The sequence below is a fragment of the Streptomyces sp. NPDC049597 genome, assembly GCF_040675505.1.
In the GTDB taxonomy this organism is placed as follows: Bacteria; Actinomycetota; Actinomycetes; order Streptomycetales; family Streptomycetaceae; genus Streptomyces.
Genome location: NZ_JBFAOY010000010.1, coordinates 154,900 through 212,570 on the forward strand (window position 1 = coordinate 154,900; position 57,671 = coordinate 212,570).

The following is a 57,671-nucleotide window of genomic DNA, read 5'->3' on the forward strand; positions in this document are numbered from 1 at the left end:
GTCGAGCTCCTCAAGTCGTCGTGGACGCTGGCACATGGACCCGTCCGGGCCGGTGTCCTGGGCCGTCGGCCGCCCCGCGCGAGCCGTCGGCCGCCGACCGGACAGGCCAAGGCGTGCCACCGTTCGGGTAGCGAAAGCCGGCCAGGCGGCGGTGGCGGCGGCGGGCCATCCAGCCGCCGCACGTCATCGGCGACGGCGGCGTGCTGATCCGCCAGGGTCGGCGTCCCACACCGGTCGGACATCCCGCGCCCCGCCACCGAAACACAGCCACCCGAGGGCTCCAACGACCCGACACACCGAGGCGCAGCCCCCGTTCGGACACGACGAACACCGGCCAGGCGGCCGCGCCGTGGCCTCGCGTACCGGCCGAAGGCGGTCCGGTTGATGGGGGGGGTGGCCCCGCGCAGGCAGGGGCGCCTCCACCGCACCCGCGGCGCGAGCTCGCGGGACCTGCCACCCGGCGGCCGATGCGCCGCTCCCCGGCCCGGGCACGAGATCGCCGGACCGGCCGCAGGCGACCCGCGTGTCCGCGCGCACGCCACCAGTCGCACCGACAACACTGTCGACGATGCGCGCCAGCACGCCGAGGGCACGGTGACCGCGCAGGTCACGCCCCCGCACACTTGTGCATTTCTGTTTGCAACTCGGTTCTTGCGAGCATCTATTGACATGCCCGTGGCGGTCCCGTCAGAGTCGTCCCGCCAGTGATGCCGACCTCATGTCTGGAGTTCGTCATGCCTGAAGTCCCCGAAGTCTCACGGCGTTCGGTGCTCGGAGGCGCCGCCGCCGGTGCGCTCGCCGTCGGTCTGGGGGCCGGCGCCGCCTCCCCGGCGTCCGCTGCGCCGGGCGCCGACGCCGACGTCACGGCCACAGCCGCCGCGCCGAGTCGCCAGGCCGGCCAGAAGTCCATGATCAACGTGCCGTACGAGGCGCACCGGACGGTCCGCGTCGCCACCATCGGCCTCGGCAACCGCGGCAACGGGATGACCAAGGGCTGGTCCGTCGTTCCCGGCTGTCAGGTGACCGCCGTCTGCGACATCCGCACCGACCGCGCGAAGCGCGTCGCGGACGACCTGGTCAAGGCGGGCAAGCCGCGCCCCGCCGAGTACGGCGGCTCCGCCGAGTCGTACGCCGCGATGCTGGGTCGCGACGACATCGACCTCGTGTACATCGCGACACCGTGGGAGTTCCACTACGAGCAGGGCAGGGCCGCCCTGCTGGCCGGCAAGCACGTCATCGTCGAACTCCCCATCGCCACCGGGCTCGACGAGCTGTGGGACCTGGTCGACACCTCCGAGCGGACCCGCCGCCACCTGATGCTCGCGGAGAACTGCTCGTACGGGCGCAACGAGCTGGCGATGCTCAAGATGGCGCACGAGGGCGTGTTCGGTGACGTCACCAACGGGCACGGCGGCTACCTGCACGACCTGCGCGCGCTGCTGTTCTCGAACACATACTACACGGACTCCTGGCGCCGTCTGTGGCACACCCGCAGCACGGCCTCCTTCTACGCGATGCACGGGCTCGCCCCGGTCGCCGCGGCCATGGACATCAACCGCGGCGACCGCATGACGACCCTGCGCACCACCGCCACCGCCCCCAGGGGACTGGCCGACTACCGCGAGCGCTTCGTTCCCAAGGGGCACCCCTCCTGGAACGAGACGTACATCAACGGCGACCTGGTCACCTGCCTGATCGAGACGGCGAACGGCCGCGTCATCCGGGCCGAGCACGACGTCAGCTCGCCGCGTCCGTACAGCCGCATCAACTCCCTCGCCGGCAGCCGGGGCATCTTCGAGGACTACGCGGGAACGTCGCGTACCGGCGGGCGCGTCTACTTCGAGCCGGATCACGGCGGCCACGCGTGGCGGGACTTCGAGCCGTACCGCAAGGAGTTCGACCACTGGCTCTGGAAGAAGATCGGGGACGACGCGGCGAACAACGGCGGCCACGGCGGCATGGACTACGTCCTCCAGTGGCGCACGGTGCAGCAGATGCGGGCAGGTCTGGTGCCGGACATCGACGTGTACGACTCGGCCGCCTGGTGCTCCCCGGTTCCGCTGAGCGTCATGTCCCTCGACCGCAAGGGCAAGCCCGTGGCGGTGCCCGACTTCACGCGAGGCGCATGGGTGAACCTGCGCGGTGGGCTCGACTCCCGTATGACCGAGATGCCACCGGTGTGACGCCGGGCCCCGCCCTCCCCCCGCCCCCCCCGAGACAAGGAGCGAGCAGCGATGTCCGTCCTTCTGACCGCGCCACGAAGAGCCGTGGCGGCCCTGTCGGTGGCGGCCCTGGCGTTCACCGGCGCCCCCGCGGCCGCCGCACAGGCCGCAGAGGAGCCCGCGCCCGCGGCACGCACCGAGGTGGCGATCTCCCCCGTCGATCTGGACGGCCCCGCCGTCTCGGCGGTCAAGGTCACCGTCACCAACGCGGGGCCGGAGCGCATGCGCCGCCTCGAGGTCGCCTTCGCGGGCCCTGCGGGGTGGGCGGTGCAGCCCGCCGTGCGCCGCCTCGACGGCTCGTACGCGCCGGGCACCACCGCCACGGCGGAGTTCAGGATCCAGGTGCCGGAGCCTCGCCCCGGGTTCACGATGCGCACGTTCACGGCCACCGCCACCTATGAGGGCGGCGACGGCCGGGGCACCGCCACCGGTACTCGTGTGCAGCGCTCGGGTCCGGTCCTGGCCCGCCTCTCGGACGCGTACAACAACGTCGGCATCACCGACGAGAGCAACACCGCGCCCGGTGACTACGACGGCGAGGGCAACAGCTTCTCCGCGCAGAAGCTGGCGGCCGTCGGGCTCACGCCGGGAGCGCCGGTGACCGCCCTGGGGGCCCGGCTCACCTGGCCGACCGCCGCGCCCGGCACGAAGAACAACGTGGCGAGCACGGGGCAGGCCGTGCGGATCGACGCCAGGGGAAGCCGCCTGGTCCTCCTCGGCTCGGGCGTCACCACCGGGGCCACCGGCACGGCGACGGTGATCTACACCGACGGAACCAGCACCAGGGGCGCGGTGGGCTTCCCCAACTGGTCCTTCCAGGACGCCACCGCGCACGGCGCGACGCTGGTCAAGTCGTCCGACGGCCGCAACCGGCCCGACGGGTACGGCAACGCGGGCATCGCCTACCGGGTGTTCGCCCACTCGGTCCCGCTCGATCCGGCGAAGACCGTCGAGGTGGTCGTCCTCCCGGCGAACGCCAACGTCCACCTGTTCGACATGGCGGTCGCCCCGTAGCGGGCGGGGCGCTGCACGGCCGGCCGGCGGAGTGAGGCGCCCTCCGCCGGCCGGCGTTCGTCCGGCCGGTGCCGGCGTCCCGGGCCGCAGCGGGTTCCTCGGGCACAGGATGTCGCCTGCCTCCTCCTCGGCGAGCAGTCCCCGGTCCACCACGAGCGAGCGGACCCCGGCGCCAGTGGCCAGACGACGAAGTGCTCGTGGAGGCGGCCGGTGCGCATCTCCTCGCGGGCCACGGCGATGGCGTCCGCCTCGGCCACGCCGAGCAGCCCCGTGTCCGCGGCGGGACTGCACGCGACGTTGTCCTCCCCGACCGCGGGAGCGGCGCGGTGCCGACGACCGGTCACCGAATCGTTGGACGACCCATCCTGGTGACGCAGCGTCAGCCGGTGACGCCCTCGTACTCCGCGAGGGCCTCACGCATCGCACGGCGGGCCACGGTGGCGAGCACCGGGTTCCTGACGCGGTAGTAGTGCTCGGTCGTCAGACCCCAGGCCAGCGCCCACCCCCGGCCGCGTGCCCACGTGGCGTCGTCCACCTCGGCCGCCTCGCGGAACAGGTCCCGGGTCCCGGCCGTCAGCAGCGTCCAGGCCGCCATCATGTCGCAGGCGGGGTCCCCGACGCCCACGCAGCCGAAGTCGATGACGGCGCTGAGCCTGCCGTCCCTGACGAGCAGGTTGCCCGGCAGGAGATCGCTGTGGACCCACACCGGGTCGCCCTGCCACTGGGGCAGCCGCAGGACCTCCTCCCACGCCGCCGTCGCCGCGTCCGCGTCCACGGTGCCGTCCGCGCCCAGGTCCCGGATCGCCGCCCGGACGTCGTCCTCGCGCGAACGGACGGGGCCGCCGCGGAAGGACGGCGGCCCGCCGTCGGCGCCGACCGTGCGCAGGGCAGCGCCGAACCGGCCCAACTCCACGGCGGCGTGCGCGGAATCGGCGACGGGCTCGTCGAACGCGTTCGCGCCGTCGAGCCAGCCGTACACCGACCAGGGCAGCTCGTACCCCTCACCGGGCACGCCCCGGCCGACGGGCACGGGCACCGGCAGCGGAAGGCGCGGGGCGAGCAGCGGCAGCCAGCGCTGCTCCTTGTCGACCTGGAGCGCCGCCCCGGGGACGCGCGGCAGACGGACCACCAGGTCGTCCCCCAGCCGGTACATGGCGTTGTCGGTGCCCGCGGAGGGGACCTTCCGTACGGGCAGATGCGCCCAGTGCGGGAACTGCGCCCTGACCAGGCGGGCGACGAGCGACACGTCGATGTCGACCTCGTCGGCATGCATCTTCACGCCGGACATGGACCTCCTCGGCCGGGAACGGGTGCGTGACGTCGTACGTGTCCGCGTCACGGCGCCGGGAGTCTAGCCAGCGGCTCCGCCTCAGGACGACGGGTTTTCCGCACGCCGGACGATCATCTGGGCCCGCTCCGTCGCCGCATCCGGCCGGATTACCCTCTTTACAGAACAGCACACAGCCTCTACTGAGGGAGGCGGACATGCACACGTCGAAACGACGGTCCGCGATCTTCCTGGGCGCGGCCGTACTCCTGGCGACCGCCTTCGGCTCGAGCGGCGGTGGGGGCGCTTCGGCAGCGGTGGCCCGCGACGAGGACGGCGAACTGAAACTCGGCTACGTCCTGCCGGAGACCGGTCAGCTGGCCTTCCTCGGGCCCCCGATGATCGAGTCGACGAAATTCGCGATCAAGGCGATCAACGACGCAGGGGGTGTCCTCGGCAAGCCGGTACCGGCCGTGGTCTCGGGTGACGAGGCGAATCAGGAGGCCGTCGCGGCACAGTCGGCGGACCGCGTACTGGCCTCCGGGGTGGACGCCATCATCGGGGCGGCGGCATCCGGGATGTCGCTGGCGATCATCGACCGCGTCACCGGTGAGGGTGTCGTCCAGTGCTCGGGGTCGAACACGGCAGCCACCTTCACCGACTACGACGACGGCGGGTTCTACTTCCGTACCGCCCCGAGCGACGACCTGCAGGCGCCGATCCTCGCGAAGACCGTCCTGGACGACGGCCATGACCGGGTGGCCCTGGTCGCACGCGCCGACGACTACGGGCGCGGCCTGCTGGACTCCACGAAGAAGGCACTGGAGGACGGCGGTGCGACCGTGACGGTCGCCGAGACCTACGACCCGAAGGCCACCAACTACGACCAGCTCGTGCAGCAGGTCAGGAACGCGAATCCGGATGCCGCCGTGGTGATCGCCTTCGAGGAGGGCACCCAGATTCTTCAGGGCCTGATCGAGGCGGGACTGGGCCCCGGGCAGATCGGTGTCTACGGGACCGACGGGCTGCGCAGTGAGGAACTGCCCGGCCTCGTCGCCCCCGGCAAGCCCGCCACGCTCGCCGGAATGAAGGGGACGGCTCCGTCGTCGGAGTCCAACCCGGAGTATGTGAAGGCCCTGAAGGCGTTCGCACCCGGCCTGAAGGAGCTGCAGTTCGCGCCGCAGACGTTCGACTGCGTGACGACCATCGCGCTCGCCGCGGAGGCGGCCGGATCGGACGACCCGGGCAGGTTCGTCGAGGAGATGACCGCGGTCACCAAGGACGGCGACAAGTGCACGTCGTTCGCCGCCTGCAAGGAGCTGCTGGCGGACGGCAGGAACATCGACTACGACGGCGTCAGCGGTCCGCTCGACTTCACCGAGGCGGGTGAACCCGGCGAGGCGACGATCGAGGTGTACGCGTACGACGACAAGGGGCAGCTGCACACCGTGCGCACCGAGCTGAGCAGGGGCCAGCGGTGAGGCGCACAGGAGAGGTTCAGCGGACGCGGGCGAGCGTGCCGAGGTAGAGCTCGATCACCTTCTCGTCCTGCAGCAGATCCGTGCCCGCGCCGGTGTGGGCGTTGCGGCCCTGGTCGAGCACGTACCCGCGGGCGCAGATCTGCAGGCACCTGCGGGCGTTCTGCTCGACCATGAGCACGGCGACGCCCGCGCCGTTGATCTCCTTCACCCGGTCGAACACCTGGTCCTGGAATACCGGGGACAGTCCCGCCGACGGCTCGTCGAGCAGCAGCACCCGCGGTTCGGTCATCAGCGCGCGGGCCATCGCGAGCATCTGCCGTTCGCCGCCGGACATCGAACCCGCCTTCTGCTTCCGGCGGACGGCCAGGACGGGGAAGATCTCCTCGACCGCGGCGGCCCGCTCGTCGTAGGACTTCGGCCGCAGATAGGTGCCCATCCGCAGGTTCTCCTCGACGGTGAGCGCGGGGAAGACGTTCTGCAGCTGCGGCACGTATCCGACGCCGCGGCGGACCAGCTCGTGCGCCGGCCGGTTGGTGACGTCCTCGCCGCGCAGCCGTACCGTCCCCTTACGGACGCGCAGCAGGCCGAAGACCGCTTTGGCCAGGGTGGACTTGCCGGCTCCGTTGGGACCGATCACGCCGACCAACTCGCCCGGGCGGACCTCGACGCTGCAGCCGCGCAGGACATCGACGCCCGGCAGGTATCCGGCGACGATCGCCTCGGCCACCAGCACAGGCGCTTCCGGGCGCCCCTTTCCGTTCTCGGCCGCCTCTGTCATGACGGCTGCGCCTCCTCGCCGGTCGCTTCGGGTTCGTCGTGCCGTTTGCCGAGGTAGGCGTCCACGACGGCGCGGTTGCGGCCGATAGTGGACGGCGGGCCCTCGGCCACCAGGCGGCCGCCGGCCATGACGGCCACCCAGTCGCTGATGCCCATCACCACGTCCATGTCGTGCTCGACGAAGCACACCGTCAGCCCCTCGTCGCGCAGGGCGGTTATGTGCCCGAGCAGCGACTGGGTCAGTGCGGGGTTCACCCCGGCCATCGGCTCGTCGAGCAGGAGCATGACCGGGCGGACCATCAGCGCGCGGGCCAGTTCGAGCAGCTTGCGCTGGCCGCCGGAGAGGGTGCCCGCGTAGTCGTCGCGCAGCCCGGTGAGGCGGAAGCGGTCCAGCAGTTCGTCGGCCCTGGCCACGATCTCCCGCTCCTGTCCGCGCCACAGCGGCCGCAGCAGCGCGGGCAGCAGCCGCTCGCCGCGCTGTGCGGTCGCCGCGAGGAGCATGTTCTCCAGCACGGTGAGCCGGGCGGGTGTCCGGGTGAGCTGGAACGTACGGACAAGGCCGCGCCGGGCGATCCGGTGCGGCGGCTGCCCGGTGAGGGGCTGTCCGTCGAACGACCACTCGCCGTCGTCGGCCCGGTCGAACCCGCTCACGACGTTGAACAGTGTGGTCTTGCCCGCTCCGTTGGGTCCGATCAGGGCCGTGATGGTGCCGCGCTGCACCTCCAGGTGATCGACCTGTACGGCGACGAGGCCGCCGAAGCGGCGGGTCACCTCGTCGAGGACGAGCAGCGGGTCGGGCTTGGCCACGCCGGGCACGGCCTCGGGCACGGGCGCAGGCCGGGGCGCGGACGCGGGAGGGGGCGCGTCGCCAGGCGGGGGCGCGTCGCCGGGCAGAGGCGCGTCGCCGGGCGGGGGCTGCGTGTCAGCGGCCACTGAGCAACATCTCCTTCCGGCTGCCGAGGATTCCCTGCGGTCTGAACGCCACGAGCAGGATCAGCGCCAGCCCGACCAGGGCGAAGCGCACGGCGCCGGTCTCCGACGTACTGATCACGTCGGACGGGACGACGCCCGTGTCGATGGCCTGCCGCAGTGCGCTGTCGAGGAAGGTCAGCACGAACCAGAACAGGACCGAGCCCACGACCGGGCCGAGGATCCTCCCGGCACCGCCCAGCACGAGCAGGGTGTAGAGGAAGAAGGTGACGGCCGGATCGAAGCTGTCCGCGCTCACCGACTGCACCTGGACGGCCTGCAGCATGCCGGCCACGGCACCGAGCACGCCGCCGAGGACGAGGCTCGTCATCTTGTACGCGTACACGTTCTTCCCGAGGCTGCGCACGGCGGTCTCGTCGTCACGGACGGACCGGATGACGCGCCCCCACGGGCTGTGCACCAGCAGGGCGAGCAGCACCGCGACGATCACCACGAGCGCCCAGGCGACGATCAGCACGAACAGGTCCCGGGAGCTGAACTCGACCAGCCACACGCCGTACGAGCCCCGGGGAATGAGGTTCAGGTCGTAGAAGTCGCCCGCGAACCGCTGGAGTCCGAAGACTCCGCCGGTGGTCGGCTCGGCCCAGCTGGACCGGTAGAACAGCCGTAGCGTCTCCCCGGCCGCGATGGTGGTGATCGCGAGATAGTCGGCGCGCAGCCGCAGGGTGGGCAGGCCGAGCAGCAGCGCGAGCACGACCGCGGAGGCCAGCCCGACGAGGACGCCGAGCCACAGGGAACCGCCCCAGGTGGCCACGGTGATCGCGAGCCCGTACCCGCCGACGAGCATGAAGCCGACCTGGCCGAAGTTGAGCAGTCCCGTGTAGCCGAAGTGCAGGTTGAGGCCCAGGGCGGCGATCGCGTAGACGGCGGCGATGGGACCGATGCCCGAGCGGATGGCGTCGGAGAGGATGACCGACCAGTCCATGGCACACCCCTCATCCGACGCGCTCGCGCCGGCCGAGGATGCCCTGCGGACGCACGAGCAGGACGACGATCAGGGCGAGCAGCGCCCAGGCGTACTGCAGGTCGACCGGGAACCACAGGGTGGACATCTGGGCGACGACGCCGATGACGAGGCTGCCGGCCATCGCGCCGTACGCGGAGCCGAGACCTCCGAGGATCACCCCGGCGAACATGAGCAGCAGCAGCTTGAACCCCATGTCCCAGGTGACCACCTCGACCAGTCCGAGGAAGACCCCGCCCAGGGCGGCGAGCGCGCCGCCGAGCATCCAGACGACGAGCACCACGCGCTGCACGTCGATGCCCGACGCCTCAGCGAGGTCGCGGTTGCCGGAGACCGCCCGGATCGCGGTGCCGGTCCTGGTCCGTTGCAGAAGTGCGGCGACACCGAGCAGCGTCAGCACCGACAGGAGGGTGACGGTGAGGTCGCGCGGGGTGATGCCGGCCGGGCCGAGTTCGACGGCGCTCTGGATGTCGTACTGGGCGTAGGAGGCGGGGCGGGTTCCGTAGAGCACGAGCACGAGGTGCCGCAGCAGCAGGGACAGGCCGATCGTGACGATGAACATGTTGATGAGCCCGGTGCCGCGGGCCCGCAGCGGTCGCCACACGCCGCGGTCGATCGCCGCGCCCAGCAGGGCGCCGAACGCCACGGCTGCGAGGGCGGCGGGGATCAGATGCCAGCCGGGGCCCGACGGGGAGGCGTTCAGGAAGAAGGCGGACACGGCGCCGATGGTGACGAGCTCGCCGTGCGCGAAGTTGATCAGGTGGATGGTCCCGAAGATCAGGGAGAGACCGACGGCGGTGATCGCGATGATGACACCGAACTGGATGCCGTCGATCAGTGCCTGCAGGGCCCGTGCCCCGAAACCGGGGCCGTGCGGGACCTCCTCGCCCTGTGCGCCGCCGGCGGCCGCTGCGCCGGCCGTCGGCAGGGCCGTGAGGAACAGGACGAGTACCGCTGTGAACAACCGCTGATGGCACACGGTCGGGTCCGGTCTGTCGCGAGCACCCCGATGCGCTCAGTGTAGGCACGTATCGGGGCGCCGGCGCGGACGTGGCCGGGCGGCGGAGGGCGGCTCGCGCGGCCGGCCCCCTCCGCCCCCCTCAGGCCGGTCTCACCGGGTGTCCTCCGCCTGCCGCGGTGGGCGCAGCAGCTCCGCGACCGGGCTCGACGGCTCCGCCGTGACCTTGGCGAGCAGTGCGGTGAAGTCCTCGCCCCAGGCCCGGACCGTCGCCGCGTCGAAGAGGTCGGTGGCGTACTCGAAGGTGACGTCGATGGTGTCGCCCCGGGGGACGAACACCGCGTAGAGCTCGTTGCGGGCCACCCCTCGGGTGGGCAGGCCGCGGACCGAGGTGGACACCGCTCGCAGGTCCAGCACCGGCGGCGGCGTCGTGACCACCGTGAACAGCACGGTGGGGAACAGCCCGTCGGCCGTCTCGGGCGAGACGAGCCGTACGACCTCGGTCAGCGGCAGGTCCTGGTGGTCGATGGCGGTGAACAGCGTCGAGCCGAGCCGCGTCACCAGGTCGGCGAACGCCGGAGCCTCGGACAGACGGGCGCGCAGCAGCACGGCGTCGCCCAGCAGCCCGACCACGCCCTCCCGCTCCGGCCGGGCGCGGTTGGCGCTGGAGGCCGCGAGGACGACGTCGTCGGTGCGCCCGCACAGCCGGGCCGTCCAGGTGGCGAAGGCCGCGGCGAGGACCGCGTAGGGAGTGGCTCCGAGACGCTCGGCGGTCTCGGCCGCGCGGGCCGGCACGGCGCCGCCGATGGCCCATGTGTGCAGGGCGCCCCGGCCGGACGGCACGTCAGGACGCGGGCGGTCGCAGGGCAGGGCGGGTCGCAGTCGCACGCCGGCGAGCTCGGTGCGCCAGAAGCGTTCAAGCTCCTCCCGGCGGCTGTCGGTGAGCCGGTGTTCCGCCCGGGCGACATCCGTGAACTGTGCCGTCGGCGGTGCGAGGTCCGGGGTGGAGCCCGCGCTGCGGGCGTTGTAGAGCTCTTGCAGGTCGTGCCAGACGATGCCCATCGACCAGCCGTCGCAGACGGCGTGGTGCAGGACGGCCACCAGCACCCAGCGGTCCGCGCCGAGCCGGCCGAGCCGGAAACGGAACAGCGGTGCGGTATCCAGCGCGAACGGTTCGCACGCGTGGTCCTGGCACCAGCGCTCGACGCGGGCCTCGTCGTCGGCGTACGCCGTCAGGTGGCTGATCCCCACCTCCACGGGCACCTCGGCGAGCACCTCGACGAGATGCTCGCCGTCGCGGTGCACGGCCCTGCTGCGCAGCGCCTCGTGCCGTGCCACCAGGTCCCCGAGCGCGCGCCTCAGTGCGTCCGGGTCGAGGGCGCCGTGCAGGTCGATGCGGTGGGCGACGTTGTAGACGCTGGGATCGGTGCGTTCGTGGTGACGCCGCCACAGCCGGCGCAGGGTGGAGGTCATGGGCACGCTGGCGGCAACTCCGGCAGCGGGTACGGGATCTTCCGTTTCGGCGCCGGGCATCATCGGGCGGCGTTCCTCGCACCGGGCCGCGACCGCCCGGATGGTGGGGGCGCGGAAGAACTCCGCCATGCCGAGCTCGGCGCCGAGCAGCGCCGACATCCGGTTCAGCAGCCGGATCGCGCTGAGGGAGTGTCCGCCCAGTTCGAAGAAGGAACGCGTCACGGACGCGTGCGGCAGCCCCAGTTCGGCGCACCACAGCTCGTGCAGCTCCTTCTCCAGCGGGGTGACGGGTTCGGCCCCCTGCTGCGGCACTCCGGCGTCCGGTGCGGGCAGCCGGTCCCGGTCCAGCTTGCCTGACGCGTTGACGGGCAGCCGGTCCACGCGGACCCAGTGGCGCGGCACCAGGTGATCGGGGAGTTCCGCGGCGAGGGCGCCGCGCAGGTCGTCGAGGTCGGTGTCCGGTTCCACGGGGACCGCATAGGCGACGAGTTCGGCCTCACCGGCCCGGTCGCGCCGGGCGACGACGGCGGCCTCGGCGACCTCCGGCCGGTCGTTCAGCACGACCTGGATCTCGCCCGGCTCGATGCGGTGGCCCCGGATCTTGACCTGGTCGTCGGCGCGGCCGAGGTAGGCGAGGGTGCCGTCGGAGCGCCAGCGCGCGAGATCACCGGTCCGGTACCGGGGAGCGCCGGTGTCATCCGTGCCGAACGAGGCGGCGGTCTCCTCGGGACGTGCGTGGTATCCGTACGCGACCGGCGTCCCGCACACGTGGATCTCGCCGACCGCGCCCAGCGGGACCGGGCGGCCCTGGGCGTCCAGGAGGCGGATGCCCGCTCCGGGGACCGGGGTGCCGATGGGCGGCCGGTCCTCCGCGGCGTCGACCCGGTGCGAGGTGACGACGACCGAGGTCTCGGTGGGCCCGTACTGGTTGTACAGCGTGCAGCGGGGATGCGCGGTGAGGAACCGGCGGAATCCCGCCGTGAGCTCCAGTGCCTCACCGGCCGAGAACAGCTCGCGCAGCGAGGGGAGTTCCGGGCCGGTCTCCATCAGGTACCGGAGCGGGGTGCAGGGCATGAAGACCCGCTCGACCGCGTGGCGGCGCACGGCCTCGGCGACGGCGGCCGGGTCGAGCCGCACGTCGTCGTCGACGAGGACGAGTTCCGCCCCGGCCCCCAGGGTGGTGAAGATCTCCTGCACGCTGACATCGAAGGCGGGCGAGGTCCACTGCAGGGTGCGCAGCGCGGGGTGCCGTTCCAGGTGGCCGCGCACGAGGCCCGCCGGGCCGCGGTGCGGCACGACGACGCCCTTCGGGCGGCCGGTGGAGCCGGAGGTGTAGATGCAGTACGCGGGGTCCTGCGGCCGCGGCCCGTCGAGCGGGCCGGAGGCATCCACCCCGCTCGCGACGCCGTCCCCGGCGGCCGTCTGCGGTCCGCCCACCAGGTGCACGGGCCGGGCCGCCAGGGACGGGTTGCGGTCGAGCAGGGCGGGCGTGGTGAGCAGCAGAGCCGGAGTGCCGTCGTCGAGGAGCATGTCGAGCCGGGCCGTGGGCAGGGAGACGTCGAGCGGCAGGTACGCGGCGCCGCTCTTGAGCACACCGAGCAGCGCCGTGATCAGCTCGGGCCCGCGCGGCAGCAGCACCGCGACCCGCTCGCCGCGTCCCGCTCCCCGGGCCCGCAGCTCCCGGGCCAGCCGGTCGGCCCGCCGGTCGAGCTCCGCGTAGCCGACCCGTTCGTCGCCGTGGACGAGCGCGGTCGCGTCCGGAGTCCGCCGCGCCTGCGCCTCGAACAGCCCGTGCAGCGTGTCGTCGTGCGCCGGCGGGTGCTCGTCCAGGCGGCCGAGGCGGGACAGGGCGGCGCGGTCCGCGTCGGTGAGCGCCGTCAGCTCGGACAGGGTGGCGGTCGCCGTCTCGTGCGCCCGGCGCAGCACGCTCTCCACATAGGCGAGGAGTCGTCTCACCGTGGACGCGTCGAAGAGGGCGGTGTCGTACTCGACCGCGCACCGCACCCCCTCACGGTGGTGCGTCAGGTACAGGGTGAGGTCGAACGGCGCTCGCTCACTGGGCATGTCGAGCAGGGTGGCGGTCAGCCGAGGAGGGTCGAACTCCGCCTGACCCTCGTTCTCGTACTCCACCAGCACCTGGAAGAGCGGATTGCGGGCGGCGTCGCGATGGGGGTTGAGCGCGCCGACGAGCTCGTCGAAGGGCACGTCGCGGTACTCGAACGCCGCGGTGCTGCTCTCCCGCACCCGGCGCAGCAACTCGCAGAAGTCCGGGTCGCCGGACAGGTCCAGGCGCAGCGGCACGGTGTCGAGGAAGAGGCCGACGTGGTCTTCGGCACCCGCTGGCCTGGCGGCGACGGCGGTGCCGATCACGACGTCCCGCTGTCCGCTGAACCGGCCGAGCACGGCGGCGATGGCGCTCGTCAGCACCATGAACAGGGTGGCACGGTGCGCGGCCGCCAACTGGCGCAGGCCCTCGGTGAGTTCTGCGTCGAATCCGTATGTGAGGCTGGCGCCCTCACCCGACCTGGCCGGGGGCCGGGGACGGTCGGTGGGCAGGGCCAGTTCGGGGGCGTCGCCCAGCTCGCGCCGCCAGTGGGCGAGGGCCTTGGCCGTCCGGGCGGGGTCCGGCGCGGCGGCGGGCAGGGCGGGCAGGGGCGGCAGTGCAGGCAGGGAGGCGGTGTCGTCGCGATGCGGCCAGGCCCGGTAGAAGGCGCCGAGATCGCGGGTGAGCACGGTGGTGGAGGACGAGTCGAAGACGATGTGGTGGGCGAGCAGGAACAGCAGGTGCCGGTCGTGCGCCAGTCGCAGCAGCCGGGCCGAGATCAGGGGCCCCTCGCTCAGGTCGAAGATCCGCCGGCCCTCGCTTGCCATGGCGGCCCGCAGCGCGGCCTCCTCGGTGTCCCCGGTGTGGTCGGCCACCGGGCAGTCGAGCCGGACGTCCGAAAGCACCTCCTGGTACGGGACGCCGTCGGCCTCCCGGAAGACGGTGCGCAGCGCGGGGTGGCGGTCGCAGACCTTCTGGAGCGCCCACCGCAGCGCCTCGGCGTTCAGCGGTCCCTCCAGCCGTACGGCCTTCGGCTCGTGGTACATGCTGGTGCCCGGGTGCAGCTGTTCGAGGAACCAGATGCGTCGCTGTGCCGGTGACAGCGGTGTCCGCCGCCCCCCGTGCCCCGTGCTCTCTCCTGCCGGTACCGTCTCGGTGCCGACGGGGCTGAGCTGCCGCTGCCGGAGCCGGTCGAGCAACGGCAGCGCGGCCAGAACCCGCTCGGCGGGGACGCCGAAGTCGACGAAGCAGGCGATCTCGTCGGCACCCGCGTCCACGAGGCGGCGAACCGTCGCGGCCGCCGTCTCCTCGTCGCCGATCAGGGCCCGGGAGTCGCAGTACCGCTCGTAGGCGCAGCCGAGCAGGAACTCCACGTCGTCCTCGGGCGTGTTCTCCAGGTCCACCTCGAACCCGAGGCTGTTGGTGACCTGGTCGAAGAGGGACAGCGAGGACCGCAGGTACGACACGAACGGCCCGTAGGCCTCTGCGCGAGCCCGTTCCGCGTCTGTGCCGAGGTAGGTGTGCACGAGCACGACCACACGGCCGGCTTGCGGATCGAGACCGTGCTCGGCACGGGTACGGCGGTACAGGGCGATGTTCTCGGCGAGCTGCTCGACCGTCTGGGCCATCAGGTTGGTGACCACACCGAGGTCGCGCGCGGCGGCCTGCCGGTAGCTGTCGGGGTTGCCGACGACGGCGACGTACAGGGGCGGTTCGGCCTGGACGGGACGCGGGTGCAGGCGGACCTCGGTCCGTGTGCCGTCCCCGGCGGTCACCGGCAGGGGCTGCCCCGACCACAGTCGCCGGACATCCTCCAGGCGCTCGTACATCACGTCGCGGTGCCGGCCGAAGTTCTCCGGAGCCAGGGCGAAGTCCGTGGCGTGCCAGCCGCTCGCGAAGCACAGACCCGCCCGGCCGCCCGAGAGGTTGTCGACGACCGACCACTCCTCGGCGACCCGGACCGGGTGGTGCAGCGGAAGGACCACCGAGCCGGCGTGCAGCCGGATGCGGTCGGTGCGGGCGGCCAGGGCGGCGGCGAGCACGGAGGGGTTGGGGAACAGCGCGCCGAAGGAGTTGAAGTGCCGTTCGGGGAACCACAGGGCGTGGAAGCCGTGCCGGTCGGCGAATTCGGCGGCTTCCATGATCAGCGCGTACTTGTCCCCGTCGGCCTCCTGCGGGTAGTCGCCGAAGAAGTACAGGCTGACGTCGCAGCGCGCGGCGTGGGGAAGCGTGCCGGACGCCGCCGGTGACGGCTCCGGACGCGGCGGTTCCGGACTCGGTGACGCCTCCAGGCGCATGGGCTCGGGTCCGGCGGCGGGCGGCGCGAGTCGAGCCGGGCGGGTGGGCGCGACCGGCTGGGCCTGTGGGGCCGATGGGATTGGTCGGGCCGGTGGGGTCAGAGGGGTCGGCCGGGCGCCGGGGAGGGCGTCCAGTTGGCGGGTGAGCAGACCGGTCACCTGCTCCACGAGGTTCTCGGCGAGCCGTATCTGCTGGGTGAACAGCTGGTGCAGGCTCTCGTCGGCGGCCGGGTGCGGCGCGGGGGCCCGCTCGTCGGGCCCGGCCACAGGCGGCGCGGCGACTTCGGACGCGGGCTGCGCGGCCCCGGGCGACGCGGCGACTTCGGGCACGGGCTGCGCGGCCCCGGGCGACGCGGCGACTTCGGGCACGGGCTGCGCGGCCGACGACGCGACGGGCTCCGCCGGGGACGCGGCAGCAGGCCGAACGGACGGCTCGGCGGCCCCGTCACCCCGCAGGTCCGCCACATGAGCCGCCAGCTTGCGCGGGGTGTCCGCGTCCGAGAACAGGTCGCGGACCCGGACGCGCACCCCGTGGCGGCTCTCCAGTTCGGCCACCATGCCCATCAGGGCGAGCGAGTCGGCGCCCAGGGCGAAGAACGAGGCGTCGGGTGAGGTGTCGGCGATGTCGGTGCCGAGCCTCTGCGCGGTCAAGCGCCTGATGTCGTCGAGCAGTTCGCCGGACGCAGCGGCCTCGCGGCCCGTCCGCGCGGGTACGGCCACGGGTACGGGCGCCGGTTCGGGCCCGGCGGCCGGCCCTGCTCCCGCGGCAGGAGCGGCCGCCGCCCGCGCGGGCACGGGGGAGGTGACGCTGCGACGCCGCAGCGGATGCCCGGGCAGCGGGACCCTGCCCCCGCCCCTGATGACGGCCCGCCAGTCGAGTGCGGCCCCCGCGCGGTACAGCTCACCGAGCGTCCGCGTGATCCCGGCCGACTGCTCGGCCCCCTCTCCCTGGCCGCTGTACCAGCGGCTCTCCGGCGCGCAGTGCCTGCCCGGGCCCGCGAGCGTGCCGCCCGCCCCGATCTCCAGAAAGTCCGCGCACCCCTGCCCGGACGCGGCCGCCACCGCCCGGTCGAACCGGACCGGTTGCCTCGCCTGGCGGCAGAGGTACTCGGCGTCGACGGTCCATCCCGCGGGGCGCAGCGCACCGTCGAGTCCCGAGGCGAGCGGGGTGTGCAGCGGCGCGTACGCCGTCTTCTCGGCGTACCCGCGGAATGCGCGGAGCGCCTCGTCCAGCGCGGCCGAGTGGAACGCCCGGTCGACCGGCAGCGCACGCCACGGTATGCCCTCGTCCGCGAGCAGGCGTGCCGCCTCCTCCAGGGCCCGCTCCGGCCCGGACATCACCTGGGACCGCGGCCCGTTGAAGGCCGCCGGCTCGGCGCCCGCCGCGTACGCGATCCGTTCGGCGGTCTCGGCGTCGGTGCGCACCGCGAGCATCCCGCCCGGAGCGGCGGCCTCCCGCATCAGCGCGCCGCGCCGTGCGGTGAGCCGCAGGCCGTCCTCCAGACAGAGGGCGCCGCCCGCGCACAGGGCCGCGTACTCGCCGAGGCTGTGCCCGAGCAGCAGGGCGGGGCGCACGCCGAAGGCGCGCCAGACCTCGATGAGCGCCATGTGGTGGGCGAAGAGGGCCGGTTGGGCGGTGTCGGTGGGCCAGACCCCGTCGTCGTCCGCGTCGCCGTCGAGGAGCAGGGGCAGCAGGGAGCCGCCGAACTCGTCGGCGTGGACGCGCTCACAGCGTTCGAGGACCCGCCGGGCCTCGGGGTACGCGTCCCAGATGCCGCGCGCCATCCCGCGCCGGGCGCTGCCCTGCCCGCTGCAGGCGAAGGCGAGAGGGCCGATGGGTGTCAGCGGGCCGGGCGGGCTCTCCAGCGCGCGCGCCAGCTCGTGGGCCGTCCTGCCGACGACAGCCGTCCGTGCCGGGCGGTGCAGCCGGCCGAGCGCGAGCGTCGCGGCCACGTCGGCGGCCGCGAGGCCGGGGTGTGCAAGCAGGTGCTCGCGCAGCCGGGTGGCGTACTCGTCCAGTGCCTGCGGGTCGCGCGCGGACAGCGGTACGAGGACGGGCTCGTCCGAGGGACCGGGGCCCGCGGGCTCCGGGCGCTCGGGGGCCTCCTGCAGGATCACATGGGCGTTGGTGCCGCCGACTCCGAGGGCGCTGACGCCCGCCCTGCGCGGCACGCCGTCCCGCGTACGCCAGGGGCCGGTCCGTGTGCCGAGAACCAGGGGGCCGCCGGACAGGCGGAGCTCGGGGTTGGGCCGGTCGAGGTTGAGCGTCGGCACCAGGGTGCGGTGTTCGAGCATGAGCACGGTCTTGACGAGACCGGCCATGCCCGCACAGCTGTCGAGGTGTCCGATGGCCGGTTTCACCGAGCCCACGGTGCAAAAGCCGGTCCGGTCGGTGTCCCCGCCGAGGGCCCGCGCCAGTGCCTCGAACTCCACCGGGTCGCCGAGCCGTGTGCCCGTGCCGTGCGCTTCGACGTACGACACGGTGTCCGCGGGGATGGCCGCCCGGCGCAGTGCCTGCCGCACGACCTCGACCTGGCCCGCGACGCCGGGCGCGCTGAACCCGACTTTGCCGGCGCCGTCGTTGTTGACCGCCGAGCCGAGGATCACGGCGTGCACGGTGTCCCCGTCGGCGAGGGCCCGGTCGAGCCGTTTGAGGAGGACGGCGGCCACGCCGTTGCCGCCCACGGTGCCGTCGGCGTCCGCGTCGAAGGCGCGGCAGCGGCCGGTGGGCGACAGGATCGACCCGGGCCGGCTGCGGTAGCCCGTCTCCTGGGGGGTGTGCACGGCCGCGGCGCCCGCGAGCGCCAGGTCGGTGTCGCCGCTCAGCAGGGCCTGGACGGCGAGGTGGACGGCGACCAGCGAGGTCGAGCAGGCGGTCTGGACGCCGATGGCGGGGCCGGTGAGGCCGAGCCGGTAGGCGACCCGGGAGGCGAGGAAGTCCGGCTGCCGGCCGATGGCCGTCTGCATGCCCGTGGCGGGATCGCCGTCGTCGGCCGAGGAGGCGGGCGGCTGCTGGTGGCCGTAGAGGTTCATCCCGGAGCCGGCGAACACCCCCACGCGGGTCCCGGCCTCGGTCGCCGCGTAGCCGCCGTCCTCCAGTGCCTCATGGCAGCATTCGAGGAACAACCGGTGGGCCGGGTGCGTGAGTCCGGCCTCCTTGGGGCTCACACCGAAGAAGTCCGCGTCGAACTCCTCGACGCCGTCGAGGACGCCGGCGACCGGTACCCGGTCCGTGGCCCGTGCCTCTTCGGCGGACAGCCCGGCGGACACCAGCTCGTCGGGCGTGAAGCGGCGGACACTGTCCACGCCGTCCCGCAGATTCGCCCAGAACCGCGCCGTCGAACGCGCCCCGGGGAAGCGGACGGACATGCCGATGACGGCGATGCGGTGGTCCGCATCCGTCCCCGCGGCGGGATCGGTGCCGGCGTGAGCGCCGGGAGTCCGGCGCGTATCCGTTTCCCCGCCGGGCTGCCGACGCGCACCCACGTCCGTACCCGCACCCGCACCCGCACCCGTACCCGTACCCGTACCCGTACCCGTGCCCGCGTCCGCTGTTGTCCGCGGCCCGGCGTCGGAGGCCGTCACCGACGGCGGCCCCGGTACCGCAGCCAGGTGGGCAGCCAGCTGGGCGGCCGTGGGATGCTCGAAAAGCGCGGTCTGCGCGATCTCCCTGCCGATGCGCTCCTCCAGCCGGATGCGCAGCCGTACCAACTGCACGGACTTCATGCCCAGTTCGTAGAACGGGACGTGCGCGGGCCCAGGGTGTCCGAGCACGGCCGTGAGCTCCTCCTGCACGACGGAGGACACCTCGTCCGGGTGCGGGAGGGCGGTGGGGGCCGGGGCGGTGGACCCGCCGGCGGCCAGCCGGTCGCGGAGGTCGCCCCGGCGCACCTTGCCGGCCGGAGTCCTCGGGAACTCGTCCGGCGGGACCGGCAGGACATGGGACGCGGTGAGCCGGAGCCGGGTGTACAGCACCGACGTGAGCTCCTTCTGGATGCGCGCGTCCTCGTCGGCGCCCCGGCTCACGAAGAACACGGCCAGGGTCTCGGTCCCGCTGACGGGGTCGGGTACTCCGCACGCGGCCACGTCACCCGTGCGGACGCCGGTGACGGCGGTCGCGGCGTCCTCCACCTCGTGACAGGAGATGTTGTGACCGTTGAGGATGATCAGGTCCTTGCGTCTGCCGGTGATGACCAGCTGGTCCTCCGCGAAGAAGGCGAGGTCTCCGGTGTCGAGCCAGCCGGGTTCCCCGGGGAAGGCTGCCGCGTCGGCCTCCGGGTTGCGGACGTAGCCCGGTGTGACGCGGGCCTCGGACCGCACCTGCAGCCTGCCGATCCGGTCCTCGGCGACCGGCTCCCCCGCGTCGTCGACGAGGCGCAGCGTGGTGCCGTGCGCGGGCGGACCCACCGCGACGAAGGTGACGCAGTCCTCCTCGGGGATGTGCTCCCCGGCCGCCGCCAGCGGACCGCCGAGGCTGCTCCTGAGGACGCGCCGCACGGTTCCGCGCCGGTCGAGCCTGCCGTAGGTGATGCCGGTGACGGTTTCGGCCATCCCCCACGCCGGCACGATGTGCTCCTCGCGGACGCCGTACGCGGCCGTGGCCGCCAGGAAGCGGCGGAGCACCGGCAGCGCGATCTGCTCGCCGCCGCAGACCAGGGTCCTGAGATGGTCGAGACGCCTGCCGGCGCCGGGCCGCTCGGCAAGCGCGTCGGCGACCAGCTGGTAGGCGAAGGTGGGCGCCCAGCTGTGCTGGGCGCGGTGTTCCTCGAGGAGGTCGAGCCAGCGCAGGGGCTCCGCGACCACGTGTCCGGTGGGGGCGTGCACATTGGTGCAGCCGGTGAACACCGCGAGCACGTGGTACAGCAGGAAGGCACCGCTGTGGTCCACGGGCAGCCAGTTGAGCATCGTGTGACCGGGGCGCACGTCGAGGATGCGCCGGCTGCTGGCGGCGAAGTCCGCGAGTCCGCGGTGGGTGAGCTGCGCCGCCTTGGGCACGCCCGTGCTGCCGGACGAGAGCATCAGCACGGCGACGTCGGTCCCCGCCGGTTCCGGGTGGTCGTACGCGGGAGCCCCGCGCAGGCAGTCCTCCGCGACCGCGACCCGCAGCTCGCGGGCGGTCCGGGCGAGCGTCGCGGCTCCGGCGGCGTCGCTGAGCACCAGCGGACCGTCCAGCAGGTCGCAGGTGTGCCGCAGGCGTTCGAGGGCCGCGGTGTCGTCGCCGGGGCGTTCCGCCACGGCCACGGGCCGGGCGCCGCCGAGGACGGCGGCCCAGAAGGCGGGGAAGAACTGGTCGAGGGGAAGTCCGCACAGCACCAGCGCGTCGCCGGGGCGCAGGCCGTTGCCGCGCAGGCCGGTGAGCAGGCGGCGGGCTCGGGAGAGGAGTTCGGGGTAGGTCTGCCGGGTCGTGGCGCCGTCCGGTCCGACGGTGACGACGCCCGCGCCGGCGGCGCTGTCCGCGGCGCGCAGCAGCGCCTGGACCGCGTCCTTCGGATCGTCGTCGGTGAACTCCGGCTCAGGCCCCCGGCGTATCGCCTGTCCCCGTCCGCGTTCCATGCGTGGTCTCTCCTCCTCGTGTCGCACCTTGTGTGGGTCGTTTCCGCCGCGGGGCCGTACCGCCCCGCGCCGTCAGGACCAGCAGGGCCAACGCCCCGCATACGGCTGTTCCGTGGAAGGCCCCCACGACGGCGAGGGCGGGCAGGGCCTCGAGCGCCGCGGCGGCGGCGACGGTCCCGAGCGTGAATCCGGAGGTCTCCGCCGTGGCCGACAGGCCGAACAGCCGGCTGCGCCGCCGGTCGGGGACGGCCTGGAGCCGGGAGGTGTAGACGATCTCGGTGCAGCCGTCCGCCAGGCCCGCGCCCAGGGCCACGGCCACCAGCGCGGGGGCGGGCAGCCCGGTGAACGCGAGGACGAAGAACAGGGACATGGCGCAGGTGCCGATCGCGAAGGCACGCTCCCCCGCCGCCCGGCCCGCGCCCGTACGGCGCTTGACCACCTGGTGGGCGAGCAGGGTGCCGACGGCCCAGGCGGCCCAGAACCGCGTCATGAACAGCTCCGGGTGATCCGGCGTCGCGGCTCCGGCGGCGATGGGCAGGGCCACGTTGTGCGAGGACGACGCCAGGGCGTCGGCGCCCCTGAGCAGGATCGTCCCGATCAGCAGCGCGGACAGGCCGCGCAGCCCGCGCGGACCGCCCGCCGTACCGGCGTCCCCGACCGGTGCGGGCCCGTCCGTCCCGTCGCCGTCGGTGCGGGGCCGCAGCACGAGCAGTGCCGCCGCGGACACGAGGAAACTGGCGCCGTTGATCGCGAAGGCGGCCGCGTAGCCGCCGTATCCGATGACGGGCGCCGCCGACGCGAAGCCGAGGACGGTGGCGAACGACCGCACCGTGACGAGCATGCCGTTCGCCCGTAAGCGCTCCTCCTGGCCGACCATGACCGGCACCGCGCTGCGCAGGGCGACGGTGAACAGGGTGTTCCCCGCGCCGAGCACCACGACCGCCGAGGCGAGCAGCGGCACCCCGGTGCCCGGCGCGGTCAGCGCGAGCAGGGCCATCGCCGACGCCTGGGCGACGTCGGCCAGGAACATCAGGGTCCTGCGGCCCGCCGTGTCGGCCAGCGCTCCGGCCGCGAGGCCCGCGAGCATGCCGGAGAACAGACGCAGTGCCATGAGCGCGCCGATGCCCCACGCGCTGCCCGTCACGTCGTAGGTGAACAGGCTCAGGGCGATGAGGCTGAGGTAGTTGCCGTAGGAGGACACGGCGTACGCGGACACGAGGCAGCGGAACCGCCCACTCACAGCCGTCACTTGACTCCCCCGAGTACCGCGGATCCTCCGCCGCCCCGGAACCGTAGCCATGCCGTCCCGGGCGTGTCGAGAGCCGCGCGGGGTGGAGCGGGCCGGCGGGGAAGGCGGACGACGCCGCTTCGGGCAGGTGCGCGGCGGCCGGGTCCCGCGCCCAGGTTCCTTTCATGGACAGTCGTGTCGCACGGTTGTACGGTGCAGCAACGCAACACATGGCCGGGTTCGTCACCGGCCACGGACGTCGACTGCCGGCGGAGGGGGCCGTAGTGCGTGTCGCGACATCCGGTGAGCACATCCGCGACGGCATGAGTTCCGTCGACGCGTTCAGCCGCACCGCCCTGGCCGTCTTCCACCTGAACGGCAGATTCGCGGCCCTGCTCGACCAGTTGACCGTGCCGTCCGGCCTCAGCGCGGCGCAGTGGCAGGTGCTCGGCGCGGTCGAGGACGAGCCGCGGTCCGTCTCGGGCATAGCGCGCAGGCTGGGCGTCACCCGGCAGAGCGTGCAGCGCATCGCCGACCTGCTGGTGGAGCAGGGGCTCGCCGGCTACCGTGCCAATCCCGCGCACCGGCGCGCCCGGCTGCTGACGGCCACCGACCGGGGCGAGGCGGTCCTCCGCGAGGTCGACGCCGGTCACGCCGAACTGGCCCGCCGGCTGTGCCGGGAGCTGGGCGGCGAGGAGGAGTTCGGCAGGACCACCGACGTGTTGCGCGAGCTGTCGCTCGCCCTCGGCTCCGTCGTCCCCCAGGCCCGGTCCTGAGCTCGCCGGCGCACCACCACCCGGCGTCCGCACCGTCCCCCCACGGGCTGTCCACGGCGCGGCTTCCGCCCCGCTCGGGCTGCGACTCCCCGCTGATCGGGGCCACTTCCTTGTTGTAGCGTTACCGACCTGCCCAGACGTCACAGGCCGGGGGGACCAGTGAATCAGTTCGTCTTCAGAATGCTGGGGCCGCTGCTCGTACAGGCCGACGGGCAGCCCCTGCGCATCAAGGGAAGGCGGCAGTCCACCGTTCTCGCGATGCTCCTGCTCTCGGCGGACCGGATCGTGTCCGTCGACACGCTCGTCGACGCCGTGTGGCCCGAGTCCCCTCCGGCGACCGCCCGCAACCAGATCGCGATATGCGTGGCGACGCTGCGCAAGACGTTCAAGGAGGCCGGCGGGAGCGACATCCTGCTCACCTCTCCCCCGGGCTACGTCCTCGCCCGGGGCACGCACCGCATCGACGTCGTCGAGTTCCTGCGTGAGGCCGAGCGCGGGCGGGACGCCGCACGGCACGGCCGGGCCGAGGAGGCGTGCGCCCTGCTGGAGGAGGCGCTCAGCACGTGGCGCGGCGCGGCCCTCGACGAACTGTCCGGGGCGCGGATCGAGGCGGAGGCGGCCCGGCTGGAACACCTGCGGCTCGACCTGATCGAGGAGCGCGCCGGGCTGATGCTGGAGCTGGGGCGGCACCGGCTGCTGACCGGGGAGCTGGGCGAGCTGGTGGCCCGTCACCCGCTGCGCGAGCAGTCGCGCGAACACCTGATGCTGGCGCTCTACCGTTCGGGGCAGCGTGCCGAGGCCCTGGAGGTGTTCCGGCAGGGCCGCTCGCTGATGAACGAGGAGCTGGGCATCGAGCCCGGTCCCGCGCTCCAGCACCTGCACGAACTGATCCTGCACGACTCGCCGGAGCTGACCCGGCCGGTCGCCGCCGCGCCCGCCGCCCCGGCCGCCGTCCAGACCACCCCGGCGCAACTGCCCGCGGACGTCATGCGCTTCACCGGCCGCCAGGAGGAACTGGCCCTCCTGGACCGGCTGTTGAAGGAGCCGTACCAGCCGCACGCACCTGCCCTGGCGACGATCGTCGGCGTCGGCGGGGTGGGCAAGACGGCCCTTGCCGTCCACTGGGCCAGCCAGGCCGCCGACCGCTTCCCCGACGGCCAGCTCTTCGCCGACCTGCGCGGCTACGACGAGGAGAACCCGCCGGTTACGCCCGCGGTGGTGCTGGACCGCTTTCTGCGCGCCCTCGGGACGCCCGGCCCGCAGATCCCCGCGGAACCGGACGAGCGCGCGGCGCTGTTCCGCAGTCTGCTCAGCACCAGGAGGGCACTCGTCGTCCTCGACAACGTGCGGTCCTTCGCCCAGCTCAGACCGCTCCTGCCGGGCGGTGGCCGCAGTGTCGTGCTGGCCACGGGACGCGAGGCCCTGGACGACGTGACCGGCGACTACACGGCCCTGCGGATCAGGCTGCGGGTCCTCCCGCCGGCCGAGGCCACGACGCTGCTCACGAGGATCGCCGGCGCCGACCGGTTCGGCAGCGACCCGGTGGCGCTTGAGCAGTTGAGCGCCCTGTGCGACTGTCTGCCGCTGGCGCTGCGGATCGCGGGCGCGCGGCTCGCCACCAAGCCCGGGCTGACCGTGCGCGGGCTGGTGGAACGGCTGAGCGACCAGCGCCGGCGGCTGGACGAGCTGAGTCCCTCGGAGGGCGGGGTGCGGGCCGGTTTCCGCCTGACGTACCGCGACCTGTCCCCCGACGCGGCCCGGATGTACCGCAGGCTGGGGCTCCTGCGCACCGCGGACTTCGCGGCCTGGGTGGGGGCCGCGGCGCTGGGGACCGACGTGTGGCGCGCCGAGCAGCTGCTCGACCAGCTCGTCGACGCCCAGCTGCTGGAGACGGTCGAACCGGTGCCGGGCCGCGCGGCCCGCTACCGCTTCCAGGATCTGCTCCAGCTGTTCGCCCGCGAGCGCGCCGAGGCGGACGAGACGGAGGCGGACTGCGACGCGGCGCTGGACCGGATATTCGGCGCCTGGCTCTGGCTCGCGCAGGAGGCCCACCGGCGGCTGGACGGGCGGCGGTTCCCCGTCGGCCATCCGCCGGAGCCGGCGCCGGCCTTCCTGCGGGGCACCGCGGACGAGCTGACGGCCGCGCCGCTGGAGTGGTTCGACTCCGAGCGCGCCACCGTCACGGACATGGTGGTGCACGCGGCCGACACGGGCCGGGCGCGGTACGCCTGGGCGCTGACCGAGAGCGCCGTGCCCCACTTCGAGACCAGGAACTACCTGGAGGACTGGCAGCGCTGCGCCGAGGCCGCGCTGTCGTCGGCCCGGCGCGCCGGCGACCGGACGGGCGAGGCCACCATGCTGCGGGTGCTGGGTTCGCTCGCCATCTACCAGCGGCGCTACGAGCAGGCCGAGGGCTGGAACCTCGCCGCGCTGCGGCTGCTGGCGGAGAGCGACGACGTGCCCGGAGCGGCGCTCGCCCAGCGGAACCTGGCCATGTGCGCCCGTTTCCAGGGCGACTGGGACCGGGCGCTCGAGTACTGCAGGGCGGCGCTCCGGGGCTTCCACGAGGCCGGTGACACCGGCAACGAGGCCCATCTGCTCGGCTACCTCGCCCAGATAGAACTGGACCGCGGCGAGGTGGAGCGGGCGCTGCCGCTGGCCGTGGAGGCGCTGGCGCTGAGCCGGCGGACCGGCTCGGTGCGTGCCGAGACGCAGAGCATCTACCGGCTGGCCGAAGTGCGGTTGCGGGCGGGTGATCTGGACCGGGCCGCCGAGTCCTTCCACGAGGTGCTGCAGCTGTCGCGCAGGGAGGGCGACCGCGTCGGGGAGGCCCATGCGCTGCGCGGGCTCGGCGAGACGCAGTGGACCCAGGGTCTGCTCCCGGCGGCCGAGCGCACCCTGAACGAGGCACTGGAGATCACCGAGGAGCTGGCAGACCGCTTCCTGTACGCGCGGGTGGAGACCGACCTCGGCTGTGTCGAGGCGATCGGCGGCCACCACGCGGCCGCGGCGGAGAGGTTCGAGCGGGCCCACGCGGCGCTGGGCGAGGTGGGGGCCCAGCCCTGGCGGGCGCGGGTGACGCGGCTGCTCGCACGGGTACGCGGCGAGGGCGGCGATGCCGCCGACGGCGCAGGGGAACGATCCGTCACGCCGCAGGCTCTGCAACTCCTGCTGGCGGACCGGCCGGACTGACCCGGCCGCCGGGGCCCGGAGCGGGCCCCACGGCGCGTCGTCGCCGGGACCGGCCCCCGGCCCCGTGGTCATCGGCACGCTCGATCAAGCCGTTTCTCCCTCGGGACGCGGAGATCAGCCCCAGGGCATGTCGTCGTCGGAGGCGTTCCGCGGCGCGACCGGCTCGACGACGCCCCACGGCATGTCGTCGTCGCCCGCGACCGTCTCCACCGGCGCGCCCGTGTGCGTCGTGGTGCCCGCTCCGGCCACCCCGGAGCCCGTGATCAGTCCCGCCAGTGCGATCAGACCGGCCATCGTCGCCCGCTTTCCCGTCATCGTGACGCGCATATCGATTCCGCCCCGTCCGTCGACCTTCATTGCCGCTTGCTGCGGTGCGACGGACAGTAGGGACGCGTCCTTTTCCCGGCCTGTCCCCACGGTTTTCCTCACCGGGGCCTCGTGAAATCGAAACGATAACGGGGTGACAGCGGCAGCCAATATCGTCGTCCGTAGATTCGTCACATGGATCACGAACGGGGGGGTGCCCATGGAATTCCGAGTCCTCGGGCCGGTGGAGGTGCGCGACCAGGGACGCAGGGCGCCGCTGTCCGGCACCAAGCTGCACACCGTGCTGGCGGCTCTCCTGCTGGCCCGCGAAGAGGTCGTGTCCGACGAACGGCTCAGCCGCCTGCTGTGGGGGTGGGCGCCGCCGGCCACCGCGAACGCACAGCTGTACACCTACATTTCGCGACTGCGGAAAATACTCGGCGACGACGTCCTCATCGACCGCAGGCCCCCCGGCTATGTCATGTCCATCGGAAATTCCACCCTCGACCTGACAGAATTCGAAGAATTTGATTGCAAAGGCCGTGACGCTCTGTTCGCGGGGGACTTCGAAAAGGCGGGCGATTTCCTGAGGGAGGCGCTGGCGCGCTGGAGAGGCCGCCCTCTCGCGAACACCACCGAGCATCTCTTCGACGCCGAGGCGCCGTGCCTGGCGGAAGCCCGCGCGGCGACGCTGGAGCACCGGATCGCGGCGGACCTGGCGCTCGGCCGGCACGAGCAGATCACCGTCGAACTCACCGGCCTGGTGGCGGAGTTCCCCCTGCACGAGCGCTTCCGCAGCCAGCTCATGACCGCTCTGTGCCGCAGCGGCCGGCAGGCCGACGCGATCCACCTGTACCACCACGGCCGCGAGGTACTGGCCGAGGAGCTCGGCGTGGACCCCGGCGAGGAACTGCAGGCCACCTACCAGTCCCTGCTGGACGGCTCGCTCGTGCGCCTGCCGCAGCCGCGGGCCCGGACGCGCGCGGTGCCGCGCCCGCCGGAGGGGGCCGATGACGAGCCCCACGGCGCCCCGGCCACCCTCCCCCCGGACACGGTGGACTTCACCGGCCGGGAGCGTGAGGTGGCCGTGCTCCACCGGGCGCTCGAGCCGGACTCCGCCGCGCCGGACCGGCCGCGCCGCGTCCTGGTGACCGGCATGGCCGGGGTCGGCAAGACCACGCTGGCCGTGCACGCGGCACACCGCTGCAAGCAGCACTTCCCCGACGGCCAGCTCTACGCCGACCTGCGCGCCCCGGACGGCACCCCGAGGCCCGCCGGGCAGGTCCTGCTGCACCTGCTGCGGTCCCTCGGCCGCCCCGTGGACGCCGGCGCCGCCGACGACCCGGAGGAGCTGGTCCGTCTCTACCGCGAGAGAACCGGCGGCAGACGCCTGCTCATCCTGCTGGACAATGCCGAGAGCGCCGCCCAGCTCGGGCCGTTGCTGCCCAACACCCCTGAGCCGGCGGTCCTCGTGACCGGACGCACCGCCCTGCCCACCGTGGCCGGGGCCCACACCGTGGCCCTGGACCCGCTGGAGGAGGGCCCGGCGCTGGAGATGCTCGCCGCCGCCGCGGGCCCCGACCGGATCGCCGCGGCCCCCGGTGCGGCGGCCGTCATCGTCGAGCACTGCGCCGGCCTGCCGCTGGCGCTGCGGATCGTGGGCACCCGGATCGCCGCCCGGCCGCACTTCACGCCGGACCGGCTCGCACGGCGGCTCGCCGACCCCGCCACCCGGCTGCGCGAACTGCATTCGGGCGACCTGGACGTGCACGGCGCACTGCTGCCGTCCTGGCGTGCGCTGGAGCCGGAGGCGCGCGGGGCGCTGCCCGCGCTGGCCGGCCTCGGCCCCGAACCGTTCTCCGCGCTGGAGGCCGCGGTCCTGCTCGACCTGCCCGAGCAGGACGCCGAGCTGCTGCTGGAGGCGATGGCCGACGCCGCGCTGCTGGAGGTCAGCGGAGCCGACGAGTGGGGCCGGCCCTGCTACCTGTTCCACCCGTTGGTACGCCTCTTCGCCCTGTCCCTGCCGCAGCGGCAGGGCAGCGCGGGCCGGAAGGAGGTTCCCGTGGCGCGTAACCGGTGGCTAACCGGGCGGCCCTAGCCTCGCCGTGCCCGGCAGCGCGGCACCCCCCTGTGGCCTCGGCCTCTTCAATACCGTCATCTGCGAGTGGAGTTGGACCATGACCGAGCTCTTGCACGGCCGCGCCGACAGCGCCGCCCCTTTCCCCATGACCGAGACGCAGCAGGCGCTGATGATCGGGCGGGGCGAGGGGATCGAGCTGGGCAGCATCGGCTGCTACGGCTACTTCGAGTGGGAGCGTGCCGATCTGGACCCCGAGCGCCTGGCGACGGCCTGGCGCCGCGTGGTCGCCCGCCACGACATGCTCCGCGCGGTCGGCCGGGCCGACGGTACCCAGCGGGTGCTCACGGATCCGCCGCCTTACGACATACCGGTGGTGGACCTGCGCGGTCTCGACGCGGCGGACGCGGATCGGCGCCTCGCGGAGCTGCGGGCGGAGATGAGCCACCAGGTGTTCCCGGTGGGCAGCTGGCCGCTGTTCGACCTGAGGATCATCCTGCTGCCCGGCGATGCGAACCTCAGCCGTATCCATCTCGGCATCGACCTCCAGGTGCTGGACGCGTCCAGCGCCTTCCAGGTGCTCTTCCCCGACCTGATCGACCTGTACGAGAACCCGGGGACCGAACTGCCGGAGCCCGGCATCACCTTCGCCGAGTACGCGCGCTGGCGTGCCGACGACATGCCGCACACCGAGACGTTCCGCGCGGCCAGGGAGTACTGGCTGGAGCGGGTGCCGCAGCTGCCGCCCGCCCCCTCGCTGCCGGCCGGCGGCGCACGGGACGGCGCCGTCCGCTTCGAGCGGCACGAGCACCGCCTCTCCCCCGGCGACTGGCAGCGGCTGCGGCGCGTGGCCGCGGAGGCGGAGCTGACGCCGTCCGTGCTGCTCACCGCCGCGTTCGCCGAGGTGGTGCGGTGCTGGGCCCAGGAGGCGGACTTCACCCTCAACTACCCGGTCTTCCACAGGCCCCGGGTGCACGAGGACATCGGCAAGGTCCTCGGCGACTTCACCAACGCCGTGCTGCTCGCCGCCGACAGCTCCGGCCGGACGTTCCTGGATCGCGCGCACGCCCTGCGCGACCAGCTGGAACGCGACACGGAGCACGGCGCCTTCAACGGCGTGCGGGTGCTGCGCGAGCTGACCAGGCTGCACGGCGTCGGCGACCAGGCCGGCATGCCGATCGTCGTCACCAGCCTGCTCGACTGTCCCGCCCGCCGTCCCGTCACCGACCTGGGGCGGGAGGTCTACTCGATCTCGCAGACCCCGCAGGTGTCGCTGGACGTCCAGCTGCGCGAACTCGGCGGCGAGCTGCGGATCATCTGGGACTACGTCGACGGGGCCTTCGCCCCCGGCTTCACCGGGGCCGCGTTCGGCGTGTACGTCGCGCTGCTCCAGCGCATCGTCGACGATCCGGACTCCCTGCGCACCGAACGGTTCGACCTGATCCCTCCGGCCGAGCGCGAGCTGCGCCGCCGGATCAACGACACGGCCGGTCAGATCCCGTACACCACCCTGCACGAGCTCTTCGCCGAGCAGGCCGCACGGACCCCCGACGCGGAGGCCGTCGTCGATGCCACGCGCCGGCTGTCGTACGCCGAACTCGCCGCGTACGCCTGGCGCATCGGCCACCGGCTGCGGCAGCACGGCGCGAAGCCCGGCGAGCTGGTCGCCGTCGTGATGGACAAGGGCTGGGAGCAGTACGCGGCCGTCTACGGCATTCTCGCGTCGGGCGCCGCCTACCTCCCGCTCGACGCCTCCGTGCCCCCCGAGCGGCTGCGCCGGCTGCTGTCGGACGCCGGTGTCGACAAGATCCTCACCCAGTCCTCGCTGGAGACCCGGATCGCCTGGCCGCCGAACGCCCAGCGCTACCGCGTGGACCAGGACTTCGAGGTCGGCGACGCGGCCAGGCCCGACACCGCGCAGAGGCCCGCGGACCTCGCGTACACCATCTTCACCTCGGGTTCGACCGGCGAGCCCAAGGGCGTCATGGTCGACCACATCGGCGTGGTCAACCTGATCCGCGACGTCGCCGAACGGTTCGGCGTCGACGCGTCCGACCGGCTGCTCGCCGTCTCGGGGCTGCACTTCGACGCCTCCGTCTACGACGTGTTCGGCGTGCTGACCCAGGGCGGGACGGTCGTGATCCCCCCGCCGTTCGAGCACGCCCAGCCGGACGTGTGGGCCGATCTGGTGGCCGCGGAGCGGGTCACCCTCTGGAACTCGGTGCCCGTTCTGATGGAACTCCTCGTCGGCGAGGCGGAAGTGCGCGAACGACGGGGCGGCGGACGCCCGCTGGAGTCCCTGCGCCTGTCGGTGCTGTCCGGCGACTGGATCCCGCTCACACTGCCGGACCGGCTGCGCGCGCAGAGCCCGCGGATCCAGGTCGTCGGCTCGGGCGGTCCGACGGAGACCATCTGCTGGTCGCTGTTCCAGCCGATCGGCGAGATCGACCCGGCGTGGACGAGCATCCCGTACGGCACGCCCATCACCAACCAGCGCTACTACATCGTCGACGGCACGGCCCACGAGCGCCCGCTCGGCGTGGTCGGCGAGATGGCCGTGGCCAGCGACGTGGGTCTGGCACTCGGGTACTGGGGCGACGAGGAGCGCACCCGCAGCCGCTTCATCCGCCTGCCCGAGACCGGTGAACGCGCCTATCTGACCGGCGACCTGGGCCGTTACCTGCCCGACGGCAGCATCGAGATCCTGGGCCGCGACGACTTCCAGGTGAAGGTCCAGGGCCACCGGATCGAGCTCGGCGAGATCGAGGCCGCGCTGCGACAGGACGAGCGGGTCGACGCGGCCGTGGTGGTCGCCCCGGCCAGCTCCCACGGCGTGCGCCGCCTGCACGCCTACGTGGTCGCCGGGAACGGTGCCTCCGGCGAGCAGATCCTCGCCCGGCTCACCGAGCAGCTGCCGTCCTACATGGTCCCGTCCGCGGTCACCGTCCTCGACGAGCTGCCGCTCACCCGCAACGGCAAGGTGGACCGGCTGCTGCTGGCGCAGACCGCGGGCGCGCAGCAGCCCGCCGGGGACGCGGCCGCCACGGACGGCGACGCGGAGCCCGACGACGCGCTGTCGCTGGTGCTCTGCGCGGCGGTCGGCGACATCCTCGGCCTCGACCACGTGGGCCCGGGCGACAACTTCTTCAAACTCGGCGGGGACTCCCTCAGCGGCACCCGGCTCGCCGGACTGCTCCAGGAGCTGCTGGGGGTGCCCGTGCCGGTCAAGACCGTGTTCCAGACCCCCGTCGTCGCGGAACTCGCCGGGAAAATCGCCGCCGACGAGGAGTACGGCGCCGGGGCGGTGGCGGCCGCCGAGGCGCTGGCCTCCATGTCACCGGACGACACCGACAGCCCCGACGACCCATCCGAAGCCGCGGGGACGGGCGGGCCGGCCGGTCCGCCGCGGGCCTGACGGACGGCTCGAGGAAATCCAGGAAGGGACAGTCATGACCTTCACCCTGCCCGCACCGCTCGACACGCCGGCCGGGGAGCGCGCCCGGCCGGCCGCCGGGCCCGCGCCCCGCGGAACCGACCTCGCCGACTTCGCCGGCCGTGCGGCCACCCGGCTCCGGCGGACCGATCCGGCCCTGTACGACCTGCTGAACCGGGAGTCGGCCCGCCAGAACGACACCCTGATGATGGTGGCCGCCTCCAGCGTCGCCGACCCGTCGGTGCTCGCCTGCGGCGGCAGCGCCCTCGGGAACCTCACCGCCGAGGGCTATCCCGGCGGCCGCTACCACGCGGGCTGCGGCGTCGCCGACGAGATCGAACAGCTGGCGATCGAGCGGGCCTGCGCGGCGTTCGGGGCCCGGGACGCGATCGTCCAGCCGCACTCCGGGTCGTCCGCCAACCTCGCGGTGCTCACCGCGCTGCTCAGTCCCGGCGACACACTGCTCGGACTGGACCTCGACTGCGGCGGCCACCTCACCCACGGCTCGCCCGCCTCGGTCAGCGGCCGCTACTACCGGGCCGTCGGCTACCGGGTCACTCCGAAGGGGCTGCTGGACTACGACCAGATCCGCGAACTGGCCCTCACCCACCGGCCCAAGCTGATCGTGTGCGGTGCCAGCGCCTACCCGCGCAGCATCGACTTCGCCCGCTTCCGTGAGATCGCGGACGAGGCCAACGCCTATCTCCTCGCCGACATCTCCCACATCGCGGGCCTGGTGGCGGCCGGGCTGCACCCCAGCCCCATCGACCACGCCCACATCACCACCACCAGCACCTACAAGCAGTTGTACGGGCCGCGCGGCGGGCTGATCCTGCTCGGCCGCGACGCCCGCAAGGCCGGGCCCGAGCGCGGCACGCTCGCGGCGACCATGCGCCGGGCCGTCTTCCCCTTCACCCAGGGAACCCCGGACCTCGCATCGGTGGCGGCGAAGGCGCGGGCGCTGGACTTCGTGGCGGGGCCCGACTTCGCCGAACTGGCCAAACGGCTCGCGGACGGCGCCCAGGCCATCGCCGAACGGCTCCTGGAGCGGGGAATGCGGCTGGTCACCGGCGGCACCGACACCCACATGGTGCTCATCGACCTGCGCGGCACCGGACTGACCGGCGACGTCGCCGAAGAGGCCCTGGAGTCCTGCGGGATCGTCGTCAACCGCAACCGCGTCCCCGGCGACACGACGCCCGTGCGCACCACCGCCGGCCTGCGGCTGGGAAGTAACACTCTGGCCGCCCGCGGCATGGACCGGGGTGCGGCCGCCGCCTGCGCGGACCTGGTGGCCGACGTGCTCGACGCCCTGCGCGCCGGCTCGGGGGTGCTCCCCCCGGCGGTGCGCGCCGATGCGCGGGCCCGGGTCACCGAGCTGTGCGCCCGCCACCCGCTGCCGGGGTACCTCTCGTGACGTTCGGCGGTTTCCCCCCGTCGGCGCTGCGCCTGTACGAGGACCTGGCGGACGACAACTCCAAGGAGGCGTGGCGGCTGCGTCACCGCGCGGTGTACGAGCGTGACGTGCGCGCGCCGATGGACGAGCTGGCCGCGGAACTGTCCGCCGATTTCGCGGAGTACGGCGGTGCGGACGGGGTGCGGGTGCTCGGCCCCGTCCGCGACACCCGGATGTCCCACGACAAGTCCCCGTACAAGACGTATCAGGGCGGCTACCTCGATGTGCTGCCCTGCCTGGGCTTCTGGGTCCATCTGGACCGCGACGGGCTGTACGCCTCCGGGCGCTACTACCCGTACGGCGCCGCCGAGGTCGCCCGGTACCGTGCCGCCGTCGCCGAGGAGGACGGCGGCACGGAACTGGCGGCGATCGCCGCCGGGTTGACGCGGCAGGGCTTCACCGTCGGCGGCGACCGGCTGAAGTCCCGGCCGCGCGGCGTGCCGGCCGATCATCCCCGCCTGGACCTGCTGCGGCACCGCAGGATCGACGCCGGCCGGCGTCTGGGGCCGGGAGACGACCTGTCCTCGGACCGGGCCGCGGACTTCGTCCGGGAGACCTGGCAGCTGGTGCGGCCGCTGCTGGACTGGGCGGCGGTCCGCGGGCTGACACCGCGGGCCAGGATTCCGCAGAGCAAGGGAGCTGACACACCGTCATGACAGCCGATACCGTTGACCTGCGCAGCGACACCGTCACCCGGCCCACGCCCGGCATGCGCAGGGCGATGGCGACCGCGGAGGTCGGAGACGACCTGTTCGGCGAGGACCCGACCGTCCGTGCACTGGAGGAACGGGTCGCCGGCCTGTTCGGCTTCCCCGGCGCGCTGTTCGTCCCGTCGGGCGTGATGGCCAACCAGATCGCGCTGCGGCTGCTGGCCGCGCCCGGACAGGAGGTCGTCTGCGACGCCGAGGCTCACATCCTGGCCCACGAGGAGGGCTCACCTGCGCGCTACGGAGGAATCCAGACGCGGACGGTGTCCGGCGAACGGGGACTGGTGGGCGTCGAGGCGCTGGCGGGGATCCTGCGGCCGGGCAACGCGTACACCGTCGGCACCCGGGCGGTGGCCCTCGAACAGACCCACACCCGGGCGGGCGGGACCGTGTACCCGCTGGAGACGCTGCGCGCGGTGCGCCGGCTCACCTCCAGGTCCGGTATCGCGCTGCACATCGACGGGGCGCGGATCTGGAACGCGCACGCCGCGACGGGCACCCCCCTCGCCGAGTACGGCGCGCCGGTCGCCGACACCCTCGCGGTGTGCCTGTCGAAGGGCCTGGGCGCGCCGGTGGGCTCCGTACTCCTGACATCGGCCGAACTTCTCCCGCGTGCACGGTCGTTGCGGCACGGCCTGGGGGGAGGCATGCGCCAGTCGGGCATTCTGGCCGCCGCCGGGCTGCACGCCCTCGACCACCACCTGGAGCGCATCGCTGAGGACCACGACAACGCGGCGCTCCTCGCGGGCGGGCTGCGGGAGGCGGGGTTCCGGGTACGGCCCCGGGAGACCAACATCGTCCTCGTGGACACGCCCGGCGCCGAGGACGTCGTGGCGCGAGCGGCGCGGGAAGGAGTGCTGGTGACCGCGCCGGGCCCGGACGTGGTCCGGCTGGTCACGCATCTGGATGTCGGACGACAGGCGTGCCTGCGTGCCGTGGAGGTCCTGACGGCCGTTATGGGTGAAGGCCGCCGCGGGGCGAGCGGGACCGCGGCCGCGGAGCACACACAGCAATGGAAAGAGAGCGAAGTAGCGGTATGAGTCTGGAAGTTCTGCCGGCGACCGCCGAGCGCTGGGACGACCTGCGGGCGGTTCTGCAGCCCAAGAAGAGCGCGCACACATGCTGGTGCATGGCCTGGCGGCTGTCCACCGGCGACTACGGGCGGATGACCGCCGACGAGCGGGGCGAGCACATGCGCTCCCTCGTCGAGGCGGCCGATCCGCCGCCGGGGGTGCTGGGCTACCTCGACGGCGAGGTGGCCGGCTGGTGCAACGTGGCGCCGCGCAAGCATCTGGACCGCCTCACGTCGTCGAAGACCATCACGCCGGTCGACGACGCGCCGGTGTGGTCGGTGACCTGCTTCGTCGTACGCAAGGACTTCCGCGGCAAGGGTGTGGCCTCGGGCCTCCTGGAGGGCGCGGTGGCCCACGCCCGGGCCAACGGCGCCCCGGCGGTGGAGGGTTACCCCGTGGACCCCGAGGGCGGCAAGGTGAACCCGACGCTGGCGTACGTGGGCACGATGGAGATGTTCGAACGGGCGGGCTTCCGCCGGGTGCGCAGGACGGAGGCGAAGAGCGACAAGCGCTACCGCTGGGTGATGCGCCGCGACCTGGACTGACGGGGTCGCGTCGTCGGACGCGCAGGCGGTGAGTAAGGCGCTCGGCCGGGGTTTCCCGGCCGAGCGCCTTGCGTTGCCGACGATGTGGTCGGCGCGGCGGCCGGGGCCTGGGACGCGACCCGTCCGTTCGCATGCATCGACGGCCACTCCCCGCAGACCGTGGCCAGGCAGGCCTTCAGCGGTCCTGCTGCCGCAGCGTGTCGAGGTGACGGGCGAGCGCGATCAACCGTTCCCTGGCCACGGCGGGTCTCTTCAGGCCCCGTCGGCCCGGAATGTGACCGCCGACCTGCCACCGCCGCCGGCTACTTCCGGTGGCGGTCCGGATCGTGGATCGCGGGAGGAACTGGTCAAGAGCGCCGAGGTGATACGCGTCCTCGGCTGACTCGGCGACGAGCAGGGCACCACTGCACAGTGCCTTGTACCTGCCGGCGAAACCGTCCACGGATTGTCCCTCCCCCGAAGGCGTCTGATCACGACAGCGTCGCCGGAGCCCCAGCGCTGCCGCTCGGCGCTGAGAGCGAACGCGGTTCTCGGGCGGTCGGCCCTTCGGGGACGTGCAGGTGGCCGTCGCGGACGGGCCGGTGTCCGCCGTCGTGTTCACGGACGGGCACCGCTGCCGCCCGAGCCGGGGCCGCCCCCGGCGCACCCGGCGCTGCGGAGCCGGGTGCGCCGAGGACCCGGGGCGGGCCCGGGCGGACATGCCGTCAGGGCATGCGGGACGCCGTGTCCCACAGGTGCGCGGGGCGGCCGCAGCGCAGGGCCTCCCAGGCGGCGCGGCGGTAGCAGCCGGCGACCAGGCCGTCCCGGACCAGTCCCGACGCGCCGTGCAGGTGGACCGCGTCGCGGGTCACGTCCAGGGCCGTCTCGGCCGTCAGGGCGATGAGGCCCGCGGCCTCGCCGGGCGTGAGACGGTCCTCGTCGAGGTCCTTGGCCGCGTCCCCCACCGCCCAGCGGACCGCGTCGAGACGAGCCAGCAGCCCGGCCACCCGCAGGCGCGGCCCCTGGTGCTTGACCAGCGCCTGGCCGAACTGACGGCGGCTCCTGATCCGGGCCACCACGGCGGTCAGCGCCGCGGCGGTGATGCCGGCGAGCAGCGACGCCTGGTGCACGGCCGCCCGCAGCCCCACCCGGGCCAGTGCCTGTTCGGCGGCGACCCCGCGCAGCAGCACGGCCTCGGCGGGAACGCGGGCCTCGTCGAAGACCGCACTGGAGACCGCTCCCCCGCCGTGGTCGCGCAGCGCCCGCAACTCGACGCCCTCGGCGGGCAGTTCCACGAGGGCCACGCACGGACCCTCGGGCCCGTCGGCGAGGACGAGCAGCGAGCCGGGCGCGACACCGGCGGCGAAGGGCCCTCCCGTGCCGGTCAGCACGGCGCCGCCGCTGTCGCCGTCCGGCTTCCACGTGATGCCGGGCGGCACCGCGCCGCACGGGTCCGGCAGCCGCCCCGGGACGGCCACGGGGTGCTCACCGGCGCGGACCCGGTCCAGCAGGCCCTCGATCCCTTCCGGGACGAGCGGGCCGAGCCCGGCCAGCAGGTCGAGGGCGAGCAGGGTGTCGGTCAGCGGCAGCGGCTGCATCGCGTTCCCCGCCTCCTCGCAGACCATCGCGATGACGGCCTGCCCGAGGTCCAGCCCGTCCCGGTCGATGGGCAGAGCGAACTCCCAGGCGCCGACCTGCGTCAGGGCCACCCAGGCGCACTCGGCGGTGCCGCCGGAGTCGAGCTCCAGGCCCTGGCGGACGGTGAGGCGGAGCTGCCGGAAGAGCGAGTCCTCCTCCTCGCGCTCCCGCCACCGTTCGGCGGGGATTTTGCCGCCTGCGTCCCGTTCCGTCGTCGCGCTCTGTGTCACGGCCGTACCTCCGCCCCTGAGTCGAGACGCAGCCGGGCCAGCGTCTCCAGCATCATTTCGGCGGTGCCGCCGGATATCCGCATCCCGGGGGCGTCACGCAGCGCCGAGTCCAGTGGGTGTGCCACCCCGTCGACCTCCGGGTCGTCGAGGGTCATGCTGCGGTCGCCGTCGAGTTCGGCCGCCCACCAGGCAACTTCCGCGGCGAGTTCGGTGGTGTACCACTTGGCCGCCGCCGCCTCGTCCTCGTTGAGTTCACCCCGGTCGAGCCGGGTCAGGACACGTCGTACGAGCGTGCCGGCGGCGAGCAGCCGGGCGTTGAGCTTGGCCAGGCCGATCTGGTCGTGCTGGCCGGCCTCCAGCCGGTCGGTGTGCGCCTCCAGCCGTTCGACGGCGGCGCGATACCAGCGCAGGGCCTTGACGTAGTAGTCGAGGCCGGTGCGCTCGAAGGCGAGGGTCTTGACGACGATGGCCCAGCCCTGGCCGATCGAGCCGACCACGTCGTCGGCTGTGACGGCCACGCCGTCGAGGGTGACCTCGTGGAAGGCGTCGTCCCCGATGCCGGGAACGGCTCTGATCGTGACCCCCTCCTGGGCGAGCGGGACCAGGAACAGACTCAAGGCGTCGTCCTCGCCGCGGGCAAGGCACAGTCCGTAGTCGGCGAGTCCCGCGAACAGCGAGTGGACCTTGGTGCCGTACAGCTTGTAGCCGCCGTTCCCTTCGGAAACGGCCCGGGTGGAGAGGATGTTGAGGTCGGATCCGGCCTGCGGCTCGCTGAAGAGCACGCAGCCGAAGGCGGTCCCGGCCGCGAAGCCGGGCAGGTGCCGGGCCTTCATCGCGGGGCTCGCGACGTTGAGCAGGGTGGAGCCGACGATCTGTACGGTCAGCGTGTGCAGCAGGTCGGGCACGTCGTGCATCGCCAGTTCCTCGACGAGCACGGCGGCGGCGACCTGGCTGACTCCTCGGCCGCCGTACTCCTCGGGCCACTGCGGGGCGAGCAGACCGGCCTCGCCGAGTGCCCTGTGGACGGGGCGGGGGTCGCGGGTGCGCCGGGCCGCGGCGACCGGTGCGGACACCAGGACGTCGTGGATCTCCTCGCGGAGGGCGCGCATGGGCGTACGGGGCACGCCGTCGCCGGAACGGACGAGCCCGCAGTCGGCGGGCGCCCGGTAGAACTCGGTGGTGAGCAACGGATACTCCCAGGGGCTGGCTAGCGGGTGATGATCCCGGGGGCGGCGGGTGATGCGGCGGCGTGCCTGAGGACGTCCTCGATGCCGGTGAGCAGCGCGGTCACGTCCTCGGGCGCGGCGGCCCGGCGGTTGAACTCGGCTGTTCCGCCGATCTCGCCGTCGCGTTCGACCAGGCCGACGCAGGCCAGGGTGGCGGCCGGGTCGGGGCTGTAGAGCTCCAGGTGGCGTGCGGGGGGTCCGGGCAGCTGGCTCACCTCGATTCCGGGCAGGCCGAAGGGCACGGCCGGGTAGTTGTGGAGGGCGAACAGGACGCTGTAGGGCTGGGTCCCGTCGGTGAAGAGCTCGTCGACGGGGAGCCGCTGGTGTCCGAGGGCGTCGGCCACCGCGGCGCGGGTGCGGTGCAGCAGCTGGGTGAAGGACGGATCGCCCGACAGGTCGATCCTGATCGGGACCACGGTGGTGAACTGGCCCACGGCGCCTTCGAGATGGGTGGCGAAGCGGCCCGCGGTCGGGGTGCCGACGACGACGTCGGTGCCGCCGTCGCGGTGGGCGATGACCACCGCGAGAGCCGCGAGGAGCGTCATGAAGGGGGTTGCCCCCTCGGCGGCGCCGAGGGCGAGTCCGGCGTCGAGCGGGCTGCCGGGCCCGCGCTCCATACGCACCGGCAGATACCCGCGCTCGAAGCCGCCCTCGGCTCGGGGCGCCGCCGGGACGCCGGCGAAAGCGGCCCGTCGCCGCTCCAGTTCGGCGGCGCCGTCGGGGGACGCGAGCCAGCGCCGCTGCCAGTCCGCGTAGTCGGGGAACTGCAGTTCCGGTGGGGCGAGGGCGACCCCGCCGTCCCGGTAGCCGGCCGCGAGGTCGGTGAGGAACACCCCGGACGACCAGCCGTCGAAGACCGCGAGGTGCGAGGCGAGGATCAGCACGTGCTCCTCGGGACCGAGGGTCAGCAGCCGGAAGGCGCTGGTCTCGCCGGTCTCCAGGGACAGCGCGGTCCCGGCGCTCTCGGTGACCGCACGCCGTACGGCGTCCTCCCGCTCGGCGGGCGTGCGGTCGGTGAGGTCCGTCAGCGTCAGCCGCAGGGCGGGCTCGTCGGCCACCGTCAGCTGCGGGCGGCCGCCGTCGGGGGCGTCCGTGATCCGGCAGCGCAGTGCCTCGTGGCGGGCGAGCACGCCGGTGAGCGCGTCCCGCAGTCGGCCGGGGTCGAGGCGTCCGGTGAGCCGCACCGCGTGCGATCCGGTGCCCGCGCCCGGCCGGACGTGCTCGCGTCGCCGCAGCCGGGCCTGGAGGGCGGTGGCCGGGACCGGCCCCGCGCCGGAGCGCGGGGCCGGCCGGGCGGGGACGGGGCGCCGGGCGGCCAGCAGCATGCGGGCCAGTTCGCGTCTGGACTCCGGGAGGGCGGCGAGCGCCTGGTCGACGCCCGCGTCCGCGGGAGAGGTCATCACGCGCCGTCCGGGTTCTGCAGGGACCTGAGCAGGGCGGCGGCCTCCTCGTCGGACATGTTCTCTATCTGGTCGAAGACCGCCAGCAGCCGGTCCTGTTCGCCGGCCGCCTCGGCCTGCGCGGCGCGGACGAGGTCGGCGAGGCCGGCGACGGTCGGGCGGCCGAAGAAGTCGGCGAGCGCGATGTCGATGCCGAAGACGGCGCGGACCCGCGAGACGACGATGGTCGCCTGGAGCGAGCTGCCGCCGAGCGCGAAGAAGTCGCCTTCGACGTCGGGGCTCGACCACTCCAGCAGCGGCGTGAGGATGTCCCGGCAGATCTGCTCCTCGATCTCGTCGCGGGGCGGGGTGCCCCCGGCGGTGGCGTGGCCGACGGGCAGCGGCAGCGCGGACACGTCGACCTTGCCGTGCCGGGTGAGCGGCAGCTCGTCCAGCACGACGACCACGGGGACCATGTAGCCGGGCAGCCGTGAGGCGGCGTAGGCACGCAGCACTTCGGCGTCGACGACCTCGGAGGCGTACGCGCCGACCTGTTCGACGGTGACGTACGCGGCGAGCATCTTGTCGCCGCCCGCGGCGGGCTGGGCGAGGGCGACGGCCTGCTGGACGCGCGGGTGGCTCATCAGCACGGCCTCGACCTCGCCCGGTTCGATGCGGTGTCCGCGCAGCTTGACCTGGCGGTCGGTGCGGCCGAGGAACTCCAGGTTGCCTCCCGGCAGCCAGCGCACCAGGTCCCCGGTGCGGTAGAGGCGCTCGGTCTCGGGGCCGTCGGCGTAGGGGTTGGTGACGAAGCGCTCGGCGGTCAGCTCGGGCCGGCCCAGGTAGCCGCGTGCGACGCCGGGACCGGCGACGCACAGTTCGGCGGGCACCCCGGGCGGCACCGGGCGCAGCCGGTCGTCGAGGACGAACGCCTGGTGGCCCGGCATGGGCCGGCCGATGGGCGGGTTGCGGTCGTAGCTGCCGGTGCAGTCCATGAGGGTGACGGCGACGGTGGCCTCGGTGGGTCCGTACCCGTTGACGAACCGGCGCTCCCCCGCGGTCCATTCGGCGACCAGCCTGCCGGGGAACGCCTCGCCGCCGACGGACACCAGGCGCAGGGCGGGCAGCCCCGCCTGGTCGAGGAGGGGCAGCAGCGCGGGCGGCAGCTCCGCGACGGTCACCCCGTCCTCGCGCATGCGGGTCTGGAGCAGGGCCGGGTCGCGGCGCTCCTCGTCGGTGGCGATGACCAGCTCCCCGCCGGCGAGCAGGGTCGTGAAGACCTCGAAGACGGAGACGTCGAAGGTGAGCGGGGCGAAGTGGAGCACGCGGTCGGCGGTGCCGATCTCGTACGCCCGGGCGATGGTGCGGGAGAAGTGCGTGACCGAGCGGTGTTCGATCATCACGCCCTTGGGGGTGCCGCTGCTGCCCGAGGTGTAGAGGACGTAGGCGAGGTCGGAGGGGGCCGACGTCGGCGGCAGGGACGGCACGTCGCGCACGGGAGCGGTGGCGCCGGCCGTGACGCGTTCCAGCGGCAGGGGCAGCTCGGTGGCGTCGTCGACGAGGGCGTGGCGCACCCCGGCGTCGGAGAGCACGGTCCTGGTGCGGTCGGCGGGCGCGGTGGGGTCGACGGGCACGTAGTGCGCGCCGGCCTTGAGGATGCCGAGCAGTCCGGCGACGGCGGCGGGGCCCCGGCCGAGGCAGACGGCGACCGGGTCGCCGTGCCGCACGCCGCGGTCGCGCAGGCGGTGGGCGATGGCCTCCGACCAGCGGTCCAGGGCCGCGTAGTCGAGCGTCGTGGCGCCGTGGCGGACGGCGACGGCGTCGGGCCGGACGGTGGCGCGCTCGCGGAAGGCCCGGTCGAGGGTGGTGGTCCAGGCGGCCTCGTCGAGCGGTCCGCCGCGGGACAGCTCGCGGGCGTGCCGGGAGGCGGCGGGCTCCTCGACGAGGCTGAGCTCGCCGATCTGCATGTCGGGGTTCTGGGCCACCTGCTCGATGACGCGCCGGAAGGCGGTCAGCAGCGCGGAGGCGGTGCCGTGCCGGTAGAGGGAGGTGTTGTACTCCAGGGACAGCTCCAGGCCGTCGTTCTCGCCGACGAGGAAGCTCATGTCGAACTTGGCGGCACCGTCGTGCAGTTGCTCGACGGCGAGCTCGACCCCGGCGGCCTCGGCCGTCCGCGTGCCCCAGCGGCCGAGCGAGGTGAACTCGATCTGGAACAGCGGGTGCCGCAGCGGGTCGCGGACGGGGCGGACGGCGTCGACGACCTGCTCGAACGGCAGCTCGCTGTTGGTGAAGGCGTCCATCACGGTGCCGGCCGTGCGGGCGACCAGCTCGCGGAAGGTGAGGGTGTCACCGACCTCCGTGCGCAGGGTGATCATCTGCACGAAGCAGCCGATGACGCGCTCCAGGTCGGGGTGCGGGCGGGAGGCGCTCGCCGTGCCGACGACGACGTCCTCGGTGTGCGTCCAGTGCCGCAGCAGCGCGTTGAAGGCGGCGAGGAGCGTGGTGAAGACGGTGGTGTCGGAGCTCTCGGCCACCGCGTTCAGCCGGTCGAGCAGCTCCTGTTCCAGGGTCAGCGACAGGCCGCGGCCGTCGCCGCGCGTCTCGGGCGTGCGCGGGTGGTCGGGCATGACCTCGGTGGCCTCGGCGCCCGCGAGCAGCTGGCGCCATTTGTCGGCCAGCGCCCTCCGGTGCTCGGGGTGTTCCAGCTTGGCGCGCTGCCAGGCGGCGAAGTCGGCGTACTGCACGGCGAGTTCGCCTGCCTCGGGGCGCTTGCCCTGCGCGGCCTCGGCGTATCCGGCGGTGAGTTCCTCGGTGAAGATGCGGGTGGAGCCCGGGTCCCAGACGACGTGGTGGACGACCCACAGCAGGATGTGCCGGTCGTCGGCGAGGCGTACGAGGTGGGCACGGACGGGCGGCGCCTCGGCGAGGTCGAAGGGGGCCGCCGCGCAGGAGGCGGTGAGTTCGGCGAGGTCGCGGTCGGGGTCGTCGCTGTCGCCGAAGTCGCTGGTCTGCACGCCGAGGACGAAGCCGGGCACGGGCTCCTGCCAGGGCACGCCGTCGACCTCGACGAGCTTGCTGTGCAGCACCTGGTGGCGGGCGACGACCGCGCCCAGCGCCTCGTGGAGGGCGGCGCGGTCGAGCGGGCCGTCGAGGCGTATCGCCAGGGCTATGTTGTTGCGGGCCTTCCCCGCGCCCAGCCGGTCGACGAACCACATCTGTTCCTGCTGGAAGGAGGCACGGGAACGGGGTCCGTGGTCGATGCGCTTGAGCTCGTTGCGGTGACCCACGGCGGCGGTCATCTGGTTGCGCATCCGGCCCAGCAGCCGGGAGCGCTGTCCCTGGGGCAGCCGGCCGAGCCGTTCGGCGAGGTCAGACATGGGTTCCTCCGTTGCGGTGCAGGTCGGCCAGCAGCGCGGCGAGCCGGTCGGGCAGGTGCTTGGCGAAGTAGTGGCGGCCGCCGGGGATGACGGCGAGCCGCAGGTCGCGGGCGTAGCGGCCCCAGGCGCGGTGGCCCTGTTCGTAGCCCTCGGTCGCGTCGTCGGCGTCGCCGACGACGCAGGTGAGCGGGGTGACGAGAGGGGGTGCGTAGCCGTCGGGCGTACGGGCGAAGAAGCGGGCGGCCTCGGTCATGTCGTGCCGGACCATCCGGAGCACGGCCGTCAGATCGCTGTCGTCGAGGACGCCGTCGAAGCCGTCCATGGCGGTGAGGTAGCCGACGAGGTCGTCGTCGCTGGAGACGCGTTCCATCTCCAGCGCGTACTCGGGGTCCTCCTCGGGGAGTGCGGCGGCGAGGTGGAGGGCGACCGGCCGCAGGCCGTCGCGCTCCAGGACGCGGGTGGTCTCCAGGGCGGAGACGACACCGGCGCAGTGGCCGTAGACGGCGAACGGTCCGGTGACCGTCCGGGCGATCTCGCGGGCGGCGAGTTCGGCGAACTCACCGACGGGGAGCATGGGGCCGGGCTTGAGCGGGTCGTGTCCCGGAGGGGAGACGGCCAGCAGCTCGATGTGGGGCGGGAGGTGGGACGCCAGCGGCTGGTAGGCGATGGCGTCGCCGCCGCCGTGCGGGAAGCAGACGAGGGTGAGCGCGGCGGGGCCCTCGGCGGACCGCGGGGACAGCCGGTGCAGGAGCCGGTGCGGGGCCGGGCCGTCGGCGGCGTCCCCGCCGAGTTCCGCGGCGCGGGCCGCCAGGCCGGCCGGGGTGGGGTTGCTGAACAGGTCGACGACGCGCAGGGCGTGCGCCTGCGGGATCGCCTCGGCGACGGCCCGCACCGCGCGGACGGCGGCGAAGGAGTCGCCGCCGAGGGCGAAGAAGTCGTCGTCGGGCCCGACGATCGCGAGGCCCAGGACCTCGGCCCAGACGGCGGCGACGCGTTGTGCGACGGGGTCGCCTGCGGCGTCGCTTTCGGTTCCGGTTGCCGGCCCGCCTGCGGCCGGTCCCGCCACGGGTGCCGTGGCGGCGGAGCCGGGCGAACCGGCTACGGCTCCGGCGGCAGCGCTTGCAGTCCCGGCAGCCGGGGCGACGGAGCCGGGAACGCCCCCGCCGGCCAGGGCGGGCCGCGCGGCGCGCGGCTCGGGCAGGGCCTTGCGGTCGACCTTGCCGTTGGGGCTGAGCGGCAGCCGGTCCAGGACGACGAGTTCAGCGGGCACGCAGTGCGGCGGGAGCACGGTTCCCAGCGCTCCGCGCAGGGCGGCCGGGTCCGGGGCGGCCCCGTCCTCGGGGACGACGTAGCCGATCAGGCGCGCCGAGCCGGCGCCCTGGCGGGCGACGACGACGGCCTCACGGACCCCGGGCCGCTCGCGCAGGGCGCTCTCCACCTCGCCGGGCTCGATGCGCAGCCCGTTGAGCTTGATGCGGAAGTCGGTGCGGCCGAGGAGTTCGACGGTGCCGTCGGGCCGGTAGCGAGCGAGGTCGCCGGTGCGGTAAAGCCGTTCGGTGCGGCCGGGTTCGAGCTCGACGTGGACGAACTTCTCCGCGGTCAGCTCCGGCCGGTTCAGGTAGCCGCGTGCCAGTCCGACTCCCCCGAGGTGCAGTTCGCCGGGTACGCCCACGGGCACCAGCCGGTCGGCGGGGTCGAGGACGTAGGCGCGCTGGTTGGCCATGGGCCGGCCGTACGGGAGTTTCGTCCAGCTCGGGTCCACCCGCCCGACCCGGTACTCCAGGGAGTGGATCGATGCCTCGGTCGCGCCGCCGAGCGCGGCGAACGCCAGCCCGGGGGCGAAGGCGCGGAGCCGGTCGGGCTGGGTGACGGGGATCCAGTCCCCGCCGAGGAACGCGGTGCGCAGCCTCGGCAGGGCGGGGCCGCCCGCGTGCTCGAGCTGGTCGAGGAGAAGCCCCAGCAGGGCGGGCGCGGAGTTCCACACGGTGACGCCGTGACGCTCGATCAGGTCGGCCCAGTGGGCGGGGTCCTTGGCGGCGGCGGGGTCGGGCAGGACGAGGGTGCCGCCCGCGGCGAGCATGCCGAGGGTCTCGTACACGCTCATGTCGAAGCTCGGCGAGGACAGTGCGAGGACCGCGTCCGCGGGGCCTATGCCGTAGGAGCGGTTGAGGTCGAGCAGGTTGTTGACCACACCGCGGTGCTCCAGCGCGATGCCCTTGGGGGTGCCGGTGGAACCCGAGGTGAAGATGACGTACGCCAGGTCGCGGGAGGTGACGGGGACCGCCGGCCGGGTCGCGGGGAGCGTCTCGAGCACCGGCCGGTCGGTGTCGAGCAGGACGCGGACGGTGTCGGGGCCCAGCGGGAGGCGACCGATGAGCTCCGAGTCGGAGACGACGATCGGCGGAGCGGCGTCGCGCAGCAGCAGGCCCAGGCGCTCGGCGGGGTACTCGGGGTCGAGGGGCACGTAGGCGGCGCCGGCCTTGAGGACGGCGAGGATCGCGGTGACGAGCCCCGGTCCGCGGCGCAGGCACAGGGCGACGGTCCGGTCCGGTCCGGCGCCCGCCTCGGCCAGGTGGTGGGCCAGGCGGTTGGCCCGTTCCTCCAGCTCCCGGTAGGTGACGGTCCAGCCGCCGAGTCCGCCGCAGACGACGGCCGCCGAGTCGGGGCGCCGGTCCGCGTGCTCCTCGAACAGGTGGTGGAGGCAGGCGTCCTGCGGGAACGGCGCGCGGGTGGCGTTCCAGTCGTCGAGGGCCGTGCGGCGCTCGGCGCCGGTGAGCAGCGGCAGGGTGGAGATCGGCACGTCGGGCACGGCGACGGCTGCTTCCAGGGTGGTCAGGAAGTGGCCGAGCAGCCGGTCGACGGTCGGGGCGTCGAAGAGTGCGGTGGGGTACTCCACGAGGGCGCGGACGGCGCTGCCCGTGTCGTGGACGCTGATCATCAGGTCGTACTTGGTGGCGCGGGAGGAGAAGTCGATGGGCTCGGTGTCGAGTCCGGCGAGGCCGGGCGCGGTGTCCGGGGTCTCGTCCAGCAGGAACATCACGGAGGTGAGCGGCGGGCGGCTGGGGTCGCGCGGCAGCCCGAGCGCGTCGACGATCAGGTCGAAGGGCAGTTCCTGGTGCGCGTACGCCTGGAGCGTGGTCTGCCGGGTGGAGCGGACGAGTTCCGCGAAGCCCGGGTCGCCGCCCGTCCTGATGCGCAGCGGCAGCGTGTTGACGAAGAACCCGACGAGGTCGCTGAAGGCGGGGTGGTCGCGGCCGGAGACGGAGGTGCCGACGACGATGTCCTCCTGGCCGGTCCAGCGGCGAAGCGTGGCGGCGAAGCCGGCGAGCATCGTCATGTAGAGGGTGGCGCCCTCCGACTTGCCGAACTCGCGCAGCCGCGCGATGAGGCGTGGCGGCAGGTCGATGTAGCGGGAGGCTCCCGCATGGCCGAAGACGGGCGGGCGGGGCCGGTCGGTGGGCAGGTCCACGGGGGTGGCGCCGCTGAGTTCCTCCCGCCAGAAGCCGGTGAGCTTCTCCAGGCGTTCGCCGCTGATGCGGCGGCGCTGCCAGGCGGCGAAGTCGGCGTACTGGAGGGCGAGGTGGGTGAGCGGCTCGGCCGCCGCTCCGACGCGCGCCGCGTACGCGCGCTCGAGTTCGGTGTAGAGCAGCCGCATCGACCAGCCGTCGGTGACGATGTGGTGCAGGTTGAGGACGAGGACGTGGTCGTCGGCGCCGATGCGGGCGAGCGAGGCGCGCAGCGGCACGGAGCCGGCGAGGTCGAACGGCGCCGCGGCGTCCGCGTCGTAGAACGCCCGGACGGCGGCCTCGTCCGGCAGGTCGCTCACCGGCATGGGCAGCCGGAAGCCGTGCAGCACGTGGGGCTCGGCCTCGGCGGCGCCGGGCACGTCCCGGTAGACGGTGCGCAGGATCTCGTGGCGGTCCACCACGTCCTGGAGCGCGCCGTGCAGGGCCGGCACGTCGAGGGGGCCGCGGATGCGGGTGGCGACCGGGACGTTGTAGGCGGGGCTTCCGGGCTGCAGCTGGTCGATGAACCACAGGCGGCGCTGGGCGAAGGAGAGCACCGGCGCCTCGGAGGGGTCCCGTGGCGCCGGTTCGGGGTCCTCCCGTACGGCGCCGCGCCCTCCGCCGCGGCCCGCGAGGGCCTGGAACAGTGCCCTGCGGTTCTTCGGCAGTGCGGCTATGCGTTCGGCGAGGGACTCGCTCACCTTGTGCCTCCGTGCGGTCTGAAGGAAGAGGAATACGGCGAGTGGGGCGCGGAGCGCCCCCGCGGCCGGGGGTGACGCCCCTGTCTCGGGCGACGCGCGCGGGTGGGGCCGCTTCGGTGCCGAGGTGCCCCCGTGGTGCGGGTCGTTCACGAAAGGTGGTGCGGGGCGGTACGCCGCGTGCGGGCCGCGCCCGCGGTGTGCGGTGGGCCCGGCGGGCCGCCCCGGTGGGGGCGGCGGTGCGCGGTGTGGTGCGGAGCGGGTGCCGGTTGGGGCGGCACCCGCTCCGACGACTCCGGGTCGGCCTAGGCGCCGACCTTGGCGTCGCCCGCCACCGGCTCGGTGCCTTCGGCGCCTTCGGCGGGAGCGTCGGCCCCGGGCATCTCCTTGATGGCGGCGACCGGGCCGCCCAGCAGCGTCAGGCCGCCGACGATGGTGACGGCTCCGGCGACGGCCAGGGCCGCGGTGAGGCCGAACGCCTCGCCCAGCGCGCCGCCGGCGAAGTAGCCGAGGGACAGGGCGCCGTAGACGGCCGACAGAGCGGCACCGCTGACGCGGCCCATCTGCTCGTTCGGCGTGATGCCCTGGACCAGGCTGAGGACATGGATGTCGAACATCGGGGACACGAAGCCGATGACGGCCTGGACCACGATCAGCCCGACGAATCCGGCGACCGCGCCGCCCGTCGGCACCAGGATGTAGCCGGCGCCCAGCACGACGGCGGTCAGGACCAGCGTGCGGCCCACCGTGAGCACCTTGGTGACCTGCTCGGACAGCACCGCGCCGACGATGACGAAGACGGACATCACGGCGAAGGCCGCACCGACCTGGCCGGGGCTCAGGTCGAGCACCTTGTACGCGTACACGATCAGCAGGGCGTCACCCATGGCGGCGCCGAGGTTGACCACGACGTTGGCGGTGAACAGTCCGCGCAGGACGGGGTTGCCGAAGAGGGTCTTCAGGCCCTCCTTCATCTCGGCCTTGGCGGACGCCTTCGTCTCCTCCAGCCGCGCCCGGCTGTCCCGGTGCCGGATGAGCAGCAGGGCGACGAGCGACACGAGGAAGGTGAACGCGTCCGCGGTGATGGCGCGCGCCGCTCCGAGCAGCTGGATCAGCGCGCCGCCGGCGCCGGCGCCGACGGCCTCGGCGACGCTGCGGCTGATCTGGAGCTTGGTGTTGCCCTCGACCAGGTTCTCGGTGCCGATGAGCTGCGGCAGCCACGACTGGTACGAGACCTCGAAGAAGGTGGTCAGGACACCGGTGGCGCCGGCCGCGATGTAGACGTGGGTCATGGTGACCGAGTCGAACGCGAAGGCCAGCGGGATCGAGCCCAGCGCCACGAAGCGGCCAAGGTCGGCCACGATCATGACCGTACGGCGCGAGACCCGGTCCGCGACCAGTCCGGCGACCGGGGCCAGCAGCAGGAACGGGAGGAAGCGCAGTGCGCCGAGGACGCCGACCTCGAACGCTCCTCCGTCGAGAAAGACGACCGCGAGGGTCGGTAGTGCGAGCAGTGAGATCTTGTCGCCGAAGTTGCTGACGGTCTGCCCGAACCACAGACGATTGAAATCGGAATGCCGACCGAGTGCCATGTCGACGCCCTTTTCTGGTTGGGGACGGAATTGTCGGACGGCACTGACGCTATGGAGGGGCGGTTAGCGACCGGTTACGGATCCGGGCTATTGGGGACCGGTGATGGACTGGGTATGAGAAGCGTTGTAGAAGCGTGCGATGTCGGCGCTCTCCCGGGCGATCTCCGCCGAGACCGCGGCGTCGAGCGGCTCGTTCCCGGCGAAGGGCTCCACCACCGGCTCGGCGCCGCGCCGGCCGCCCGACCAGGTGCCGACCGCCCAGCCGTCGACCACGACGGTGGCGCGGATGATGCCGCCGCCCGGCCAGACGCGGCGCTCGTGCTCGGCGGGCACCGACAGGTCCCTGCGCCGGTATCCGACGAGGTAATTGTCGTACGCCGGAAGCAACCGCACGTCTCCTTGCGGGATTTCGCCGGCGTCCTCCCACGCCGGTGCGCCGACGGCGGCCCAGGCGCTTTTGCAGACGGTCGTTCGCAGCCCCGACCACTGCGCGAAGTCCTCGACGTCACTGGGCCCGTGGGCGGCGCGATAGCGCCGGGCGAGTTCGGTGACGGCGGCGGACCCGGTGAGGGGCGGCGGGCCGGAGGCCGGCAGCCAGTCGTCGAGCAGGACGAAGGTGGCCTCACCGGCGCGCTGGGGCCCGTGGCAGATCAGTCCGGACAGCGCGGTCCGGCGGATCAGGTGGAAGGCGGACTGGCCTTTGGACTCGACGCCCAGGGTGCCCAGGCGCTCGGTGAGTTCGGCCCGGGTGAGCGGGCCCTCGCCGTCGACGGCGCTGACGATCAGCTTCGCCGCCCGTTCGCACAGGGCCTCGTCGAGACCGAGTTCGCGCAGGCGGCGGGCGGCGAGCGCCAGGTAGACGGGGCCGAAGAGGCCGAGCAGCCAGCGGGCGTCGGCCGCCGGGACGAGTTGCAGCGTGCCGCGCATGAACCAGCCGCGAACGGCGCTGCGTTCGGTGTCGGTGGCGTGCCGGACGTCGTCGGCGGTCAGGCCCCGGACGCGGGCGCGCAGGCCGAGGCCGGCCGCCGCGAGGTCCTGCGCCTGGACGGCGAGGACCCGGTTCAGGGCGGCGGAGACCGTCGTCTCGCGGACCCGCCCCCCGATCGCCTGTGCGTGTGCTCTGAGCAGCCGGTCGGCAGTTCGTCGTTCCACAGTCCCTCAGTCTTTCACCGAGATCGTTCATCGGACACCGCCCCGGGGCGGCACGTGTTCGCGGGCCGCGGCACGGCCGGGCACGCCTCGCGCGGACCGGTCCGTGACGCGCCGGCCCTGCCGGCGGACCGGGCCGGGCGCCTCGGCCGGACGGCCGCCGGCCCCGGGCGCGCGCACCGGCGGGCGCTCCGCACGACGGTCAGGCTCCGCGCCGGCCGCCGGAGCAGGCGGGCGGCGCGGAGCCTGACGGGTATGCGGGCGGGACGTCCGGTCCGCGGTGGGGGCGCAGGGCACCGGCCGGTCCGGCTCCGCACGGGTCAGCGGCCCCCGTACGTCGCCGGCGGCGGCCGGGATCTCCCGGTCCGCCCGCCCGGCGTGACCGCGGTGATCAGCGCCTGCGGCGCAGCACCGCGTAGTACCCCGGCAGCAGGAGCGCGTCCGCGTCCGACTGCGGGTCGATGGCATGCAGCTGGATCGCCTCGTCGTCCAGGATCTCCCAGTCGTCCGCCGGGAAGGCGGCGGTGAGTTCGGGGCGGGTGAAGCGGTTCGAGTGGCGCACGCCGGCCGCCTCCAGCGGTCCGACCAGGTCCTCGGCCCTGCCGCGCTTGCCGCCGACGAAGCCGAGGTATCCGAAGGAGTTGCTGGAGTAGTCGGGCTCGTGGATGATCAGCACCCCGTCGGGGCCCAGCAGCCGGCCGGCGACCGTCGCGAGCCGTGCCCGGGCCGCGCTGTCGAGGACGTGGAAGACGCCGCGGACGAAGATGTTGTACGGGCCCTCGCCCAGCGCGGCGGCCTGCTCGGTGTCGGTCATGTCGACGGCGAGGTACTCGACGTTCGTCACCCCCTCCGCCCGCGCCTCGCGGACGGCGTGCTCGATGGCGCTGGCGGAGACGTCCACGCCGACCACGTGCGGGTAGTGCGGCGCGAGTTCACGGCTGTAGCGGCCGTTGCCGCAGCCGAGGTCGATGACCGGCAGGTCGCTGCCGAAGTGCTTGCGGGCCTGGCCGAGCAGCCACTGGAACTCCTCGCCGCTGTCGGCGTCCCAGATGACGTCGCCGCCGCGGCCGGTGCGTTCGATACCGGCCCAGTACCGCTCCCAGGCGTCGCCGGTGTCGCGCTCCTCGACGGGCTCGGCGGCCGTGCTCTCCTCGCCGGGCGGCGGCGAGAAGCGCTCCCAGACCTCGTCCTCGCCGAGTGCCTCCAGCAGCGCGACGAACTCGTGGAACATCGACTCGATCAGTCCGTCGGGGTAGACCGCGGGCAGGTGGTCCCAGTTGAACGTGAGGCCGCCGGCCTTCTCGAAGACCTGGAAGTCCAGCGAGACCTGGGGGGTCTGGGAGATCCCGTACACCGGCACGCCCAGTTCGGTCTCCTCGTACTGCGGCGGGTGGCCGGCGAGGCTCGTCATCACCACGGGCATGGCGGGCGCGAGCGAGCCGCGCAGCTTGGTCAGCTCGCGCAGCACCTGGACGCCGCTGAAGTAGCGGTGCTCCAGGTCGGCCCACAGGCGGCGCTGCACGGCCTGGGCGCGTCCCGTGAACGTGGTGTCCTGCTGTTCGACGGCGAGCAGCAGGGTGGTCGTGGTGTCCGCGAGCAGCGAGTTGACCTGCGGGTGCAGCGGAAGCCGGTTGAAGAGGGGGAAGTTGATCGTGAATCGGGCCTGTCCGCCGGCGTTGCCGAGGACCTCGGCGTAGGCGGCGGCGAGTACGCCGGACGCGGTGACCTTGCGGTCGCCGGCACGCTCCTGGATACGGTTCCACAGCTCGGCGGGCACGACGTGGCTGAGGCGTTCGAAGCGGACGGGCAGCTCGGGGGCGTCCGCCGGACGCTCGGGGAGCTGCGGGGCCGGCGGCAGGGTGGCGAGGCGGTCGCGCCAGTACCACTCGGATCGGCGGTAGAGCTCGCTGTCGCGCAGCGAGTTCCCGACGGCCAGCACGTAGTCGCGGAACGTCAGCTCCAGCGGCGCCAGCTCGGTGCCGGGCTCGGTGTAGTAGGCGACCAGGTCCGGGACGAGGACCTGGAAGTAGCTCCAGGCGTCGGCCACGAGGAAGTCGAGGCAGAGATGGATGCGGGCGCGCCCGCCGCCGAGCAGGCTGATCCGCACGTCGAACAGCGGCCAGCCGTCGGCGTCGAGCACCTGGTGCGACAACTGCTCGCGCAGGGCCAGCAGTTCCCGCTCGCGCGAGGTCTGGTCCAGTGCGCCGAGGTCGGTGACCGGGATGTCGTAGTCGGGGATCTCCGCGTAGACCTGCTGGGTGCCGTTCGGCAGGATGCGGGTGCGCAGCGCGTCGTGGCGCTCGACGAGCCGTCGCCAGGCGCCCTCGAAGCGGGCGATGTCGAGGTTCTCGCTGTCCCACTCGAAGTAGCCGTGGCAGCCGACGTTGCCGAGTTCGACCAGTCCCCCCCGGCCGATCCACAGGGCCTGCTGGCTCTCGGTGAGCGGGAAGGGCTCGAAGCGGGCGTCCGGGTCGGGGACGATCGCGGCCAGGCCGCCGAACTCGCCGCGACCGGCGCTTCGTTCGGTGACGATGAGGGTGCCGAGCTCGGCGACGGTCGGGCAGGACGACAGGTCGGAGAGGCTGAGTTCGACGCCGTAGCGGCGGCGGATCTCGTCGATCAGCTGGAACGCGAGCAGCGAGTGGCCGCCGAGCTCGAAGAAGTTGTCGTGGATGCCGACGCCGTCGGTGCGGAACGCCTCGGCCCACAGGCGCACCAGGCCGTCCTCGATCTCGTTGCGCGGGGGTTCGTACCCGGCGCTGACGGTCTCGCGGGAGTCGGGCGGCTCGGGCAGGCTGCGCCGGTCGACCTTGCCGTTGGGCAGGCGGGGCAGCGCGGGCAGGACGACGACGGTGGCGGGGACCATGTAGTAGGGCAGGGTGCGGGCCACGGCGGCCCGGATCCCGGCCGGGTCGGGGGCCGCGTCACCCTCGGCGGAGACGTAGGCGACGAGCCGCTTGTCGTTCGCTGCGCGCTCGTGGGTGACGACGACGGCCTCGGCGACGCCGTCGAGGCGGGCCACGTGGGTCTCGACCTCGCCGAGTTCGACGCGGAAGCCGCGGATCTTGACCTGGGCGTCGGAGCGGCCGAGGAGCTCGACGGCCCCGTCCTCGCGGCGGCGGGCGAGGTCGCCGGTGTCGTAGAGCACCGGGTGGGGGTCACCGGGGACGACGCCGGTACGGAACGTGGAGCCGGTGAGTTCGGGGCGGCCGTGGTACCCGGCGGCGACTCCGGCGCCGGAGACGTGGAGCCGGCCGACCTCACCGTCGGCGACCGGGCGGTCCTGCTCGTCCAGCAGGTGCACGCGCATGTTGGCGATGGGCACGCCGACGGGGACCTGGCGGGTGGCGCGGATCTCCTCGGGGGTGGCCTGGCTGGTGAAGTCGACGCCGGCGCCGAGGTCGAGGCAGGTGAGGACGTTGGTGGTCTCGGTGGTGCCGTAGGTCATGACGACCCGGAAGGGTGTGTCGACGGGCGGCCAGCTGTGCACCCGCTCGGCCGTGGTCACCAGGATGCGCAGCGCGGTGTCCGCCGGCCAGTCGAGGCCCCACACGGGTTCGGCGAGTGCGGCGACGAGCATGGTGTGCGTGATCCGCTCGGCGGCGAGCCAGTCGCGGATCTGCTCCGGGGTCTGGGCCTGACCGGCCTCGGGGATGTGGATCGCCGCGCCCACCGGCAGGTACGGCAGCCACTCCATGATCTGTACGGCGAATCCGGGCGTGGACATCCACGACGCGCGGTCGCCTGGGCGCACCCCGTAGGCGCGGGCGGTCCAGTGGACGAGGTTGGTCAGGGCGCCGTGCCGTTCCAGGACGGCCTTCGGGGTGCCGGTGGATCCGGACGTGTAGATGAGGTGGCTGACCGTGTCGGGGCCGGTGGCGACGCCGGTCGGCGTCTCCGGTCGGCCGCGGCCTTCGGTGGCGACCTCGGCCAGGGCCACGCCCTCGGGCATCCGGGGGGCGACGGCCGCCGGGGTGAGGACGAGCAGCGGCGCGGCGTCGGCGATCATCGCGGCGAGCCGGTCGTCGGGGTTGACCGGGTCGAGGGCGACGATCGCGGCGCCCGACTTGAGGACGGCCAGGGACCCGATGACGTAGTCGGCGCTGCGCGGGTAGCACAGGCCGATCCGCTCGCCGGGTGCCGCGCCGCGCGCGATCAGCGCGTGGGCCAGCCGGTTGGTCTCGGCCTCCAGCTCCGCGTACGTCCAGGAACGTTCGCCCTGGACGAGGGCGGGAGCGCTCGGGGTGCGGGCGGCCTGCTCGGCCAGCAGCTCGGGGTAGCCGGTGGCGGGGAAGTCGGTGTCGGTCCGGTTGAAGTCGATCAGTGCGGTGGTCACAGCGCGGCCCTTTCTGCCTGTGCGAAGGCTCGGCTGCGCAGCAGCCGTACCGGGAGACTTCTGATCCCCCAGGTGAAGTTGGACGAGTTGAACAGGGCGGGACCGGTCAGTTCGAAGCCGTCGAACCGGTCCAGCATCTCGATGAGCAGGGCGCCGAGTTCGAAGCGGGCCAGCCGGGCCCCGAGGCAGAGGTGGCGGCCGTGGCCGAAGGCGACATGCCGGTTGGGGCGCCGGTCGACCCGGAAGCTGTGCGGGTCGGTGAAGACGTCCTCGTCGCGGTTGGCGGAGACGTTCCACAGCGTGACCCGGTCGCCGGCGGCGATGGGCGTCCCGTTGATCTCGGTGTCGCGGACAGCGGTGCGCAGGGCGTGCACGCCGGGCGTGGTCCAGCGCAGGATCTCCTCGACGGCCGGGGCGATTCCGGCGGCGCCGAGGCCGCGCAGCAGGTCCCACTGTTCGGGCAGCTGCGCGAACATGTGCACCGCGCCGGCGGCGGAGTAGCGGGTGGTCTCGTTGGCGCCGGACAGCACGCCGTTGCAGTTGAAGACGATCTCCTCGTCGCTGAGCGGCCGTTCGGTGCCGTCGCCCTCGTCGACGAGGGTGTCGTGGGCGATCTGGCTCACCAGGTCGTCGCCGGGGCGGGCCCGGCGCTCACCGAGGAGTTCGATGAAGTAGAGGAAGATCTCGGAGTGCGCGCTGCTGCGCACGCTCTCGTCCGGGGAGTCGAAGGCGTCGGTGGTGAGCGCCCCGATCCAGGACCAGTCGGCCCGCGGGATGCCCATCATGGCGCAGACCACCCGGTTGGGAAGCTGCTTGGCGAGATCGATGAAGTCCAGTTCGTCCTGATCGGCGGCCTCGGCCACCAGCTCCCCGACGACCGTCTCGACGAGGGCCTCCATCTTCGGCATCTGCTGGGGCCCGAACGCCTGGTACAGCGCCCGCTTGAGACGCGTGTGGTGGGGCGCGTCGGAGACGATCAGCATGCGCTGGGTGACGGCGGCGACGGCGGCGGGGTCGCTGCCGAGCCGCATGCCCTGCGCGGAGCTGAAGGTGTCGCTGTCGGCGTAGACGCTCATGATGTCGCGGTGCTTGCTGAGCACCCAGAAGCCGTCGTCGCCGCCGGGCTCGGGATGCCAGTGGACGGGCGAGTTGGCGCGCAGCCAGGTGAAAGCGGACCAGAAGTCGTTGCGGCCGAAGGGGGCCGGGTCGAGCAGGTCGATGTGCATCTCAGGCTCCTTCGCCCGTCGTCGCGGGGGCGGTTGCCGCCGTGCGCACGCTGCGGGGACGCATGTCGGTCCAGTACGCGTCCACATGGGCGGCGCACTCGTCCTCGGTGCCGCTGAACCCGGCCGGCGTCCAGCCGTCGGGCAGCTCGCGCGCCGCGGGGTACAGCGCGTACTGGTCCTCGTGGTTGACGAGGACTTGGTAGGTGGTGGGCACGACGTCCTCCGGAGTCGGGTGGGCGGGCTGGGCGGCTGTCCGGCGTGTCCCCGCGGGGCAGCCGCCGGGGCCCGGTGGTCAGGCGGTGGGGGCCGGTGCGGCCACGTCCTCCCGCAGCAGTCCGGCCAGGTGCTCGAGCACGGTCTCGGGGCGGCGCAGCACGGCGTGGTGACCGCCCGGGACGCGGTGGACGTGGAAGCCGGCCGTGGTGATCGCGGCCCAGCCGGCCAGCTCCTGCGCGGTGACGGTCTCGTCGCCGTCGGCGCCCCAGGCGTGCACGGGAACGTGGAGCCGGTCGCCCGGGTCACGGGCGTAACTCAGCGACAGCTGCGCGTCCTTGCGCAGCATCTCGACCATCAGCGCGCGCGTGTCCTCGTCGAGGAAGGCGGGATCCATTCCTGCGGTGTCGAAGAGCTTGTCCAGTTCGTCGTCATCGGCGGAGGCGTCGACGATGCCGCGGCCGGCGCCGTCCCAGTGGCCGGGCGCCCGGCAGGCGCTGACCACGAGGGCGGCGGGCGGGACGCGGCGGGCGACCTCGTAGCCGAGCAGCCCGCCGAAGCTGTGGCCGAAGACGACCAGCCGGCGGCCGGCGGCGACGACCGGCCGAAGTTCGGCGACGACGGCCTCGACGGCCTCGCCGAACGTGTCCGGCATGGGCTCGCGCCAGCGGTTCTCGCGGCCCGGCAGCTGCACGCCGTAGACCTGCGCGACTCCGGCCAGCGCCGGCTTCCAGGCGCGGAACTGCTGGCAGCCCGCGCCGGCCGGAGGCAGGCAGAGCAGGGCCGGAAGGTCCGCGTCGCCCGGCCCGGACGGCCAGGTGGAGATCCAGGAACCCATGGCGTCAGGCCCCCTCGGCGGTCAGCGCGTGCGCTTCGGCCGCGTCCGACTCGGCGGCGAGCCGGTCGAGTTCGGCGGCGATGTCCGCGACGGTGGGCCGGGTGAGCAGCTTGCCGAGCGTGATGCGCAGTCCGGTGTCCCGGCGCAGGTCGGCGACGACGCGGGCGGCGGCGAGCGAGTGGCCGCCCAGGTCGAAGAAGTCCGCGTCCGGTCCCGGGACCTCGCGTTCGAGGACGTCCGCCCAGACGGCCATCACCTGGCGCTCGCGGTCCGTGGCGGCCGCCTGTCCGGCGGCCCCCGCAGGTGCGGCGAGCAGGCGGGCGAGCGCGTCGCGGTCGGCCTTGCCGGTGGTGAGGGTGGGGATGCGGTCGACGACGCGGACGGTCGCGGGGACGGCCGCCTGCGGAAGGAGCTTGCCGCAGTGTTCGGAGACCGCGGCCGTGAGGTCCTC

32 protein-coding genes (1 of these 32 running past the window's edge) are annotated in these 57,671 nt (G+C 73.6%); 11 read left to right on the forward strand and 21 right to left on the reverse strand.

The window, feature by feature from the left end; translation table 11 throughout:
• Positions 1 to 734 precede the first annotated feature (734 nt).
• Together AB0K02_RS14550 and AB0K02_RS14555 are read left to right on the forward strand one after the other, a co-directional pair.
• Entirely contained in the window at positions 735 to 2,183 is a 1,449-nt protein-coding gene (locus tag AB0K02_RS14550; RefSeq protein ID WP_365992742.1) for a Gfo/Idh/MocA family oxidoreductase, read from the forward strand.
• Between the two features lie 51 nt (positions 2,184 to 2,234).
• Complete coding sequence (locus tag AB0K02_RS14555; protein WP_365992743.1) at positions 2,235 to 3,236, forward strand: NEW3 domain-containing protein; 1,002 nt, start codon at positions 2,235 to 2,237, stop codon at positions 3,234 to 3,236.
• Between the two features lie 379 nt (positions 3,237 to 3,615).
• Here the strand turns inward: AB0K02_RS14555 and AB0K02_RS14560 are convergent, their stop codons facing one another.
• Entirely contained in the window at positions 3,616 to 4,524 is a 909-nt protein-coding gene (locus tag AB0K02_RS14560) for an aminoglycoside phosphotransferase family protein (protein WP_365992744.1), read from the reverse strand.
• Positions 4,525 to 4,721: 197 nt separating this feature from the next.
• Here AB0K02_RS14560 and AB0K02_RS14565 point away from each other — a divergent pair, with 197 nt between their 5' ends.
• Complete coding sequence (locus AB0K02_RS14565) at positions 4,722 to 5,984, forward strand: ABC transporter substrate-binding protein (protein WP_365992745.1); 1,263 nt, start codon at positions 4,722 to 4,724, stop codon at positions 5,982 to 5,984.
• A gap of 16 nt (positions 5,985 to 6,000) precedes the next feature.
• Here the strand turns inward: AB0K02_RS14565 and AB0K02_RS14570 are convergent, their stop codons facing one another.
• The 6 genes from AB0K02_RS14570 to AB0K02_RS14595 all read right to left on the reverse strand — a co-directional run bounded on the left by AB0K02_RS14570 (position 6,001) and on the right by AB0K02_RS14595 (position 22,280).
• The gene (locus AB0K02_RS14570; RefSeq protein ID WP_365992746.1) at positions 6,001 to 6,762 is read right to left on the reverse strand and encodes an ABC transporter ATP-binding protein; all 762 of its coding nucleotides are present in this window, start codon (positions 6,760 to 6,762) and stop codon (positions 6,001 to 6,003) included.
• Positions 6,759 to 7,694 carry an ABC transporter ATP-binding protein gene (locus AB0K02_RS14575; RefSeq protein WP_365992747.1) on the reverse strand — a complete coding sequence of 312 codons (936 nt, stop codon included), beginning with the start codon at positions 7,692 to 7,694 and terminating at the stop codon, positions 6,759 to 6,761. The genes AB0K02_RS14570 and AB0K02_RS14575 overlap by 4 nt, the downstream gene beginning before the upstream one ends.
• Positions 7,684 to 8,676: a branched-chain amino acid ABC transporter permease gene (locus tag AB0K02_RS14580; protein ID WP_365992748.1), complete on the reverse strand. Its 993-nt coding sequence runs from the start codon at positions 8,674 to 8,676 to the stop codon at positions 7,684 to 7,686. The genes AB0K02_RS14575 and AB0K02_RS14580 overlap by 11 nt, the downstream gene beginning before the upstream one ends.
• A gap of 10 nt (positions 8,677 to 8,686) precedes the next feature.
• Entirely contained in the window at positions 8,687 to 9,679 is a 993-nt protein-coding gene (locus AB0K02_RS14585) for a branched-chain amino acid ABC transporter permease (protein WP_365992749.1), read from the reverse strand.
• 147 nt (positions 9,680 to 9,826) lie between these two features.
• On the reverse strand, positions 9,827 to 21,040 hold the full coding sequence (locus tag AB0K02_RS14590) for an amino acid adenylation domain-containing protein (protein WP_365992750.1): 11,214 nt from the start codon (positions 21,038 to 21,040) through the stop codon (positions 9,827 to 9,829).
• Entirely contained in the window at positions 21,000 to 22,280 is a 1,281-nt protein-coding gene (locus AB0K02_RS14595; protein ID WP_365992790.1) for an MFS transporter, read from the reverse strand. The genes AB0K02_RS14590 and AB0K02_RS14595 overlap by 41 nt, the downstream gene beginning before the upstream one ends.
• A 311-nt stretch (positions 22,281 to 22,591) precedes the next feature.
• Here AB0K02_RS14595 and AB0K02_RS14600 point away from each other — a divergent pair, with 311 nt between their 5' ends.
• Together AB0K02_RS14600 and AB0K02_RS14605 are read left to right on the forward strand one after the other, a co-directional pair.
• Positions 22,592 to 23,044 (forward strand): MarR family transcriptional regulator, encoded by a 453-nt coding sequence (locus tag AB0K02_RS14600; RefSeq protein WP_365992791.1) that lies wholly within the window; start codon positions 22,592 to 22,594, stop codon positions 23,042 to 23,044.
• 159 nt (positions 23,045 to 23,203) lie between these two features.
• Complete coding sequence (locus AB0K02_RS14605) at positions 23,204 to 26,236, forward strand: BTAD domain-containing putative transcriptional regulator (protein ID WP_365992751.1); 3,033 nt, start codon at positions 23,204 to 23,206, stop codon at positions 26,234 to 26,236.
• 114 nt (positions 26,237 to 26,350) lie between these two features.
• Here the strand turns inward: AB0K02_RS14605 and AB0K02_RS14610 are convergent, their stop codons facing one another.
• Entirely contained in the window at positions 26,351 to 26,551 is a 201-nt protein-coding gene (locus AB0K02_RS14610; protein ID WP_365992753.1) for a hypothetical protein, read from the reverse strand.
• Positions 26,552 to 26,762: 211 nt separating this feature from the next.
• Here AB0K02_RS14610 and AB0K02_RS14615 point away from each other — a divergent pair, with 211 nt between their 5' ends.
• From AB0K02_RS14615 to AB0K02_RS14640, 6 genes are all read left to right on the forward strand, one after another.
• Positions 26,763 to 28,640, forward strand: a complete 1,878-nt coding sequence (locus AB0K02_RS14615; protein WP_365992754.1) for a BTAD domain-containing putative transcriptional regulator — start codon at positions 26,763 to 26,765, stop codon at positions 28,638 to 28,640.
• Positions 28,641 to 28,719: 79 nt separating this feature from the next.
• Positions 28,720 to 32,034, forward strand: coding sequence for an amino acid adenylation domain-containing protein (locus AB0K02_RS14620; RefSeq protein ID WP_365992755.1), 3,315 nt, complete (start codon positions 28,720 to 28,722; stop codon positions 32,032 to 32,034).
• Between the two features lie 34 nt (positions 32,035 to 32,068).
• Entirely contained in the window at positions 32,069 to 33,469 is a 1,401-nt protein-coding gene (glyA, locus tag AB0K02_RS14625) for a serine hydroxymethyltransferase (RefSeq protein ID WP_365992756.1), read from the forward strand.
• Complete coding sequence (locus AB0K02_RS14630; protein WP_365992757.1) at positions 33,466 to 34,164, forward strand: DUF2461 domain-containing protein; 699 nt, start codon at positions 33,466 to 33,468, stop codon at positions 34,162 to 34,164. The genes glyA and AB0K02_RS14630 overlap by 4 nt, the downstream gene beginning before the upstream one ends.
• A complete protein-coding gene (locus AB0K02_RS14635) occupies positions 34,161 to 35,255 on the forward strand; it encodes a GntG family PLP-dependent aldolase (RefSeq protein WP_365992758.1) in 1,095 nt (364 codons plus the stop codon). The genes AB0K02_RS14630 and AB0K02_RS14635 overlap by 4 nt, the downstream gene beginning before the upstream one ends.
• Entirely contained in the window at positions 35,252 to 35,833 is a 582-nt protein-coding gene (locus AB0K02_RS14640) for a GNAT family N-acetyltransferase (RefSeq protein ID WP_365992759.1), read from the forward strand. Before AB0K02_RS14635 ends, AB0K02_RS14640 begins: the two co-directional genes overlap by 4 nt.
• Positions 35,834 to 36,008: 175 nt before the next feature.
• Here the strand turns inward: AB0K02_RS14640 and AB0K02_RS14645 are convergent, their stop codons facing one another.
• From AB0K02_RS14645 to AB0K02_RS14705, 13 genes are all read right to left on the reverse strand, one after another.
• Entirely contained in the window at positions 36,009 to 36,275 is a 267-nt protein-coding gene (locus tag AB0K02_RS14645; RefSeq protein WP_365992760.1) for a hypothetical protein, read from the reverse strand.
• Positions 36,276 to 36,537: 262 nt separating this feature from the next.
• Positions 36,538 to 37,680, reverse strand: a complete 1,143-nt coding sequence (locus tag AB0K02_RS14650) for an acyl-CoA dehydrogenase family protein (RefSeq protein ID WP_365992761.1) — start codon at positions 37,678 to 37,680, stop codon at positions 36,538 to 36,540.
• Entirely contained in the window at positions 37,677 to 38,867 is a 1,191-nt protein-coding gene (locus tag AB0K02_RS14655; RefSeq protein WP_365992762.1) for an acyl-CoA dehydrogenase family protein, read from the reverse strand. Before AB0K02_RS14655 ends, AB0K02_RS14650 begins: the two co-directional genes overlap by 4 nt.
• A 20-nt stretch (positions 38,868 to 38,887) precedes the next feature.
• Positions 38,888 to 40,306: a condensation domain-containing protein gene (locus AB0K02_RS14660; protein ID WP_365992763.1), complete on the reverse strand. Its 1,419-nt coding sequence runs from the start codon at positions 40,304 to 40,306 to the stop codon at positions 38,888 to 38,890.
• The gene (locus AB0K02_RS14665; protein ID WP_365992764.1) at positions 40,306 to 43,662 is read right to left on the reverse strand and encodes an amino acid adenylation domain-containing protein; all 3,357 of its coding nucleotides are present in this window, start codon (positions 43,660 to 43,662) and stop codon (positions 40,306 to 40,308) included. Before AB0K02_RS14665 ends, AB0K02_RS14660 begins: the two co-directional genes overlap by 1 nt.
• On the reverse strand, positions 43,655 to 47,869 hold the full coding sequence (locus AB0K02_RS14670; protein WP_365992765.1) for an amino acid adenylation domain-containing protein: 4,215 nt from the start codon (positions 47,867 to 47,869) through the stop codon (positions 43,655 to 43,657). Before AB0K02_RS14670 ends, AB0K02_RS14665 begins: the two co-directional genes overlap by 8 nt.
• A gap of 302 nt (positions 47,870 to 48,171) precedes the next feature.
• Complete coding sequence (locus tag AB0K02_RS14675) at positions 48,172 to 49,458, reverse strand: MFS transporter (protein ID WP_365992766.1); 1,287 nt, start codon at positions 49,456 to 49,458, stop codon at positions 48,172 to 48,174.
• An 87-nt stretch (positions 49,459 to 49,545) separates the two neighbouring features.
• Complete coding sequence (locus AB0K02_RS14680) at positions 49,546 to 50,610, reverse strand: winged helix DNA-binding domain-containing protein (protein WP_365992768.1); 1,065 nt, start codon at positions 50,608 to 50,610, stop codon at positions 49,546 to 49,548.
• 388 nt (positions 50,611 to 50,998) lie between these two features.
• The gene (locus tag AB0K02_RS14685; RefSeq protein WP_365992770.1) at positions 50,999 to 54,943 is read right to left on the reverse strand and encodes an amino acid adenylation domain-containing protein; all 3,945 of its coding nucleotides are present in this window, start codon (positions 54,941 to 54,943) and stop codon (positions 50,999 to 51,001) included.
• Positions 54,940 to 56,169, reverse strand: a complete 1,230-nt coding sequence (locus tag AB0K02_RS14690; protein WP_365992772.1) for a cytochrome P450 — start codon at positions 56,167 to 56,169, stop codon at positions 54,940 to 54,942. Before AB0K02_RS14690 ends, AB0K02_RS14685 begins: the two co-directional genes overlap by 4 nt.
• A gap of 1 nt (position 56,170) precedes the next feature.
• On the reverse strand, positions 56,171 to 56,383 hold the full coding sequence (locus tag AB0K02_RS14695; protein WP_365992774.1) for an MbtH family NRPS accessory protein: 213 nt from the start codon (positions 56,381 to 56,383) through the stop codon (positions 56,171 to 56,173).
• A gap of 78 nt (positions 56,384 to 56,461) precedes the next feature.
• Positions 56,462 to 57,220 (reverse strand): alpha/beta fold hydrolase, encoded by a 759-nt coding sequence (locus AB0K02_RS14700; protein ID WP_365992776.1) that lies wholly within the window; start codon positions 57,218 to 57,220, stop codon positions 56,462 to 56,464.
• A 4-nt stretch (positions 57,221 to 57,224) separates the two neighbouring features.
• On the reverse strand, positions 57,225 to 57,671 hold the end of the coding sequence (locus AB0K02_RS14705) for a non-ribosomal peptide synthetase (RefSeq protein WP_365992778.1). Its footprint extends 1,359 nt past the window's final position; the window shows 447 of its 1,806 coding nt (coding positions 1,360–1,806); its start codon lies beyond the right edge, outside the window; the stop codon is at positions 57,225 to 57,227.

Excerpts from the sequence above, each read along its gene's own strand:
- AB0K02_RS14550 (WP_365992742.1), top strand. The coding sequence starts at position 735 with ATGCCTGAAGTCCCCGAAGTCTCACGGCGTTCGGTGCTCGGAGGCGCC.
- AB0K02_RS14555 (WP_365992743.1), top strand. The coding sequence starts at position 2,235 with ATGTCCGTCCTTCTGACCGCGCCACGAAGAGCCGTGGCGGCCCTGTCG.
- AB0K02_RS14560 (WP_365992744.1), bottom strand. The coding sequence starts at position 4,524 with ATGTCCGGCGTGAAGATGCATGCCGACGAGGTCGACATCGACGTGTCG.
- AB0K02_RS14565 (WP_365992745.1), top strand. The coding sequence starts at position 4,722 with ATGCACACGTCGAAACGACGGTCCGCGATCTTCCTGGGCGCGGCCGTA.
- AB0K02_RS14570 (WP_365992746.1), bottom strand. The coding sequence starts at position 6,762 with ATGACAGAGGCGGCCGAGAACGGAAAGGGGCGCCCGGAAGCGCCTGTG.
- AB0K02_RS14580 (WP_365992748.1), bottom strand. The coding sequence starts at position 8,676 with ATGGACTGGTCGGTCATCCTCTCCGACGCCATCCGCTCGGGCATCGGT.
- AB0K02_RS14590 (WP_365992750.1), bottom strand. The coding sequence starts at position 21,040 with ATGGAACGCGGACGGGGACAGGCGATACGCCGGGGGCCTGAGCCGGAG.
- AB0K02_RS14600 (WP_365992791.1), top strand. The coding sequence starts at position 22,592 with ATGAGTTCCGTCGACGCGTTCAGCCGCACCGCCCTGGCCGTCTTCCAC.
- AB0K02_RS14610 (WP_365992753.1), bottom strand. The coding sequence starts at position 26,551 with ATGACGGGAAAGCGGGCGACGATGGCCGGTCTGATCGCACTGGCGGGA.
- AB0K02_RS14615 (WP_365992754.1), top strand. The coding sequence starts at position 26,763 with ATGGAATTCCGAGTCCTCGGGCCGGTGGAGGTGCGCGACCAGGGACGC.
- AB0K02_RS14620 (WP_365992755.1), top strand. The coding sequence starts at position 28,720 with ATGACCGAGCTCTTGCACGGCCGCGCCGACAGCGCCGCCCCTTTCCCC.
- glyA (WP_365992756.1), top strand. The coding sequence starts at position 32,069 with ATGACCTTCACCCTGCCCGCACCGCTCGACACGCCGGCCGGGGAGCGC.
- AB0K02_RS14635 (WP_365992758.1), top strand. The coding sequence starts at position 34,161 with ATGACAGCCGATACCGTTGACCTGCGCAGCGACACCGTCACCCGGCCC.
- AB0K02_RS14640 (WP_365992759.1), top strand. The coding sequence starts at position 35,252 with ATGAGTCTGGAAGTTCTGCCGGCGACCGCCGAGCGCTGGGACGACCTG.
- AB0K02_RS14660 (WP_365992763.1), bottom strand. The coding sequence starts at position 40,306 with ATGACCTCTCCCGCGGACGCGGGCGTCGACCAGGCGCTCGCCGCCCTC.
- AB0K02_RS14665 (WP_365992764.1), bottom strand. The coding sequence starts at position 43,662 with ATGTCTGACCTCGCCGAACGGCTCGGCCGGCTGCCCCAGGGACAGCGC.
- AB0K02_RS14675 (WP_365992766.1), bottom strand. The coding sequence starts at position 49,458 with ATGGCACTCGGTCGGCATTCCGATTTCAATCGTCTGTGGTTCGGGCAG.
- AB0K02_RS14690 (WP_365992772.1), bottom strand. The coding sequence starts at position 56,169 with ATGCACATCGACCTGCTCGACCCGGCCCCCTTCGGCCGCAACGACTTC.
- AB0K02_RS14700 (WP_365992776.1), bottom strand. The coding sequence starts at position 57,220 with ATGGGTTCCTGGATCTCCACCTGGCCGTCCGGGCCGGGCGACGCGGAC.